Source organism: Streptomyces sp. NPDC058257 (assembly GCF_042881845.1).
In the GTDB taxonomy this organism is placed as follows: domain Bacteria; phylum Actinomycetota; class Actinomycetes; order Streptomycetales; family Streptomycetaceae; genus Streptomyces.
In genome coordinates, this window is sequence record NZ_JBHVXJ010000003.1 from 578,886 (window position 1) to 634,648 (window position 55,763).

Consider the following 55,763-nt stretch of genomic DNA (forward strand, 5'->3'; position numbering starts at 1 on the left):
GAAAGCAGGCAGCCCACATGACCACCCTCCACTGGCAGAAGTCGTCCCACAGCAGCGAGGCCAGTAACTGCATCGAACTCGCCACCGCACCGGACAACACGACGCGCCTGCGCGAATCCGACGAACCGGCGATCAACCTGCCCCTGCGAACCGCCTCCCTCACTTCTCTCCTGGAGGCGATACGCCAAGGGGTCCTCGCAACCCCAGGCATGGAGCAATAGACGAGTCGACGCGCGAGCGTCCGCAGCCGACAAGGACCCCGCCCACCCGTACCGGTGAACGCGTCGAGACCGGCCTCCGCCCCCTCCCCCGTCCTACGATGATGCCCTCGACACCAGCCCTCAGGAGGCACGCGATGTCTGCAGGAGCTGCCGAGCGGCCCCATGGCGACCCGTCCGGCGAGCGGCCCCTGCTCGCCGAGGCGAACCTGCTCATGGATCGCAACCCGGGCCACCGCGTCGAGATCATCGGAGGCCAGATCACCGTGACCCCTCCCCCGGACGTGGCACATGCCCGCACCCTCTCCCGGCTGCGGCGCCCCTTCGCCACGGCCGGGCTCGACGGCGGAGAGGCGGAGGTGCTCGAAGGCGTCGGACTCTGGCTTCCCACGGGCGCCGAGGACTACGCGATCCCCGACCTCGTCGTCGTCGATGCCGACATCGACGAGCACCTCATCGAGAACAACTGCTATGACCCCCTCTGCTTCCGCCTCGTCCTGGAAGTCACCTCCAGCAACTACCAGAACGACCTCCGCGCGGAGGTCACGGCGTACGCAGACGCTGGGATCCCGGCCTACGTCATCGTCGACCGCAAGCACGGACGCCTCCACACCCTCATGGACCCGTCCGGCGGCGAGTACACGACCCACCAGGTCCACGCCCCCGGCCAGTTGGTCACCCTCCCCGAATCGATCGGCGCGAAGATCACGCTGGACGTGGCGGAGGTCTTGGATGCGGGTAAGCCTGCGCAGGGCGGCAGTTGAGCGCCAGCCCGGCAGCCCGGCAACCGGTCGGCTGATGGGGCGATCAGCGAAGCCTGCTACGGCAAATATCACTGAGCCCAGATCCATCGACCGATGGCATCAATGGGCCTGAATAGACACAAAACCCCATGCCGTTCACGGAATCCACCTGGTGTCCCGACTCGCCCCAGAGATAGCTTTGGTTCGCTTCAGTTACCCCCCACCTCACGGGAGCCCCGAGTGAACCGCCCCATCCGTCTCATGACGGCTGCGCTTGCCGCGTCCGCGGCCCTGTTGTTGACCGCCTGTGGATCGGGAGGCGGGGACGACGACTCCTCGGACAAGATCGAGGGGGCGGGGGGCGGAGGCGCCAAGGCTTCAGCTTCGGCCGACCCTTCAGGCGAGGCCGGTAAGGCAGGACGTCCGGCGATCAAGCTGCCGAGCTCGTTCAAGATGGAGTTCGTGGGCTGGACGAACAGCGACCCGAAGCTGCAGGCGATCCTGGACGACGGCAAAGAGGCGCTGCGCGCCGATCACGCCGCCATCATCGAGGGCGATCCGGACGCGTCGTACGTGAAGTTCTACAACAACCCCACCTCGGAGGCGTCCTCCAAGAAGTGGATCAAAGGGTTCGTCGACAAGGACCTGACCCTGGTCGGCGAAGCCCGCATCTCCAAGCCCCAGGTGCGGATCAACAGCACAGGCTCGGGGATCTTGTTCTACTGCATGGACGAGAGCAAGGGTTCCACGAAGAACCTCAAGACGAAGGAAGTCGTCGGCACGCCCAAGGACCAGAACCCGCGCGTGCAGTACCAGACCCGGCTCGACCGCACCAAGGACGGTGTCTGGAAGACGAGTTCGTCCACGACGAAGCGTGGGGGCTGCTGATGACCCTGCGCAAGACCGCAGGGCTCGGCGCTCTCCTGACCTCCTCCGTCGCAATACTCGTCGCGCTGGCCCCCACCGCCTATGCGTGGGGCGAGGACGACCCCGGTAAGCAGCCGGCGCCTCCGGCCAACAAGCCCTCCGGCGGGTCCTCGGGAAATACGCTCATGGCTGGAGGCACGAGTGTCACGGTCAAGCAGGTCAGCGGCGGTAAGGGAGGCGGTTCGGCCGCCAAGCCCGTTATCCCGGTCGACCCGAACTGGAAGCCCCCGCCCTGCTGGTACGAGCCGGTGGCGACGCCCGAGGAGCTGAAAGCCGGTGTCGAGAAGGTCAAGAACGGTGAAGGCCGTGATACCGGGACCGTCCCCGTGACGCCGTTCCTCGGCTGGGGCGAGGAACTCATGGTGGATCACTATGAGAAGGGGAAGACCCAGTCGGACGGTGCTGACGGGTACAAGAACTACAACATCGGCAAGAAGGGCATGTTCTGGCGTGGGGTCATGAATCCCGACGTCGAGGACACCTTCGAGACACGCGACTGTGAACAGCTCCTCTTCTGGCAGGACGCCAACACTGTCCCCGACATCCCGAACTCCCCCACGCCCAAGGTCCTTGCCGGGTACGCCTACAACAAGATCAAGGTCCCCGACACCAAGGTCGAGCTGAAGCCGGAAGGCAAGTCGACGGTGAACCTGCCCACCTGGGTCTGGCTGGACAAGGGCACCTTCGAGGACGTCAAGGTCCGCGCCGAACTGCCCGGTACGGGCCTCTGGGCAGAGACCACGGCCAAGCCGGTCAGCCTCCACCTGGAGCCCGGCACCGGGGACGCGACGACCTTCCCCGCATCCGGTGAGTGCAAGGTCAACGAGGACGGCAGCATCGGCACGCCGTACACGAAGGGCTCCTCCAAGCAGGACCCGCCGTGCGGCATCGCCTACTTGCGAGCCACCGGCGGCAAGCCGTACCAGTTGAAGGCGTCCATCACCTGGGAGATCACCTGGAAGGGCTCCGGCAACACGGGCGGCGACCTTCCGGACGGAACCTTCGACGGAACGCAGGACATCAACGTCCAAGAGATCCAGTCCATCAACCGATAGACGACGGTACGAGCACAACGGGGGTTGGGGCATGGCGGGGAATCGTCCGGCGGATTGGCATGTCCTGGACTTGGACAAGGATCCGACGCCGGGTGATCCGGACCGGGTGCGGAACCTGGCGAAGAACCTGCACGACTTCGCTGACGACGTCTCGAAAGTCCTCCGTGACATCAAGGGGATGGCGGGTGAGGACGCGATCCTGACCTGGGCGGGCAAGACGGCGGAGTCGTTCACGGCGGAGTTCGAGGACGCGCCGGGGAAGCTGAAGAAGCTCAAGAAGAGCTACGAGATGGCCGGCGACGCGCTGTCCGCGTACTGGCCGGAACTGGAACGCTCCCAGGCGCTGGCGGACAAGGCCCTGGTCAAGGGCCGCGAGGCGCAGACCAGCCTCTCCGCCGCCCAGACCCGCCTGACCTCCGCCGACTCCTGGGTGGACAAGGCGGGCAAGGAAGCCGACAAGTACAAGGACGACAAGGACTCCGGCAAGTCCGACAAGGACGTGCCTAAGCCCGACCCCGACAAGGTCAAGGCCGCCACCCGTAACGCGCATTCCGCGGAGAAGGCCCAGACCGACGCCAAGTCGGACGTCACCACCGCCCAGAACAGCCTCGATGCCGCGAAGAAGATGGCCGAGGACGCCCGCAAGATGCGCGAGGAAGCGGCGGGGACGGCGAAGAAGAAGCTGGAGGACGCCTCCGACGCGGGTATCAAGAACCGCAAGTGGTGGGAGGAGGTCGGGGACTGGGTCACCGACAACTGGGACACCATCGTCGAAGTCTGCAAGGTCGTCGTCGCCGTCCTGGGCGTCATCGCCATGATCATCGGCGGGCCGATCCTGGGCGCGATCGTCCTCATCGCCGCCCTCGTCGTCCTCGCCGACACCCTCAACAAATACGCCAACGGAGAAGCAGGCCTCCTCGACGTCGCCTTCGCCGCCCTCGACTGCATCCCCGGCATGAAGGGCCTCACCTCCCTCCGCGGCCTCGCCAAGGGCATGAAAGGCCTCAAGGGTGGGCTGAAGGGGCTGAAGGCCGGTCTCAAGGGACTCGGCAAGAATGCGCCAGATGCTCTCGCCGACGGCGCCAAGGGCGCTGACAATCGGGTTGCGGACACGGTGAGCAGCAAGGGGTCCGACCCGATTGACATGGCCACCGGGTTCATGTTCCTGCCGGAGACCGATGTCGCCCTGCCCGGCTCACTGCCGCTCGCCTTCACCCGCCGGGTGTCCTCCGGCTACCGCACCGGCTGGTGGTTCGGCCCCACCTGGGCCTCGACCATCGATCAGCGCCTTGAGACCCACACCGACGGGGTGGTGTACGTCACCGAGGACGGGCTGCTCCTTGGCTACCGTCATCCCGAAAGCACGGTGGACCCGGTCCTTCCCGAGGCCGGGCCCCGTCGTCCCCTGACCCGTCTCGACGACGGCAGCTACCGCGTTGACGACCCTCTCACCGGGCATACCCGCCACTTCGGCATACCTGTCGACGGCATCGCTCTGCTGGAGCGAATATCCGATCGCAACGGCGACACCGTCGACTTCGACTACGCCCTGGACCGGACCCCTCTCGCCATCCGGCACAGTGGCGGCTACCACCTCAAGCTGACGGTCACGGATGGGCGCGTCACCGCCCTGCACCTGGCCGGTGGGGGCGAGGACGGATCGGACGTCACGCTACGGAAGTACGAATACTCCGACGACTGCCTCACCGGCGTCGTCAACGCCAACGGCCATGCTGCGCTGTTCACCTACGACGACCGGTACCGAGTCACGTCCTGGACCGATCGCAATGGCCGGAGCTACAGCTACACGTACGACTCCGAGGACCGCTGCGTCGCGGAGGGCGGTGAGGCCGGGCACCTCACCCTGACCTTGGACTATGAAGCCGCCGACCCGGCCTGGCCCCTGGCCCGGGTCACCTCCCTCACCACCGCCGAGGGCGCCGTCACGAAGTTCGTCGTCAACGACAACTGCCAGATCGTCGCCGAGATCGACCCGCTCGGTGGTACGACCCGCACCACCTGGGACGAGCACCACCACCTGACGTCTTGGACGGATCAGCTCGGTCACACCACGAGCAAGACGTACGACGGTCTCGGCAGACTCGTGGAGGTAATGCGTCCGGACGGTGCGACGGTACGTCTCGTGTACGACGTCCAGGGCAGCCCGGTCGCCATCACCGGCCCCGACGGCCATGTCCAGCGCCGGGAGTACGACGCCCGCGGCAACTGCGTCACGATCGTCAAACCCGATGGCGCCACGCTCCGTTACACATATGACAGTCTCGGTCACCTGTCCTCGGTCACCGACCCGACGGGCTGTCTCACCCGCGTGCGGTGCAATACGGCCGGCCTGGCCGAGCACGTCACCGACCCTCTGGGCGGTGTCACGCAATACGCCCATGACCCCTTCGGCCGCGTGGCGAACGTCACCGACCCCCTCGACAACATGACCCGCATGGAATGGGGCACGGACGGCGAACTCCTGCGCCGGGTCGGGGCCGACGGACAGACGGAGGTCTGGACGTACGACCCCGAGGGGAACCGGTCGAGTCACACCGACGCCATGGGCGCGGTGACACGGTTCGAGTACACCCACTTCAACCTGCTCGCGGCGCGCACCGGACCCGACCGTGTGCGTCACACCTTCGATTACGACCCCTCGCTACGCCTCCTTGGTGTGAACCGCCCGGACGGGCGGCGCTGGAGCTACGTGTACGACATCGCGGGGCGGCTCCTCTCCGAGACGGACTTCGACGGGCGCACACAGGCCTACGGCCACGATGCCAAGGGCCAGGTCGTCCTGCGAACCAACGCCGTCGGGCAGACCGTGAGCATGATCCGGGACGTGTTCGGGCGCATGGTCGCCAAAGACGCGGACGGCGCAGTCAGCACGTACACCTACGACCTGTCCGACCGGCTCTGCGCAGCCGAGGGCCCTGACGCGAGCGTGACGCTGCACCGGGACACGCAGGGACGTCTCGTCTCCGAGACCGTCAACGGCCGAACGCTCACGTTCGCCCATGACGCCGCGGGCCGAACCTTGCACCGCACCACTCCCACCGGCGTGACCAGCGCCTGGGGGTACGACGGCCGGGGTGACCGCACTCGCGTGAACACCGCGGGCCGGACCCTGGGTTTCGACTACGACGCCGCAGGACGACTGCTCGCGCTCGACGTCGACGACGCCCTGTCACTGACCCGGGCCTACGACGGTCTCGGCAGAGTCACCGCCCAGTCGGTCACCACCGGTGGCGGCCGCACGATTCGTGACCGGGCCTACCGCTACCGTGCCGACGGACACCTCACCGGCATCGACAGCCAGGACGGCCAGAGGCGGACGTACGAGCGCGATGCGGCCGGTCGCGTCACCGCCGTCCGAGCAGAAGGCTGGAGTGAGTCGTACGCCTACGACGACGACGGCACGCAAGCGACCGCCGACTGGCCAAGCAGGCACCCCGGACAGGCAGCAGTGGGACAACGCGACTCCGAGGGCACCCGGTTGCTTCGCGCCGGTGGCACCCGCTACGGCTACGACGACCAGGGCCGAGTGGTGCGCCGCCACCGACGCCGCCTCTCCCGCAAGCCGGAGACCTGGGCATACACCTGGGACGCGGAGGACCGGCTCACCTCGGTCCGCACCCCGGACGGCACACTCTGGAGGTACCGCTACGACCCGATGGGGCGCCGCATCTCCAAGCAGAGGCTGGGCGCGGACGGCACGACCGTTGTGGAACAGACCGACTTCACCTGGGACGGCACAACCCTCTGCGAGCAGTTCACCACCGATCACTCACGACCGCACGGCGTAGCTCTGACCTGGGAGTACGACGGTCTTCGCCCCATCGCCCAGACCGAGCGGATCCTCACCGCCACCCGCGAGGAGATAGACGCACGGTTCTTCGCCATCGCCACCGATCTCGTGGGCGCCCCCACCGAACTCATCGATGAGGACGGTCATATCGCCTGGCACGGCCGGAGCACCCTGTGGGGCATCACCGCCTGGCAGGACGGAAACAGCGCCTACACACCGCTGCGCTTCCCCGGGCAGTACTTCGACCCCGAGACCGGTCTGCACTACAACGTCCACCGCTATTACGACCCGGAGACGGCCCGCTACGCCACCCCAGACCCCCTGGGCCTGGGGCCTGCCCCCAACCCCTTCCGCTATGTCCTCGATCCACTGCTCCGTTGCGACCCGCTCGGTCTCTACGAGATCGGCAAGCCGGACCCCGCCAGCCAACAGGGCAATTTGCCGGTGCTCGCTGACAAGATCGCCGCGCACGGTGACATCAACAGTCGAGGTATCAAGGACGTCGACGACCTGGACGTGGCGGAGCATCTCGAGAACATGATGACCAGCACCCCCGGCATCCGCATGCGCAGTACCACTTCAGGGAACCCCCGTTTCGCCTGGTGGGACGATGCGAGCGGGACGATGCTGATCCGCGAAGGGGAGAATGGGACCTTCATGCAGCCCGATGATGGATACGAATACTTCCTGCAGCAGTTGAAGGAGTGAGTCAGTTGGAGGGCGAGACGGAGAATGGTTCAGCTCGGCGAGCCAGAAAGCGGAAACCATATGACGTGTTCCGAGCGGCGCCGGAAAGCAGGGCTGTCTGGGCTGATCTGCCTGCACCGGTGCTTGACGAGATCGCGCGGTGCGATGCGGACCGGCTTGAGGTGGAGCGGTCCCGGCTCTCACCGAGGGGACGAGAGTCACTGACCGAGCCCGTGTACTCGGTGGCGCACCGGTTCGCCTCCTGGGAGCGTGTGGTGCGCCGCATGGAGCCGGGTTGGTCGAGCGAGGATTTCTACCCCGTCAGCGCCTACAGCAACGACCTGGACTCCCGGGACTCCCTTGAGGACGTGATGCGGAGTGCCTTGCCGGCCGAGGCTCGCGAGGGCGCGCTGGGTCAGCTCCTTGCCCGGCTGGACTCGCGCTTCCGCGCCGAGACTGTCCCGGACCCAGAGCTCTCCTTGCGCCCCTGGGTCCGTCCGACGAAGGAGAAGCCCGAGGCCGATCTCGGAGAGTGGTGGAAACGCAAGCCAGTGCGCGAGCCCTGGGATTGACGGGCCCATCAATCGCCGTTCCGGCCGAGTGACTCCAAGGCTCATATGGCCGTCAAATGAATATAAGGTGAAGGGTCGCCCTTAACGACAAGAATCCCCTGCCCTTGCTGCAAGTTTCTCACTCTGAAAGCCAGAGGGTGGTTCGAAATCTGCCCGGTTTGCGGGTGGGAGGCTGCAGGGCAGGACGATCACAACGCCAACGAGTACGTCGGCGGGCCGAATCACGTAACCCTGAGCGCAGCACGAAGGAACTTTTCCGAGTTCGGTGCACCGGAAGCGCGTCGGAGACAACGTGTGCGGGCGCCCCTGCCCAGCGGGTTCCCGAATTCCTGAAGACTGCGGGGCACATACACACGATGCCGCGCGGCCCCGTCGCCCAGAGCGGGTTGTCGATCAATCCATGAGCACCCCACCCGAGTGACTCCAACGCCCAAGTGGCGGTCAAACGGCGACAGTGCGGTTGAATTCGGGTCGGTCGACTTACTCTGACGAAATGTCAGACAACCAGTCGGTCGGCCTGTCCGTTGAGCAGCCCGTTCGTCAATCCGGTGAGCAGCCCTCGGCGAGCGACTCGTCGACCGAGCTGCTCGGCTTCGACAACGTCCTCTTCCCCGTCGGGGACCTCGAAGAAGCCGTCAGCTTCTATGAGCGTGCCGGGTTTCCCGTGGCGCACCGGATCGATGAGATCGGGCTCGCCATCCTGAAGGTGGGCAAGGAGACGCCCGGGATTTTGCTGCGCGTGGAGGACGGGGTCGAGCATCGGCCGTCCGCGTGGTTCGCGCCCCGGGTCTGGCTGGAGGTGGGGGACGCCCGGGCCGCCGGGCGGGCGCTGGAGGCCGCCGGGATCGAGGCGCTCGCGCCGCCCGCCTCCGTGGCCACCGGGTGGACCGTCGAGGTCGCCGATCCGTGGGGGAACGTCATCGGGTTCACCGACTATCGCAAGCGGCCCGAGCTGGCCAGGAGTTAGACGCCGACCACGGGATCGGGGCGCCCCGGCGACACCGGCCTCTCGAAGAACGTCTCCAGTGACACCGTCGCCTGGGTCCCGCTCACGCCCTCGATCGCATACAGCCGCCGCAGCACGTCCTGGAGCTGCCCCGTCGTCGACGTGCGCACCTTCACCAGGACGCTCGCCGCACCCGCGATGACGTGGGCCTCCTGGATCTCGGGGATCGCGGCGAAGTCCTCGGCCCGCTCCCCCATCCATGCCGTCGAGTCGACCATGACGAAGGCCAGCACGCCCTGGCCCACGGCCGCCGGGTCCACGTCGACCGTCGTACGGCGGATCACCCCCCTGAGGCAAGACCCCCGGACGCCCCGTTCAGTTCACCGCGTCCGCGTCCAGCTCGCCGAACGCCAGCTCCACGTCGTACACCAGCGGTTCGTTCGCGACCGCGATGTGCCGCGCGCGGGCCGCGTATCCGGAGGCCGAGACGGCAAGGAGGTACGCGCCTGCCGACGGGGCCGCGACGATGTACGAACCGTCGGCCAGGGAGACGACGCGGTCCAGTCGGCGGCCCCCCGTGGAGAGCAGGGTCAGGGTCGCGCCGTCCACCGGTTCGCCCTCCGCGGTGCGGATGAAACCGTGCACCACGGAGGCGACGGCTTCGCCGTCGGACTCCGCCACGCGCGCGTGGGGGAGGACGGTTTCCGCCGGTGACGCGGCCGTCCGCCCGGGCTCCCGCGGCTCCACCGCCAAGTGCGGAAGGCGCTTCTCCAGGCCCGCGGGCAGCCACCAGTTGGAGCGGCCGAGCAGGTGCATGGCGGCGGGGACGAGAGCCGTGCGCAGGATGAACGCGTCCAGGGCGACCGCCGCCGCCAGGCCGATGCCCGCCATCGCGCCCTCCATGTCGCCGCTCAGGACGAACGCGGAGAAGACGCAGATCATGATCAGGGCGGCGCAGTTGATGACCCTGCTCGTCTCGGCCAGACCCACCCTCACCGCGCGCGCGTTGTCCTTCGTGTGCACCCATTCCTCGTGCATGCGGCTCACCAGGAAGACCTGGTAGTCCATCGATAGCCCGAAGAGCAGCGACAGCATGATGACGGGCAGGAAGGCGGTGATCGGGCCCTCCTTGCCGATGCCGAGGAGCTCCGTGCCCCAGCCCCACTGGAAGACCGCCACGAGCACGCCGAAGGACGCCGCCGCCGCGATCAGGTTCATCAGGGCCGCCGTCAGCGGCACCACGAAGGAGCGGAACGCGATCAGCAGCAGGAGGAAGCCGAGCGCGATGATCGCCCCTACGAAGTAGGGCAGTCGGTCGCCCGTCACCGCGGCGAAGTCCTTGAAGACGGCCGTGACACCGCCCACGTGGGCGTCGACCCCGGCTTGCGGAATCACCTCTCCCCTCAGACGGTCGATGAGTTGATCCGTCTGCTCGGACTGGGGGGACGACGTCGGGACGACGTTGATGACCGCGATGCCGTCCGCGGGCGGGGCCGCCGCCACCCTTGCCACGCCCTCCGTCTCGCGGATGGTCGCCACCAGGCCACTGATGTCGGCGGTGTCGGTGGTGCCGGTTTCTTCGGCCACCACTTGGAGCGGGCCGTTGAAGCCCGGACCGAATCCGTCGGCCAGCATGTCGTACGCCTGCCGGGTCGTCGTCGACTCCTGGTGGTTGCCCTGGTCGGTCGCGCCGAGCCGCAGGGAGAGCAGCGGCAGCGCCAGGAAGGCCATCACCACGAAGGCGAGTGCCGCGATCGAGCGCGGGCGCTTTTGGACGTACGCGGACCAGCGCGCCGCGAGGCCGCTCGCCTCCGCGGGCTCCGGTCCCGTCGCCGCGAGGCGCCGCCGCTGCCTGCGGCTGAGCACCCGGGGGCCGAGCAGCCCGAGGAGCGAGGGCAGCAGGGTGACGGCCGCGAGGACGCTCAGGACGACCGTCAGCGACGCGGCGATGACCACGCCGTCCAGGAAGCGCATGTTCATCACCAGCATCCCGGCGAGCGCGATGCACACCGTGCCGCCCGCGAAAAGCACCGCGCGGCCCGAGGTATTCAGGGCCTGCACCGCGGACTTCTCGGGCTCCATGCCGCGCAGGATGCCGCGCCGGTGCCGGGTGACGATGAAGAGGGCGTAGTCGATGCCGACGCCCAGGCCGATCAGGGAGCCGAGCAGCGGGGCCACTTCGGGAATGTCCGTGACGTGGCTGAGCAGCATCGTCGACAGCATGCCGAGGCCCACTCCGAAGACGGCGATGACGATCGGCAGGGCCATCGCGAAGAGCGAGCCGAAGGCCAGGAAGAGGACGACGGCCGCCGCCGCGATGCCGACCATTTCGGCGATGCCGGTGGGCGGCTCCTGGATACGAGTGATCGCCTGGCCGCCCAGTTCGACCTCCAGGCCGGAGCGTTCGGCCCGCTGAGCCGTGTCCACGACGTCCTGGACGAGGCCCTTGGGCACCGAGTTGGCCTCCTTGGCGAAGGTCACCTGGGCGTAGGCGATGCGCCCGTTCTCGCTGATCTGTGCGGCGCCCGCCTCCTTGGACGCGTACGGGCCCGCGACCTCGCCGACGCCCTTCATGCCGGCGATCTCCTTCAGCGCGGGCTCGATACGGGAACGTACGTCCGCGTCACGAGCCGAAGCGCCCTCGTCGACGCGCCAGACGACCGTGTCGGTGTCTCCGGCGCTCTCCGGGAAGGCCTTCGTCATCAGGTCGTACGCACGTTTGGAGTCCGTGTCCGGCAGGGAGAACACATTCGAGTAGTCGGTGCCCGCCGAGGTCCCCGCCGCCCCCAGACCGAACAGGGCCCCCACCCACAGCACAAGGACCACAAGCCTGTGCCGGTAGCACCAACGCGCCAATGCCTCCACAATCCACTCTCCTCCGCGTCGCCAGGTCCCCCGGGTCCGTGCCTTCAGGGGCCTCAGCATCGGCGGCGCCGGGCTCCGGTGGCGCGGCGCGGCCATGATTCTCAAGTAACTCCAAGGCACTGACCGAGACTTCGTACAACGGGCGCGCCGATACTGAGGGCATGAGCCACGCCGAAGGCCAGCAGGGAACAGATGTTTCAGTGAGCCCCGGCCCAGGGCCCGGCCACGGCCCGGACACCGGAGCCACCGTCCTCGTCGTCGAGGACGAGCCGAGCATCGCCGACGTCCTCGCCATCGCCCTGCGTTACCACCACTTCGACGTCATGGTGGCGGGCACCGTGCGCGACGCCCTCGCGTTCAACGAGCGCACCCGGCCCGACGTGGCGCTCCTCGACGTGATGCTGCCGGACGGCGACGGCCGCGCCCTGGCCAGAGAGCTGCGCGCCCGGCGCCCCGGGATGGCGCTGCTCTTCCTGACCGCGCGGGACGCCCCGTCGGAGGTCGTGGGCGCGCTCGGCTTCGGCGACGACTACATCACCAAGCCGTTCAACATCGACGAGGTCATCGCCCGCGTCGGCGCGGTCCTGCGCCGCACCAGGTCGGGCGACGTGCTCCCCCAGCGCCCGCCGCTGCGCTACGGCGACCTGGAGCTCGACGAGACGACGTACGTGGTGCGCCGAGCGGGCCGCACGGCGCAGCTCACGCCCACCGAGTACGCCCTGCTGCGCTTCCTGGTCCGCAACGGCGGCCGCGTGGTGCCCAAGGAGCAGCTCCTTCGCCATGTGTGGCAGTACGAGCACCCGGCGGAGTCGACCGTCGTGGAGACCTACATCAGCTATCTGCGGCGCAAACTGGCCGCGCTCGGACCGCCGGTGATCACGACCCGGCGCGGTGTCGGATACGGCCTCGCGTGAGGCGTACGCGTCGCGGCATGAGCTCGCTGCGGGCCAAGCTCACGTGGGTGAACGTGGCGCTGCTCGCGCTCGGTGTCGTCGTGGCGACCGGCGTGAGTGTCATGGGCATGCGCCACTATCTGCTCGACAGCGTGGACTCCGAGCTGACGCAGTCGCGCAGTTCGCTGCTGAGCACCGGGCTCACCATGAGGGACATCGAGCGGCTGAGTGAGCTGGGAATCGCGCTCGACCGGCTCACGCCCGGCAGCAAGGAGAACGCGAGCGCGCTGCCGCGCGGGGACTCGGTGTTCGTGGCGGTGGACGAGCGCGGCGACGCCGTCTCCATCGGAGCGCTCGCCCCGACCCCGCGCCAGCGCACCCTGGCCGCCGCCGTCGACGACCCCGAAGCGGTCGCGCGCGAGTCCGAGCCGCAGGACGTCACCCTGGACGGCGACGCCCACCGCATGGTGGGCGCGAAGCTGGCCGACGGCACGACGGTCCTGATGGCGGCGGCCACTCAGAACGTGGAATCGGGCATCAGGAAGGCGCTCAGGCTCGACGCCGCCTTCGGAGTGGTCCTGTTGGGGCTGCTCGCCGTCCTGACGATGATCTCCGCGCACCACCGTCTTCGCCCCCTGGAGGACATGGTCGAGACCGCGTCCGCCATCGCCGAGGGCGACCTGACCCGGCGCGTTCCGTCGAGCCGCGCCCCGGCGACGGAGACCGAGCAGCTGCGCCTGGCCCTCAACTCCATGCTCCACCAGGTCGAGTCGGCCTTCGAGACCCGCGAGCGCAGCTCGGCACAGCTGCGCCGCTTCGTCGCCGACGCCTCGCACGAGCTGCGTACGCCCCTGTCGGCGATCCGCGGCTATCTCCAGCTGTACGACAAGGGGATGCTCCGCGATCCGGCGGAGCGCACGCGCGCGTGGAGCCGCGTCATCGCCGAGACCGACCGCATGGGACGCCTCGTCGACGAGCTGCTCATCCTGGCCCGCCTGGACAAGGAGCCGGAGCTGCGCTTCAGGAACGTGGATCTGAGCCGCCTGGTGCGGGAGGCCGCCGACGACCTGCGGGTGCAGGAGCCGGAGCGCCCGCTGACGGTCCGCGCCGACGGGGCGGTCCTCGTCCGCGCGGACGAGTCGGGGCTGCGTCAGGTGCTCGGCAATCTCCTTGGCAACGTACGCGTCCACACGCCCGCCGACACGCCGGTCACGCTGGGCGTCGAGCGGCGGGACGGGGTGGTGCGGCTGCGCGTCGCGGACCAGGGGCCCGGTCTCGGGGAGGAGGACGCGGCGCGTGTGTTCGACCGGTTCTTCCGCGCGGGCGGGGGTGCCGGCAGCGGGCTCGGTATGGCGATCGTGCAGGGGGTCGTCGTGGCGCACGGTGGTGAGGTGGGGGTGGAGACCGCGCCGGGGGCGGGGCTCACGGTGACGGTCACGTTGCCCGCGCAGGCGGCGGAGTGAGGGCGCTGCGGGCCTATGTGCCGACCCGCCCCGACCCTGCTACTCGGTTCGGGGCGCGCGGTTCAAGCCCGCACCAGCGCCCACACCGTCTTCCCGCTCCGCCCCCGCTGCCAGACGCCCCACGCCTCGGCGAGCGTGTCGAGCAGGCGCAGGCCTCGGCCGCCCTCCGCCAGGGGGCCCATGTCCTGCATCTCCGGGCCGGCCGGAGACTCGTCGGAGACCTCGATGAAGCAGTCGCCGTCGGAGAGCACCGTGATCGCGACCTCGAACTCCCGTTCCTGCACACGACCGTGGCAGACGGCGTTCGTCACCAGCTCCGAGACGAGGAGTACGGCGTCGTCGAGCGTCGCGCTCTCCTCCTTGTGCCCCCAGGCGGCGAGATGATCACGTACACGGCCCCGGGCGAGCGAGACGGACGCCGGATGCGGTGGCAGCCGGAAAGCCTGACGTCTCAACACCGTTCCCCCTTTGGCACACCAAAGCACCAATGACCGCACACACTTCCGACACTTAATGCTGCGCAGAGGAAGCGTTCGGTGTCACACCGTCACCGTGCGGTCCGGCCGTATCCAGCCAGGTCCGCACCGCGTCGAACCGATGCCCGATCACGCCTGACGGGAGGCCAGTTCGACGACCGTGACGTCGGACGGTGCCCCGACCCGCACCGGCGGCCCCCACGCCCCGGCACCACGCGTCACATACAGCTGGGTGTCGCCGTACCGCTCCAGCCCCGCGAGAGTCGGGTTGGCCAGGTCGGCGATGAGATTGCCTGGCCACAGCTGTCCGCCGTGGGTGTGCCCGGAGAGCTGGAGGTCGACGCCGTGCTTGACGGCGTCATGGATGACGACCGGCTGGTGGGCGAGGAGGACGGAGGCCCGCGAGCGGTCCCGGTCGCCCAGTGCCTTGGCGAAGTCCGGCCCGTGCCCCTCGCTCTCGCCCGCCACGTCGTCCACGCCCGCGAGGTCGAAGCCGGGCAGTTCGGTGCGGGCGTTCTCCAGGGGACGCAGGCCCAGTTCGCGTACGTGATCGACCCACTGCGCGGCTCCCGAGAAGTACTCGTGGTTGCCGGTCACGAAGTACGTTCCGTGCCGCGCCCGAAGCTGTGCGAGCGGCGCGGCGGCGGGCCCGAGGTCCTCGACGCTGCCGTCGACCAGGTCGCCGACGACCGCGATGAGGTCGGGCTGTGTGCCGTTGATCGTGTCGACCACCCGCTGGGTGAAGCCGCGTCCGAGGATCGGCCCCAGGTGGATGTCGCTGACCACGGCGATCCGGAACCCGTGCGCCCCGCGCGGCAGCTTGGCGAGCGGCACGGTGACGCGCTTGACCCGGGGCCCGCGCAGGACGCCGTACGTTCCGTAGCCGACCGTTCCGACGGCGACGGCCGCGGCGGTCCCGCCGACGATCCGGGAGACGAAGAGGCGGCGCGAGGGGGTGGCCGGATCTGTTCGCTCCGAAGCCCCTGCCGCCTCTACGCCCTCCGCACCCTCTGCGCCCTCTACGTAGCGGCCCTCCCCCGAACCAGGGTCCTCCGTAGGGGTGAGTTTTGGACGACGCCTCAAGAGGAGCCTCAAGAAGAGGGGCCGTACGAGCTCCCCCACAAGAAGCGCGAGCACGAGATAGATCGAAAGGGCCATCCACATGAAGCCCGGCCAGGTGAGCACCTTCTGCAGCCAGAACGGTGCCCCGGCCCGCTCGCTCGCCACCCCCGCGAACATCAGCAGCGGCCCCACCACGAAGATCACGGCGCCCGCGCGCCGGACGAATCCGGGCCGCGCCGTCGTGTCCCGCACCAGGCGACGCCACATGTACCACTGCATCCCGGCGAGGACCGCGAACGCGGCGAGACCGGCCAGCACGAACAGGATGACCACGGAGCTAGCCCCTCAACAGTGACCGGTCAGTTATGACGTGCGGCTATGACGTACGGCGCAGAGCACGCACTCCGCGGAACCCGATGGTCCCTACCACCGTCCCCAAGACAAAGGAGGCGACGGCGAGCGTCAGGTGGACCCAGAAGTACGCGGTCGGGTCGCCTGCGTCATCGAAGGCGAGCCCGCTGCCGTCCTTCCACAGGTTCTTGACGAAAGTGATCCAGATGAACCAGCTCCACACACCGAAGGCGAGCAGGAACCAGGAGACCGGGCGGCTGAGCTTCATACGTTCAGTATCGCGAGCCTCCCTTCCGCGACGCCGCCGGGGTGGGGAGCCCGACACTCAGCCCACCTCGGCGGCGACTTCCACAGCGGCGCCCTGTACGTTCTCGTCCGTGCCTGCCCTAAAAAAGACCGCCTTGTTGGTCACTTCCGCCGCATTGCTGACCATGTCGACCACAGCTCCCGCATGGGCGGACGACAAGCCGGGAAACGGGGACAAACCCAAGCCACCCGCCTCTATGTCGACCGTCGGCGGTGCCAAGCTCGGCGAGCCCGGCACCCAGGTGAGCCTGAAGGCGGGCGCCCCCGTACTCCCCAAGGAGCTCTCGGCGCGCTCCTGGCTCGTCTCCGACGCCGAGACCGGCGAGGTGCTCGCCTCGCACAACTCGCACTGGCGGCTGCCCCCGGCGAGCACACTGAAGATGCTCTTCGCGGACACGGTCCTGCCGAAGTTCCCCAAGTCGCAGAAGCACAAGGTCGAGCTCTCCGACCTGGCGGGCATCGGCGCGGGCAGCAGCATGGTCGGCGTCAAGGAGAACGAGACGTACTCGGTCCACGACCTGTGGCTCGGCGTCTTCCTGCGGTCGGGCAATGACGCGGTGCACGTCCTCTCGGCGATGAACGGCGGCGTCCCGCAGACCGTCAAGGACATGCAGTCGCACGCCGATGAGCTGCAGGCCCTCGACACGCACGTGGTCAGCCCGGACGGCTACGACGAGAAGGGGCAGGTCTCCTCCGCGTACGACCTGACGCTGTTCGCCCGCTCGGGGCTGCAGAAGAAGGACTTCCGCGAGTACTGCTCGACGGCCACCGCCCAGTTCCCCGGCGAGACCAAGAAGATCACGAAGGGCAAGGACAAGGGCAAGAAGAAGCGCGAGTCCTTCGCGATCCAGAACACCAACCGCCTCCTCACGGGAGACATCGGTCTCGACGCCTACAAGGGCATCGCGGGCGTCAAGAACGGCAGCACCACGAACGCGGGCAACACCTTCACCGGTGTCGCCGAGCGCGACGGCAAGGTGCTGCTCGTCACCGTCATGAACCCCGACTCCGGGGAGCAGCACGCGGTCTACAAGGAGACCGAGCGCCTCCTCGACTGGGGCTTCAAGGCCTCGGGCAAGGTCGAACCGGTGGGCGAACTCGTCGCTCCGAAGGGTGCCGGTACGGGCAGCGGCAAGGGAGCTCCCGGCGGCGGGAAGAGCGATTCGAGCGCGGCCAAGAACGTCGCGCACGCCTCCGACAAGGGCTCGGGCGGTATCGGCATCGCGCTCGGCGTCGCGGGCGGCGTCCTGGCGCTCGTCGCCGCCGGATGGTTCGTGATCAGCCGCCGGATGCCGCTGCCGGACCGGGTGCGGCGGAAGAGCCGCCGCTGACGTCGCCGGCCTCCTCCCGCTGCTCACGCTGCTCTTCTTCTGTACGTTCCTGCTCCGTACGTTCCTGCTCTGTACGTTCCTGCTCTGTACGTTCCTGCTCCGTACGTTCCTGCTCTGTACGTTCCTGTTTCCGCGTCGCCGTCCAGGCGGCGCAGAACAGCAGAAGCTTTGCCGTGAAGCTGATCCACAGGAGGAGCGCGATGGGCACTCCGAAAGCGCCGTACATGCTCTTCGACGCGACGCCCTTCATATAGCCGCCGAGCAGCAGCTTGAGCAGCTCGAAGCCCGCCGCGCCGATCAGTCCGGCGGTGATCAGGTGCCGGCGCGGCGGCTGGACGTCCGGCAGCAGCGTCAGGACGTAGAGCAGCAGCAGGAAGTCCGCGAAGACGGCGATGGCGAACGCGACCGCTTGCAGCAGCGCCCCGCCCCAGCCGTTCTCGGAGACCCCGAGCAGGTCGGCGCTCCAGCCGACGGCGGTCGAGGCGAGGGTCGACGCGGCGACGGACGCGAGGCCCGCGCCACCGAGCCCGAAGAGCACCCCGGCGTCCTTGATCTTGCGCATGACCGGGTTCTCTTCGATGTCCTCCAGCTCCCAGACGGCCCGCAGGCACTCCCTCATCGAGCCGACCCAGCCGATGCCGGTGAAGAGCAGCAGGGCGCCCGCGACGAGGCCGACGGTGCCCGCGTTGGCGACCAGGGCATCGAGGTTCAGCTGATCGGAGATGCCGGGGACCTGCTTCGAGATGGTGTCCTCGAGCTTGTTCTGCTGCCCCTTGGAGAGCGTCGCGGCGGCGATCGCGGCGGCGACGGTGATCAGCGGGAAGAGCGCCAGGAAGCTGATGAACGTCATCGCGGCCGCCAGGCGGGCCCAGTGAACACTGTCGAGCCGTTCGTACGCGCTCCACGCGTGCGTGCGCATCAGACGCTCCACCAGGGGCCCGATGCCGGGGAGCTTTTTCAGCCAGTCCATGTTGCCTCCCTGCCCACAGAACGGAAGACCAAGGTCCGGGTACCCCAGAAACGCAGAATGGTGGCGAGTGCCATACCGACTCCCGCGCCGGAGACAGTGTCGGCGCGCTGCGAGGTGAGGCCCAGGCCGTAGTGGGACACCGCGATGCAGAGCAGTTGCACCAGGGCGCCCGCGATGTTGACGGCGAAGAAGATCCCGTACTGGCGAAGGCGCGAGACGGCGGCCCCCTCGCGCCGCCGGTAGGTGCCGAGCGCGTTGCCCGCGTACGCGACCGAGCAACCGGCCACGAAGGAGAGCGCCTTCGCGGTCAGCGGGTCGAGGCCGACGGGTCTGCGCAGCCAGATGAAGAGCCCGAGGTCGACGGCGTACGCGCAGATCCCGGCGGCGGCGAAGCCGAGCAGCTCGGGGCCCATGGCCCGAAGGCGCTCCCTGAGGGCGCTCACCAGTCGGCGACCGCGAGGCCGTACATGGCGATCCACACGAGGCCGATGACGGCCAGCGCGCGGTCGCGCAGGACGACGTCCTCGGGTTCGCCCGCCGTGCCCCGGTCGGCGAAGACGGCGTACCGCAGGACCGCGAGAACGAAGGCGGCCATCGACAGCTGCCGCCAGGGCAGCGAGCTGCCGTTGGCGGTGCCGCCGCTCTCCATGGCCCACAGGCAGTACGCGAGGACGGCTACCCCGGCGGCGAGCTGCCAGACGAAGCGGAGGTAGCCGGTGGTGTATTCGGTGAGCAACGCGCGCGTGGCGCCCAGCTTCTCGGAGCTCCCGGACATCTGGACGGCTTCGGAGTAGCGCTTGGCGGAGACCATGAAGAGCGCGCCGAAGCCCGTGGTGATCAGGAACCAGCGCGAGAGCGGGATGCCGAGGGCCACTCCCCCGATCATCGCCCGCATGAGGAAGCCCGTGGTGACGACGGCGAGATCGACGACGAGGACGTGCTTGAGGCTGACGCAGTAGGCCAGTTGCATCACTACGTAGGCGCCGATGAGTCCCGCTGTCAGGGGCGTGCAGAGCGCGGCGGCGGCCACGGGCGCGAGTACGGCGAGCAGCCCGCCGACCACGTACGCGACCGCCACCGGCACCTGCCCCGCGGCGACCGGCCTGCGGCACTTGGTGGGGTGGGCGCGGTCGGCGTCGGCGTCGCGCGCGTCGTTGATGAGGTAGACGGCGGACGCGGCGGCCGTGAACAGCGCGAAGACCAGGGCGAGTTGGATCAGCGAGTGGCGCGAGAAGAGTTCACCGGCGGCGGCGGGGGCCGCGACGACCAGGACGTTCTTCACCCACTGGCGGGGGCGCGCGGTCTTCAGGAGGCCGAGCGGCAGGGCGAGGGACGTCGGCCCTGACGGGCCTGGCGGCTGGGGGCGTTCGAGCAGGGCGGTGCGGTCAGCCATGCGTGCGGCTCCCGTTCATCCAGGCGGAGCCCACGCGCGCGGTGAGGGCGCCGAGGGCCGCGCCGGCCGCCACGTCACTGGGGTAGTGGACGCCGACGACCATCCGCGAGACGCACATCGCGGCGGCGAGCGGCGGGACGACACGGGCTCCGACGGGGCTCAGCGCGCCGTACGCGACGGTGGCCGCGGCGGCCGAAGTGGCGTGCGAACTGGGGAAGGAGTGCCGTCCCGCGGTCCTGACGAGGGGCTGCACGCCCGTGTCGCCGGGGCGCGGGCGCCGTACGACCCGCTTGACGCCCATGCTGGCCAGGTGTGCCGCGGCGGTCAGCGCCGTGCCACGCAGCCACGCGCCGCGTCGCCCGTGGTCGACCGCGGCGCCCGCGAGTCCCGCGGCGATCCAGAGGGCGCCGTGCTCGCCGGCCCAGGACAGGGCCCGTGCGGCGGCGGCCACGCGCGTGTCGGACCCGCAGTCGCGCAGGGCCGACAGCAGCCGGTGGTCCAGGTCGTGCATGTGGCCTCCTTCTCCGGGGACTTCGAGGACCTGACCTCCCTCCCGACTCTTCTAGGCGACCTCTCAATATTTACGGCAATATACGACGACACTCCATCAATCACCCATTTCGGTGAGGGCTTGGATGAATATGGGCAAACTGCCCTTGCATGGACGATACGGTCACGCCTATGCCTGCCGACTCCGCTCCGCCCGCCGAGGCCGTTTCCGTGTCGGGGTGGGGGCGCACCGCCCCCACCACCGCCCGCCTGATCCGCCCCCGTTCGCCCGAGGAGGCCGTGGCCGCCCTCCAGGCCTGCGGGGAGCGCGGCGGCATCGCAAGAGGCCTGGGGCGGGCCTACGGGGACGCCGCGCAGAACGCGGGCGGCGCGGTCCTCGACATGACCGGCATGGACCGCATCCACGCCATCGACGCGGACGCGGGCACCGTCCTGTGCGACGCCGGGGTCTCCCTGCACCACCTGATGGAGGTCCTGCTCCCGCTCGGCTGGTTCGTGCCCGTCACGCCGGGGACCCGGTATGTGACCGTGGGCGGCGCGATCGGCGCGGACATCCACGGCAAGAACCACCACGGGTCCGGTTCGTTCTCGCGCCACGTGATGGCCGTGGAACTGCTCACCGCCGACGGCACGGTGCAGGCGGTCGAACACGGCACTTCCCTGTTCGACGCGACGGCGGGCGGCATGGGTCTGACCGGTGTGATCCTCGCCGCGACGCTGCGGCTGCAACCGGTCGAGACGTCGTTGATGACGGTGGACACGGAGCGCGCCACCGACCTGGACGACCTGATGGCCCGCCTCACCGCCACCGACCACCGCTACCGCTACTCGGTCGCGTGGATCGACCTCCTCGCGCGCGGTGTGTCGATGGGGCGCGCGGTGCTCACGCGCGGCGATCACGCTCCCCTTGACGCCCTGCCGCCACGCGCGCGCAGAGCCCCGTTGACGTTCCGCCCCGGCCAGCTGCCGTCCGCCCCGCGCTTCCTGCCCGAAGGGCTGCTCGGCCGGAAGTCGGTGGGCCTCTTCAACGAGCTCTGGTACCGCAAGGCACCGCGGCTGCGGGTGGGCGAGCTGCAGAAGATGTCGACGTTCTTCCATCCCCTGGACGGCGTCCCGCACTGGAACCGCGTGTACGGCCGCGGCGGCTTCGTGCAGTACCAATTCGTCGTCGGGTACGGCGAGGAGGAGGCCCTGCGGCGCATCGTGCGGCGCATCTCGGACCGTGGCTGCCCGTCCTTCCTCGCCGTGCTGAAGCGCTTCGGAGAGGGCGATCCGGGCTGGCTCTCCTTCCCGATGCCCGGCTGGACCCTCGCCCTGGACATCCCGGCGAACCTGCCGGGCCTCGGCGCGTTCCTCGACGAGCTCGACGAGGAGGTCGCCGCCTGTGACGGCCGCGTCTACCTGGCCAAGGACTCCCGCCTGCGGCCCGACATGCTCGCCGCGATGTATCCGCGGCTCGACGATTTCCGCGCGCTGCGGGCGGACCTCGACCCGCGCGGCGTGTTCCGCTCGGACCTCTCGCGCCGCCTCGCCCTCTAGCACCTCAAGGAGTTGGTCCCATGAAGGACGCCTTCGGCACCCCCCAGTCCCTGCTCGTACTCGGCGGCACCTCCGAGATCGGTCTCGCCACCGCCCGCCGTCTGGTCGCGCGGCGCACCCGCACGGTGTGGCTGGCCGGCCGTCCTTCGCCGGGCCTGGAGAAGGCCGCCGCGGGCCTGCGCGAGCTGGGTGCGGACGTCCGCACCGTCGCCTTCGACGCGCTCGACTCCGAGTCCCACGAGGCCACGCTCGGCAAGATCTTCGCCGAGGGCGACATCGACATGGTCCTGCTGGCCTTCGGCATCCTCGGCGACCAGGCACGCGACGAGGACGAACCTCTGTCGGCGGTACGGGTCGCGCAGACGAACTACACCGGCGCGGTCTCCGCGGGCCTGGTGTGCGCGCGGTCGCTGCAGGCCCAGGGCCACGGCTCCCTGGTGGTGCTCTCGTCGGTCGCGGGCGAGCGGGCACGGCGCACGAACTTCATCTACGGGTCGAGCAAGGCGGGCCTTGACGCCTTCGCCCAGGGCCTGGGCGACGCGCTGCACGGCACGGGGGTGCACGTGATGGTCGTGCGCCCCGGATTCGTACGTTCCAAGATGACGGCGGGCCTGGAGGAGGCGCCGATGGCGACCACTCCGGAGGCGGTCGCGCTTGCCATCGAGACGGGCCTGCGGCGGCGCTCGGAGACGGTGTGGGTGCCCGGCGCGCTGCGGGTGGTCATGTCGGCGCTGCGTCACGTGCCGCGGACGGTGTTCCGGCGGCTTCCGGTGTAAGGCCCCCTGCGCGCGTACAGGCGGGCCCGGATCAGCGAGCGGGCTGCTTGCTGTGGGTGGCCGGGGCCATGGCCTGCGGAGGCACCACCGGGCCGCCACCGCCGAAGGCGAACTCGCGCAGCTTGCGCCACACGCCGTCGGCGCCCTGTTCGTAGAGCGCGAAGCCGGTGCAGGGCCACTCGGCCGTGTACTCCGAAAGCTCCGCGTACGCCCGGTCCATGGCTTCCTCGGAGATGCCGTGGGCCACCGTGACGTGCGGGTGGTAGGGGAACTGCAGCTCGCGCGCCATGGGCCCGGAGGCGTCCCGCACCCGCTCCTGCAGCCAGCCGCAGGCCGCGCCGCCCGACATCACCTGAACGAAGACGACGGGCGACAGCGGCCGGAACGTGCCCGTCCCGGAGAGCCGCATCGGGAAGGGGCGCCCGGCGGCGGCGACGGCCCCCAGGTGCGCCTCGACGGCGGGCAGCGCCGTGGCGTCCACCTCGGTCGGCGGCAGCAGCGTGACGTGGGTGGGGATGCCGTGCGCCGCGGGGTCCCCGAAGCCCGCGCGCCGCTCCTGGAGCAGGCTGCCGTGAGGCTCCGGGACCGCGATCGACACACCGATCGTTACGGTCCCCACGTCGTACTCCTGTCGGTCGGATGGCGGGCAGAGGGCGCTGCTGTGCCTCGTGTGGTGCAGGGGGCGGTGTGGCTCAGTGCTTGGCGGGCAGGAGGCCCACCTTGTCGTACGCCTGGGCAAGTGTCTCCGCGGCGACGGCGCGCGCCTTCTCCGCGCCCTTGGCCAGGATCGAGTCGAGCGTCTCCGGGTCGTCCAGGTAGGCCTGGGTGCGGTCCCGGAAGGGAGTCACGAAGTCGACCATGACGTCGGCGAGGTCCGTCTTCAGCGCACCGTAGCCCTTGCCGGCGTACTTCTGCTCCAGTTCCGGAATACCGGTGCCGGTGAGCGTGGAGTAGATGCTGAGGAGGTTGCTGACACCCGGCTTCTCCACCGTGTCGTAGCGCACGACCGTGTCGGTGTCGGTGACCGCGCTCTTGACCTTCTTGGCGGTGGCCTTGGGCTCGTCGAGGAGGTTGATCAGGCCCTTCGGGGTGGACGCCGACTTGCTCATCTTGATCGCCGGGTCCTGGAGATCGAAGATCTTCGCCGTCTCCTTGAGGATGTACGCCGCCGGAACGGTGAACGTCTCACCGAAGCGGCCGTTGAAGCGCTCCGCGAGGTCACGGGTCAGCTCGATGTGCTGGCGCTGGTCCTCACCGACGGGAACCTGATTCGCCTGGTAGAGCAGGATGTCCGCGACCTGGAGGACCGGGTACGTGAAGAGGCCCACGGAGGCGCGGTCGGCACCCTGCTTGGCCGCCTTGTCCTTGAACTGCGTCATGCGCGACGCCTCACCGAAGCCCGTGAGGCAGTTCATGACCCAGCCGAGCTGGGCGTGCTCGGGGACGTGGCTCTGGACGAAGAGCGTGCAGCGCTCGGGGTCGAGTCCCGCGGCGAGGAGCTGGGCGGCGGCGAGCCGGGTGTTGGCGCGCAGCTCGGCCGGGTCCTGCGGGATCGTGATCGCGTGCAGGTCCACCACCATGTAGAAGGCGTCGTGAGACTCCTGCAGCGCCACCCACTGGCGGACCGCGCCAAGGTAGTTGCCGAGGTGGAACGAGCCTGCGGTGGGCTGGATTCCGGAGAGCACGCGAGGACGATCAATGGCCATGGGGCTCATTCTCTCAGGTGACTCTCATAGCTCGGAAACAGTCGTGTGACGGGTGTGCCGCGATCTTGTGATCCGGCGCTTCGGCGTTCAGTCCGTTGCTGCTGTTCCCCGTCTCCGATGAGACGAGGAACACAGTGCGTTCAGGGGCCGCGGCTCAGTGGGCGGGCAGGCCCGGAGCGGGATGGGCTGCCATCAGGTCGGCGACCTCGGACCGGATCTTCGTCAGGGCGTCCTCGTCGCCGGCGCGGGCCGCGGCGACGCCCCGGTCGATCCAGTCGGCGACGGTCGGCATGTGCTGCGTTCCCAGGCCCCGGGAGGTGAGCGAGGGGGTGCCGATGCGGACGCCGGAGGGGTCGAACGGCTTCCTCGGGTCGTAGGGCACGGTGTTGTGGTTGACGACGATCCCGGCCCGGTCCAGGGCCTTGGCGGCGACCTTGCCCGGTACGTCCTTGGGGGTGAGGTCCATCAGGATCAGGTGGTTGTCGGTACCGCCGGAGACCAGGTCGAAGCCGCGGTCGAGCAGGGCTTGGGCGAGTGCCCGCGCGTTGGCGACGACGGCGTGGGCGTAGTCGCGGAAGGAGGGCCGCGACGCCTCGTGCAGGGCGACGGCGATCGCCGCGGTGGTCTGGTTGTGCGGACCGCCCTGCAGACCGGGGAAGACTGCCTTGTCGATGGCCTTGGCGTGCTCTTCGCGGGACATCAGCATCGCGCCGCGCGGGCCGCGCAGGGTCTTGTGGGTGGTCGTGGAGATCACGTCGGCGTACGGCACCGGTGAGGGGTGGGCGCCGCCCGCGATCAGGCCCGCGATGTGCGCGATGTCGGCGACGAGGACGGCCCCCGCCTCGCGGGCGATCTCGGCGAAGGCGGCGAAGTCGATGGTGCGGGGGAGTGCGGTGCCACCGCAGAAGATCAGCTTCGGGCGCTCCTTGAGGGCGAGGTCGCGCACCTCGTCGAAATCGATCAGGCCGGTGTCATGGCGGACGCCGTACTGGACGCCGCGGAACCACCTGCCCGTGGCGGAGACGCCCCAGCCGTGGGTGAGGTGGCCGCCCATGGGCAGGGCCATGCCCATCACGGTGTCGCCGGGCTCGGCGAAGGCGAGGTAGACGGCGAGGTTGGCCGGGGAGCCGGAGTAGGGCTGCACGTTCGCGTGCTCGACGCCGAAGACGGACTTGGCGCGGGCGACGGCGAGGCGCTCGACGGGGTCGATGTTCTGCTGGCCCTCGTAGTAGCGGCGGCCAGGGTAGCCCTCGCTGTACTTGTTCTGAAGGACCGTGCCGGAGGCTTCGAGGACGGCCGTGGAGACGTAGTTCTCGCTGGGGATCAGGCGCAGGGTGTCGGCCTGGAGCTGCTCCTCGGCAGCGATGAGAGCGGCAAGTTCGGAGTCCTCGGCGGCGAGCGCGGGATGGCTGAGGGTGTTCGGGAGATCCGGGGAAAGGGGGCGGTTCATACGGCGTCCTCCGGGGCGAGCGGTCAGTGTCCGGTCGTGGTCCCGGGGTGCCCAGGCGGTCGGCACCTCGAAGGGTTCTGCCTCGCACGGCTCCCCCGGGGTCCGTTCCCCGCGCGCCAGTCGCCGTGCTGTAGCGGCCAGCCTAGCGGGCACGCCGCCGCGGCGGGTTTCTTCGTCCGCGATCCGAGCGACGATAGAAACAGGGCACCACACCCGCCCGCCGCCGCAGGACGAACGGAGACCCCGTGTCGACTACCGAAGAGTTCATCACCTCGGCCGAAGCCCACAGCGCGCACAACTACCACCCGCTGCCCATCGTGGTCGCGTCGGCCGACGGCGCCTGGATGACGGACGTCGAGGGGCGCCGCTACCTCGACATGCTCGCCGGGTACTCGGCCCTGAATTTCGGGCACGGCAACCGCCGTCTGATCGACGCGGCCAAGGAGCAGCTGGAGCGGGTGACGCTCACATCGCGGGCCTTCCACCACGACCGGTTCGCCGAGTTCTGTACACGCCTCGCCGAGCTGTGCGGCAAGGAGATGGTGCTGCCGATGAACACCGGCGCCGAGGCGGTGGAGACGGCCGTGAAGACCGCCAGGAAGTGGGGGTACCAGGTCAAGGGCGTGCCCGACGGCAGGGCGAAGATCGTTGTCGCGCGCGACAACTTCCATGGGCGGACCACGACCATCGTCAGCTTCTCGACGGACGCCGAGGCGCGGGCGGACTTCGGTCCTTACACGCCGGGATTCGAGATCGTGCCGTACGGCGACCTGACGGCGATGCGGGCCGCGGTCACGGAGAACACCGTGGCCGTGCTCCTTGAGCCGATCCAGGGCGAGGCGGGGGTCCTCGTACCCCCGGCCGGATATCTCGCGGGCGTACGGGAGTTGACGCGGGAGCGGAACGTCCTCTTCATGGCGGACGAGATCCAGTCGGGGCTCGGCAGGACGGGCAGGACGTTCGCGTGCGAGCACGAGGGCGTGGTGCCGGACGTGTACATCCTGGGCAAGGCGCTCGGCGGGGGCGTCGTGCCGGTGTCCGCGGTGGTGGCGGACGCGGATGTCCTCGGCGTGTTCAAGCCGGGTGAGCACGGCTCGACGTTCGGCGGCAATCCACTGGCGTGCGCGGTGGCCCTTGAGGTCGTCGCGATGCTGAGCTCGGGCGAGTTCCAGCAGCGGGCCACCGAGCTGGGCGAGCATCTGCACGCCGAACTGGGACTGCTCGCCGGGACGGGCGCGGTGACACAGGTGCGGGGCCGCGGGCTGTGGGCGGGCGTCGACATCGACCCGTCGCACGGCACGGGCCGCGAGATCTCGGAGAAGCTGATGGGCCGGGGTGTCCTCGTCAAGGACACCCACGGCTCGACGATCCGGATCGCTCCGCCGCTGGTGATCAGCAAGGAGGACCTGGACTGGGGGCTTGACCAGCTGCGGGGGGTGCTGGCGTAGTTCCGGGGGGGGGGGGCTGGCGTAGTTCCGGGGGTGATCCGGTCCGGGGTCAGTGCTTGACTCCGACCCCGCCGAACATGGCCACGTCCTCGACGCCGGGTGCGGTCTCCGTGCGCCAGCGGTTGCACGACACCACGCCGGGTTCCAGGAGGTCCAGGCCCTCGAAGAACGCGGCGACCTGCCCGGGGGCGCGCTGCGTGAGCCTGGGTGTGCCGTTCTCGTTCCAGAACGCCACCGCCTCGTCCACGTCGGGCATCTCCGGGCTTGTGATCGTGTGCGAGAGGACCAGGTGGCTGCCGGCCGGCAGCGCGTCGAGCAGGCGGCGCACGATGCCGTACGCCTCGGAGTCGTCCTCGATGAAGATGACGACTCCGAGCAGGATCAGCGCCACCGGCTGGTCGAAGTCCAGGGTCTTGGCCGCGTGTTCGAGGATCGCCTCCACATTGCGCAGATCCTCGTCGAGGTAGTCGGTGCTGCCCTCGGGGGTACTGGTGAGCAGGGCGCGCGCGTGGGTGAGGACCAACGGGTCGTTGTCCACGTAGACGACACGGGACTCGGGGGCGAGCCGCTGGGCGACCTCGTGGGTGTTGTCGGCGGTCGGCAGGCCGGTGCCGATGTCGAGGAACTGCCGGATGCCGCACTCGGTCACGAGGTGGCTCACGGCGCGCCCGAGGAACTGCCGGTCGGCGAGCGCGTACGCGCCGATGCCGGGGTGCAGCGTGCGGATCTGGTCCCCGGCGGCCTGGTCGACGGGGTAGTTGTCCTTGCCGCCGAGCCAGTAGTTCCAGATCCTGGCCGTGTGAGGCTGCGTGGTGTTGATCCTGCTGTCGGCCATGGTCGCTCCGCCTCCGAGTGCGTCATCTCGAACGAACGGCAGCGTACTCGGGGGACTTGGCGCGGACGTAGGCCGCTCAGAGAATCACGTGCGGCAGGAACCTCGCGTACTCGTCCGTGATCGGACCCGCCGACTCCCGGATGCCAAGACCCGCCGCCTCGCCCTCGACGACCCACGCGCCGAGCACCACACGGTTGCCGTCGAAATCGGGCAGCGGCGCCAACTCCTGGTAGCAGCAGGCCTCTTCCCGTACGACGGGTCCGACGGGTTCGACCGCCATGGGGACCTCGGCGCCCGGCGGATGGATCGTGACGCCCGCGCCCTCGCGGCCGAGGAGGGGCTTGGCGACGTAGCCCCGCCCGGAAGCCAGCTCACGCGGGCCGTCCAGGTAGGCGGGCAGGAGGTTGGGGTGACCGGGGTACAGCTCCCAGAGGATCGCGAGCAGCGCCTTGTTGGAGAGGAGCATCTTCCAGGCGGGCTCGATCCACAGGGTGGAACCGGTGCCGCCGCCGTTGTCGAGGGTCTGAAGGACGTGCGGGGCGAATCGGTCGGTGGTCAGCCACTCCCACGGATAGAGCTTGAAGCAGCTGCGGATGAAGCCGAGCTTCTTGTCGACGAAGCGCCGCGAGAGCCGGTCCCAGCCGATGTCCTCCATGGAGATCGCCTCGGTGTCGAGCCCGGCCTGCTGCGCGGTCTCGCGCAGATACGCGACCGTCATCAGATCCTCGCCGAGCTCGTCGCCCGCCGAGTGCGCGAAGTACAGCGGGCCGCCGGGCGGGAGCAGCGAGGCCTGTTTCTTCCAGGCGTCGACGAGGCGTTCGTGGAGGGAGTTCCACTGGTCGGCGCCCGGGAAGCACTCCTCCATCCAGAACCACTGGGGGCTCGCGGCCTCGACCAGGGAGGTGGGGGTGTCGGCGTTGTACTCCAGCATCTTGGCCGGGCCGCCGGTGCCGTCGTAACGCAGGTCGAAGCGCCCGTAGAGGGACGGGAGTTCGGCTCGGCGGTGCCAGGCCTCGGTGACCGCTTCGGCCACTCGCGGGTCCGTGATGCCGAGGTCGGGGAGGCGGTCGTGCTCGACGATGTGCTCGGCTGCCGCCAGGCACATCGCGTGCAGCTCCTCCACGACCTCTTCGAGGGCTTCGACCTCGGGCAGCGAGAAGACGTAGCAGGCGGACTCGTCCCAGTAGGGGCGCAGGGAGTCGTCGGGGTAGCGGGTGAGGGGGTAGATGAGCCCCTGGTCCTCGACGGTCCGTTGCCAGCCGGGGCGGGGCGTGAGGGTGCGGCGCTCCATGGACTCAGCCGCCGCCGCTGCCCGAGCAGCCGAGGCCGTCGCGGTCGACGGCCTCGCTGCGGCTGAAGGTGCCGTAGTCGGCGTAGCGGCCGTCGACGTCGCTGTCGTAGTACCAGTCGGCGTCCGTGCGCCCGGACTTGCCGGTGCCTGAGCCCGTGCCCGATCCGTAGGAACTGCCCCCCTTGCCCTTCGAGGAGGACGTACCGCTCTTGCAGTTCTTGTCGCCGACGATTTTGTAACCGGTGAGCGAGTTGTAGCTGTCGCGGTCCACGCACCGCTTGTCCGGATCCGAGCCGCATGAGGTCAGGGCAGCCGCCAGGACGCCCATTCCGCCGAGCACGACCGTGCTGGACCGCAGCCTGCGCCGCGACTTCTTCTGCTCTTGCGCTTGCTTCTGCGCTTGCTTCTGCGCTTGCTTCTGCGCTTGCGCTTGCTTCTGTTCCGCTGCCATCTGCCTTACTGCTCCCCCGTTGACGTACATGATCGGCGCTCAGCGTAGGTAGGTGTCCATGGCCATGCCAAACGGCTCAAGCGAATCCCTTTCCTCTAGAGTCACTTCGTGTCTCTTGGGATGATTTGCGCGCTCGGTTCAGCGGTCTGCTTCGGCACGGCCTCCGTCTTCCAGGCCGTCGCCGCCCGCGCCACGGCGCCGGGAACGGGGTCCGGGGTCGATCCCGCGCTGCTGCTGCGCGCGGTGAAGCAGTGGCGGTACGTCGTGGGGCTCGGGCTCGACGGGCTCGGGTTCCTGCTGCAGATCGTGGCGTTGCGCTCCATCCCGATCTACGCCGTCGGGGCGGCGCTCGCCGCCAGCCTCGCCGTCACGGCCGTGGTGGCCTCGCGGTTGCTGCGGGTGCGGTTGAGCGGGGTGGAGTGGGCCGCTGTGGGGGTGGTGTGCGCGGGGCTCGCGATGCTGGGGCTCGCTTCGGGGGACGAGGGCGCGGGCGTCGGATCGACGACTCTGCGGTACGCGATGCTGGGTGTGGCGGTGGGGGTGCTGCTGCTCGGCGCGGTGGCGGGGCGGCTGCCCGGGCGGGGGCGGGCGCTGGCTCTGGGGCTCGGCGCCGGGCTCGGGTTCGGGGTGGTGGAGGTGGCGGTGCGGCTGATCGACGATGTCTCGCCGGGGGCGTTGGTGAGGAACCCTGCCTGCTATGCGCTGCTGGTGGGTGGGGGTGCGGCGTTTCTGTTGCTCACCTCCGCGTTGCAGCGGGGGTCGGTGACGACCGCTACCGCGGGGATGGTCGTCGGGGAGACGATCGGGCCCGCGGTGGTGGGCGTGGTGTGGTTGGGGGACCGGACTCGGGGCGGGTTGGAGTGGCTCGCGGTGCTTGGGTTCGTGGTCGCTGTGGTGGGGGCGTTGGCGTTGGCGCGGTTCGGGGAGGCGCCGGTGGAAGAGGCTCCGTAGGCGCAGGCACGGCGGGGCGTTCCCCGATCCCGCCCCGGCCGCCGGTGAGCTGCCGCGCCCTACGGCAGCACCCTGCACAACGCGTCCAGCGCCCCCGCCCACGCGTGGTCCGGCGGCGTCCCGTAACCCACCACCAGCGCGTCCCGCCCCGGAACCCGCGCGGCCGGGTGGCGGAAGGCGGACAGGCCCTGCACTCCGAGGCGTTGCCAGCTCGCCGCCTGCACCACCGACTTCTCGGTTCCCGGCGGCAGTTCGAGCACCGCGTGCAGGCCCGCAGCGATCCCCGTGGCCCGTACCTCCGGCGCCCGTGCGGCCAGAGCGGCGACCAGTTGGTCCCGGCGGCGCCGGTAGCGCAGGCGGACACCCCGCACATGACGGTCGTACGCGCCCGACGTGATGAACTCCGCGAGCGTCAGCTGGTCCAGCGCCCCGCACCCCCATTCCGCGCCCCCCTTCGCCTCGATGACCTCGGCGGCGATCGGCGCGGGAAGGACCATCCAGCCGAGCCGCAGGCCGGGGGCCAGGGACTTGCTCGCCGTGCCGAGGTAGACCACGCGGTCGGGGTCGAGACCCTGGAGCGCGCCCACCGGCTGCCTGTCGTAGCGGAACTCCCCGTCGTAGTCGTCCTCCAGGATCAGTCCGCCCTCGCGCCGCGCCCAGTCGACGGCGGCAGCACGCCGGTCGGGGTGCAGCGGGTCCCCCATCGGGAACTGATGCGCGGGCGTCAGGAGCGCCACCTTCGCCGAACCGGAGCCGGAGCCGGAGCCCGCCCCAGCCCCAGCCCCAGCCCCAGCCCCTGACTTTGCCCTTGCCCTTGGCCTTGCCCTTGACCCCAACTCAGTCGTGGACGTGCCCAGTTCGTCGAAGGGCAGCGGCCTCGTCCGCAGCCCCGCCCGCTTCAGCAGGTTCCAGTGCACATCGAGGCCGTACGACTCGACCGCCATCTCCCGCAGGCCACGCGCCCACAGCACACCGCCGAGCAGCCTCAGCCCCTGCGCGAACCCGGCGCAGACGACGATGCGGTCCGGGTCCGTGTGCACGCCGCGTGCTCGGGCGAGGTAGTCGGCGAGGGCGGTGCGCAGCTCGATCCGGCCGCGCGGGTCGCCGTAGCCGAGCGCGTCGTTCGGGGCGGCGGACATGGCCCGCCGGGCGGCCTTGAGCCAGGCGGCGCGCGGGAAGGAGGCGAGGTCGGGGGTGCCCGGCTTCAGGTCGTACGTCGGACCGGCGGCGGCCCTGCGGCGCGGTGCGGGTTCGACGGGGCGCGGCACGTCCCGTTCGGCGACACGGGTGCCCGAGCCCTGGCGGGCGGTGAGCCAGCCCTCGGCGACGAGGTCCGCGTACGCGTCGGCGACGGTGTTGCGGGCGATGCCCAGGTCGACGGCGAGGGAGCGGGACGAGGGCAGGCGCGTTCCGGGAGCGAGCCTGCCGCCGCGCACCGCCTCGCGCAGGGCGTCCGTGAGGCCCTTGCGCACGCCGGAGCGCGTCGCGTCGCCGTTCGTCTCCAGGTGGAGGTCGACGCCCAAAGTGGCCCAAGAATCTTCCATGGGAATGGACCATACCGTTGGGCTACTGGAGTCGTACGGTCGATGGCATGACGAAGGACGAGAACACGACGAACGAGAACACACGGACCGGAGAACCGGACACGGAATACCTCCACGAGCACGCGCCCCGCCTCGACTGGCACCAGCACGCCCCCGAGGTCTTCAAGGCGATGATCCGGCTCGACGCGGCCGCCCGTAAGGGCGTCGACCCGGTGATCCTGGAACTCGTCAAGATCCGCGCCTCGCAGCTCAACCACTGCGCGCTCTGCCTCGACATGCACAGCAAGGACGCCCTGGCGGCGGGCGAGAGCGTCGAGCGGATCATCCAGCTCAGCGCCTGGGAGGAGTCGGCGCACTACTACACGGCGAAGGAGATCGCCGCCCTTGAGCTGACCGAGGCGATCACCGTCCTGACGGACGGCTTCGTGCCGGACGCGGTGTACGACAAGGCCGCGGCCCTCTTCAAGGAGGAAGAGCTGACGCAGCTCATCGCCGCGATCACGGTCATCAACGCGTGGAACCGCTTCGGCGTCTCGACACGCCAGGCGCCGGGTCACTACACGGCCGGAGACCACAAGTGAGCGCCGACGCCTCCCGCACCCGGACCTCCCACCTCGACAAGGGCGTCGGGACCGCCCTCGCCGGGGTGGGCGCCGCCGCGAAGCGCGGTCTTGGCGACCCCGTGCTCGCCGAGCTCGTGATGATGCGCGCCTCGCAGATCAACGCCTGCGCGTTCTGCCTCGACATGCACATGGACATCGCCGTGCGGAACGGCGAGACGCCGAAGCGGATCGCGCTGCTCAACGCCTGGTCGGAGGCGGGTGAGGTCTTCAGCGAGCGCGAGCGCGCCGCCCTCGCGCTGACCGAGGCGGTCACCGTGCTGACAGGGGGCACCTCCCAGGCTTTCGGCTCTGGGGGAGGGTTCGTCCCTGACGAGGCGTACGGGGCTGCGGCCAAGCACTTCGACGAGGCCGAACTCGCCCACCTCATCGGGGTCATCACCGTCATCAACAGCTGGAACCGGCTGATGGTCAGCCGCCGCATCGAGCCGGGCGGGTACACGCCATGAGCCTCGTGGACGAGTTCCGCTCGCTGCATCAGGGGCGTGCGCCCGGCGACCCGCTGGTCCTTCCCGGGCCGTGGGACGCCGCCAGCGCACGGGTCTTCGAGGAGGCCGGATTCCCGGCCCTCGCCACGCCGAGCGCGGGGGTCGCGGCGTCGCTGGGGTACGCGGACGGTGAGGTGCCGCCGGACGAGATGTTCGCGGCGGTGGCCCGGATCGTGCGGTCGGTCTCCGCGTCCGTGCCGGTGTCCGCGGACATCGAGGACGGCTACGGCCTGGCGCCGAAGGAGCTGGTGGAGCGGCTCCTGGAGACGGGCGCGGTCGGCTGCAATCTGGAGGACTCCTCGGGCGGGGCCCTGAAGGATCCGCGCGAGCAGGCGGACTGGCTGGCGGAGGTACGTTCCGTCGCGGGCGACCGGGTGTTCGTCAACGCCCGGGTGGACACGTTCGTCCGGGGTGTCGCGGACCCCGCGCGGGCCGTCGAACGGGCCCGTCTCTACGTGGCGGCGGGCGCGGACTGCGTCTATCCGATCTTCGCGCCGCCCGAAGCGCTGCCGCGGCTGCGGGCGGGTATCGAGGGCCCCGTCAATGTGGGCGCGAAGCCGGACGGCCCCTCCCTGTCGGATCTCGGCCGACTGGGCGCCACGCGCATCACGTTCGGGCCCGGTCTGCTGGTCCGTACGACGGCGGCGCTGCGGGAGATCGCCGGAGGCCTCAGAGGGACCGCGTGACGCAGATGTGGCGGTGCCGGGTGTCCTTCGCGAAGGACACCCGGCACCGCCACACCGCCACACCGACGCGTTCGGCCGTTCGGCCGTTCAGTCGTTCGGCCGTTCAGTCGCTGACTGAATTCGGCGACGTCACTTCTTCGGGATCCACTTCTCCCACGTCGCCTTGTTGTCCTTGATCCACTTCTGGGCCGCGGCCTCGCCGGACATCTTGTCCTTGGCGATCGACTTGGCGACCTCGTTCTGCTGGTCGGTCGTCCACTTGAAGTTCTTCAGGAACTCCGCCGCCTTGCCGCCGTCCTTGGCGAAGTCGGCGTTGAAGTACTTCTGGAGCGGGGTGTTGGCGTAGCCGCAGTCGGTCTTGGCCTCGGGCACGTTGCAGCCTTCCTTGAACGGCGGCAGCTTCACCTCGACCATGTCCATGTCGGCGTTCGCCCACAGGGGCTCCCACCAGTAGCTGATGAAGGGCTCCTTGGCGGCGTACTTGCGCTGGATCTCCTTGATCTGCGCGGCCTCGTTGCCGGTGTCCTTGATCTTGTAGTTCAGCTTGAGGTTCTTGATCAGGAACTCGTCGTACGTGGTGTACGAGGGAGCCGCGCCGATGAACTCGCCCTTGCCGCCACTGCGGTTGCTCTTGAAGTCCTTGGCGAACTTGTTGAGGTTCTTGTAGTCGAGAATCTCGGGGTGCTTGTCCGCGTAGTACTTCGGCACGTACCAGCCGATGTGCCCGGTGACGCCCAGGTCGCCGCCCTTGACGACCGTCTTCTTCTGGTCGATGTAGAGCTTCTGCTTCTTGGGCTGGCCGTTCCAGTCCTCAAGGATCGCGTCGGCCTTGCCGTTGTTCAGCGCGTCCCAGGCGATCGGCTCGTCGAGCTGCTGCAGGTCGACCTTCTTGACGCCGACCTCGTCCTCCAGGAGCGCCTTGGCGACCTCGGCGTTGGCGCGCGCGCCGACCCAGGAGGGCACCGTGAGGGTGACCTCGTCGGAGCTGCCCGAGGACTTGGTGTCGGCGGCGCTACATGCGCTGAGCGCCACCATGGACGCGGCGCCGAGAGCGGCGATGACGGCTGTACGTATCCGCTTGCTGGAGTTCACCTGATTGTTCCCTTACGTAGCAGGAGGGCGGGATGACGGAGAGGGGCAGACCGTACGTCAGCGCAGTGCGCGTTCCTTGACGTCGGCGCCGGGCTGGGAGATGCGGTCGAGGAGCACACCGAGGCAGACGATCGCGATACCGGCCGTCATGCCGAGACCGAGGTCGCCCTTGGTGAGGCCCTTGACCACGTCCACGCCGAGCGCGCCGCCGCCGATCATGCCGCCGATGACGACCATGGAGAGGACGAGCACGACACCCTGGTTGAGGGCGACGAGCAGCGCGGGACGGGCCAGCGGCAGTTGGACCTGCCAGAGCTGCTGGCCGGTGGAGGCGCCGAGCGAGCGGGACGCCTCCAGAGCCGATGGGTCGATCTGGCGGATGCCCTGGGCCGTGATGCGGATGACGGCGGGCAGCGCGTAGATGACCGAGGCCACGGCGGCGGCCGCGGGGTTGCTGCCGAAGAGCGCGATCATCGGGATCAGATAGATGAACGCCGGCAGGGTCTGCATGGTGTCGAGCACCGGCCGGATGCCCCGCTCCACCCAGGAGACGCGGGCCGCGAGCACACCGATGGCGAAGCCCAGGATCAGCGTGACCACCAGGGCCGCGAGTACCTGCGAGAGCGTGTCCATCGAGCGGTTCCACAGGCCCATCACGCCGATCGCGGCGAGCGCGAGTACGACGGTGACCGCCGCACGCCAGCGGCCCGCGAGATAGGCGAGGGCACCGGCCACCAGGAGCACCGCCCACCACGGGGTCGCGAGCAGGGCGTCGAACAGCGGGTTGATGCCCCAGGTGATGAAGCCGTTCGCCCAGGTGAGCGTGCCGCCGATGACCGGGATGCCGGAGCCGAGCTCGCGCTCGATCCAGCCGACGGCCTCGTTGATCGGCTGAGAGAAGGAGACGACCCAGTTCTCGGGCCACTCCGTGCGGCCGAGCGCCTGGCCGATGACGGTGGCGGCCACGACCACGGCGGCCATGGAGGCCCACAGGACGCGCGTCGCGAAGGCGCTGCGCGCGGGTGCCGAGTCGTCGACACGTTCGCCGAACGCCGCGGTCGTGCGGTCCAGCCAGATGGCGATCAGCACGATCGCGATACCGGCCGGTGCCGCGAGGCCCACGTCGAGAGTGGAGATCGCCTGGAAGATCGGGTCACCCAGACCGCCTGCGCCGACCACCGTGGCGAGCACGACCATCGAAAGACACATCATGATCGTCTGGTTGAGGCCGAGCAGCATCGGCTTGCGGGCCAGCGGGAGGCGGGCCGTCCACAGCCGCTGCCAGGCGTTGGCGCCAAGCGACTGGGAGGCCTCAAGGGCAGCCGCGTCGGCGCCGCGCAGGCCCAGCGAGGTGAGCCGGGCCATCGGCGGGGCGGCGTAGATGACGGTCGCCATGAAGACGGCCGGGGTGCCGACGTCGAACATCAACACGAAGGGCAGCAGGTAGGAGAAGGCCGGAAGCACCTGCATGGTGTCGAAGACAGGCCGCAGGATGCGCTCGGCGCGGTCCGAGAGCCCGGCCGCGAGGCCGAGAAGCACGCCGACAAGACCCGCGACGGCCACACAGACGACCATCAGGGCGACGGTCTCCATCGCCTTTTCCCACACGTCGAGCACGCCGATCACGGCGAAGGTGCCGAAGGCGATGCCCGCGAGGGTCAGCGAGCGGCGGCGCAGTCCTGCCCCGCCCGCGTACCAGGAGATGAGCACGGCGGCGGCGATCACACCGATGAAGCCGAGGCTCTCCAGGCCGCTGAACACACCGTCCACCGAGGACTGCGCGGTGTTGCTGATGTGCAGCAGGAAGTACAGGAAGATCGGGCTGGTGTCGCGGTTCTCCGCCATCCAGGTGTTGACGTCGTCGAGCGGCGAGCGCACGTCGAAGGTCAGGTCGGATGGCCAGACGCCGTTGGCGGTGACGGCCGCCGAGACGACCGCGACAAGGAGGGCGCACAGCAGTACGACGGCTTTGGGGTTCCGTACGAACCTGGCGAGCGGCCCGGGTTCCGCGGGAGGACCCGGCGGGGAGACGCCGTCCTTCTTTTCGAGGACGGAAGTCGGGGCGGCGCTCATACCGCTGCCACCTCCTTGTCCTGCGGGTCACTGTCGAGGCCCGCGACCACGGCGAGCAGCTGCTCGTGGTCGACGATGCCGACGGTGCGGCCACCGTCCACGACGCGGCAGTGCTCGCCGCTGCGCGCGACGGCCTCGATCGCGTCGACGACAAGGGTGTCCGGACCGATCGCGGCACCGGACTCGGCCTCGTCGCCCACGGCGGGGCGCATGGCACGGCGTACGGAGATGACCTGCTCGCGCGACACGTCCTGGACGAAGTCGCGGACGTAGTCGTCGGCCGGGTTGGCGACGATCTCCTCGGGAGTGCCGAGCTGCACGATGGCGCCGTCCCGCATCAGCATGATGCGATCGCCCAGGCGCAGCGCCTCGCTCAGGTCGTGGGTGATGAAGACCATCGTGCGGCCCTCTTCACGGTGCAGGCGGATGACCTCTTCCTGCATGTCCCGCCTGATCAGCGGGTCGAGTGCGCTGAACGGCTCGTCGAAGAGCAGCACTTCGGGGTCGACGGCGAGGGCGCGGGCCAGGCCGACGCGCTGCTGCTGGCCGCCGGAGAGCTGCGTGGGGCGGCGGTCCTCCAGGCCTTCGAGGCCGACCTTGGCGACGACCTCCATGGCCTTGGCCCGGCGCTCGGCCTTGCCCATGCCCTGGATCTCCAGGCCGTAGGCGACGTTGTCGAGGACCGAGCGGTGCGGAAGGAGGCCGAAGTTCTGGAAGACCATCGCGGCCTTGTGACGGCGCAGTTCACGCAGCTGGTTCTTGTCCATGGCGAGCACGTCCTGGCTGTCCATGGATATGGATCCGCTGGTCGGCTCGATGAGCCGGGTCAGGGTCCGCACCAGCGTGGACTTACCGGATCCTGAGAGGCCCATGACAACGAAGACCTCGCCGCGCTGGACGTCGAAACTGACGTCCCGCACGGCGGCCGTGCAGCCGGTGCGCTCGCGCAGTTCGGACGGGGAAAGGCTCGCGTACTCCTCATTGCCCGGGACGCGCTCGGCCTTGGGGCCGAAGACCTTCCACAAGTCCCGGACGACGAACACGGGCGCCGCGGGCTCGGGGGCGGGTGTCTTGTCAGTGGTGGTGGTCATCGGACATCACTCCCGGTCAGCAGTTCCGCGCACTTTTCCCCGACCATCAGCACTCCGATCATCGGGTTCACGGCAGGCATGGTCGGGAAGACCGATGCGTCCGCGATTCGAATTCCCTCAAGGCCCCGGATCCTCAGCTCCGGGTCGACTACTGCAAGTTCATCAGTGGAAGCGCCCATTCGGCAGGTTCCCGCAGGGTGATACACGGTATGGGCGGCCTTGCGCACCAGCTCGCTGATCTCGGCGTCGTCGGTGACGTCAGGACCAGGGAAGACCTCACGCTTGAGCCACTTGGCGAAGGGCTCGGCCTGTGCGACCTTGCGGGCCAGTTTGATGCCGTCGACGAGAGTCTGCCCGTCGTAGTCACTTTCGTCCTCGAAGTACTTGAAGTCGAGAGCAGGCTTTACTTCCGGGTCGTCCGATGTCAGATAGATACGTCCGCGTGCCCGAGACTTTGTGATGTTCGGCGTCATCGAGACGCCGTGCTCCGGACGTTCGTAGCCCAGGCGCTCCGGATTGTCCGTGAACGGGATCTGGTAGAAGTGGAACATCAGGTCCGGGCCCTTGTGGTCCGGGTCCCGCTTCACGAACAGGCCCGCGTCGGAGTCCATCGCGGAGTTGCCGGGGATCGGCCCGTTGGTCTCCCAGACGATGACCGACTCGGGGTGGTCGATGAGGTTCTCGCCGACGCCCGGCAGGTCGTGCACGACGGGGATGCCGAGTGCTTCGAGATCCCCCGCGGGGCCGATGCCGGAGTGCATGAGCAGCCGCGGGGTGTCGACGGCGCCCGCGCAGACGAGCACCTCGCGGCGGGCGGTGAGCAGTTGCTCCGCGCCGTCCTTCGCACGGATGCGGACGCCGCGCGCGCTCGTGCCCTCGAACTCCAGCTTCGTGGCCCAGGTCTCCAGGAAGAGGTGGAGGTTCGGCCGGTCACCGGCCTCCATGTGGGGGTGGAGGTAGGCGACGGACGCGGAGGAGCGCTTGTTGTTCTCCGGGTGGTACGAGAGGTCGAAGAAGCCGACGCCCTCGTCGAAGGGCTTGTCGTTGAAGCCGATGACCTCGGGGACGCCGAGTGCGCTCTGCGCCGCCTCGACCCAGTCCGTGGCGATCTGGTTCTGGTCCTTCTTGGCGACGCGCACGACGTTGTTGCGCAGCTTGCCGAAGAAGGGGTCCATCGCGGCGGCGCCCCAGCCGGTGGCGCCCGCCTCTTCCCACTCGTCCCAGTCGGACGGCAGCGGCTTGAACGAGATCAGGGTGTTGTGCGACGAACAGCCGCCGAGGACCTTGGCACGGCTGTGCAGGATGTGCGAGTTGCCGCGCGGCTGCTCGGTGGTCGTGTAGCCGTAGTCGAGTTCGCCGCCGAGGAGGCCGAGCCATCGGCGCAGCGTGAGGACGTCCTCGCGGTCGATGTCGCTCGGGCCGCCCTCGATGACGGCGACGGTGACGTCCGGGTTCTCGGTGAGGCGGGACGCGATCACCGAACCTGCGGTGCCGCCGCCGACGATGACGTAGTCGTACTCGGTGGTCTCAGCCATGCGTGCTGCTCCTCTTCCTGCGAGGTGTGGTGCAAGGTGCTCGCGCTTATTGAGCGGGGGGTGCTCGGACGTTCGGACATGCATACGTGCGCGGGGGCGGGACCGCCGCCCCCGCGCACGCCTCTACGCAGTGGGCCTCAGCCCGCGAACCAGCGGACGGGCTGCGGTGCGAGGTTCTGGTAGATGTGCTTGGACTCGCGGTACTCGGCGAGCCCGGCGGGTCCGAGCTCGCGCCCGACGCCGCTCTTGCCGAAGCCGCCCCACTCCGCCTGCGGCAGGTAGGGGTGGAAGTCGTTGATCCAGATCGTGCCGTGGCGCAGGCGCCTGGCCATACGGCGGCCGAGGCCCGCGTCGTTGGTCCAGACGGCGCCCGCGAGACCGTACTCGGTGTCGTTGGCGAGCGCGACGGCCTCGTCCTCGGTGCGGAAGGTCTCGACGGTCAGGACCGGGCCGAAGACCTCTTCGCGTACGACCTTCATCTCGCGGTGGCACTGGTCGAGCACGGTCGGCTCGTAGAAGTAGCCGGTCGCGGGGCGGACTTCGCTGGGCTCGGGGCGCTTGCCGCCGTTGCGCAGGACCGCGCCCTCCTCCAGTGCGGAGGCCACGTACATCTCGGTCTTCTCGCGCTGCTGCCGCGAGACGAGCGGGCCGCACTCGACGCCGTCCTCGGTGCCGCGGCCGAGCTTGATGCGGCTCGCGCGGCGGGCGAGTTCGGCGACGAAGCGCTCGCGCACCGACTCCTCGATGATGAGGCGGCCACCGGCGGAGCAGACCTGCCCGCTGTGGATGAAGGCGGCGTTCAGCGCCTGGTCGACGGCGGTGTCGAAGCCCTCTTCGGTGGCGCAGGCGTCGGCGAAGACGACGTTCGGGTTCTTGCCGCCGAGCTCCAGGGCGACCTTCTTGACGCCGAGGGCCGCGGCCTGCGCGACCTTGGTGCCGGAGACGAGGCCGCCGGTGAAGGAGACCAGGTCGACGTCGGGGTGGTCGGACAGGCGCGCGCCGACGGTGTGGCCGGGCCCGGTCACGATGTTCGCGACACCGGCCGGGAGCCCCGCCTCGACGAGCAGCTCGATCAGCGCGACCGTCGTCAGCGGAGTGACCTCACTCGGCTTGATGACGAAGGTGTTGCCCGCGGCGAGCGCGGGGGCGACCTTCCAGCTGGCCTGGAGGAGCGGGTAGTTCCAGGGCGTGATCATCGTGCAGACGCCGACCGGCTCGTGCACGACGACGCTGTGGATGTCGTCGGACCCGGCGTCGACGACGCGGCCCGCGCCCTCGCCGATCACCAGGTCGGCGAAGTACCGGAAGGCGTCGGCGACGCAGTCGACGTCGACGCGGCCCTCCTCGACGGTCTTGCCGGCGTCGCGGCTCTCCAGGAGCCCGATCTTCTCCCGGTCGCGTACGAGGAGGTCCGCCACGCGGCGCAGCAGCGCGGCCCGTTCGGCGACCGGCGTGGCCGGCCACGGTCCGTGGTCGAACGCCTCACGTGCGGCGGCGATGGCCGCGTCGGTGTCCTCGGTGCCGCCCTCGGCGATCAGTGCGAACGGCTTGGCATCCGCCGGGTCGAGGATCTCGCGCGTGGCGCCGGAGAGGGCGTTTCGCCACTCTCCGCCCACATGGATGGTCTGTTGTGCGGACACGTCCCGTTTGCCTTCCGTTCCTGTCATTCGCCCCGCCTGTCACTCGCGGTAGCCGGGTCCACCTGCCCTGAGGGGGAGGAACCATGCGCATTACATAACCGAAAGTGCTCTGTGTCACTGCGCGTGTGGGCACTTGGAGCGAAAGGTGCGTAGAGGAAGGGTTTGCGCTCCCTACCTGTCGACCTCGTCGAGATCGAGGTCGCGGTCGCGGTCGACGTCGGGATCGAGGTCCGCGGGCTCGTCCCGCACGGCGAGCCCCGCCACCCACAGCGGCATCAGCCAGTGCACGACGAACGCGGTGAAGAGCACGGGGAAGAGCAGCTCCTCCGTGTCCCATTCCTGATTGGCCGCGACCCCCGCACCGACGGCGGCGGCGAGGAGCAGCCACAGCATGATCTGGCGGGCGTGCGCCGCGACCCGGAACCGCTCCGCCTGCTGCCGCTCGTCGAGGGCGCGTTCGCGCAGTTCGAGGAGGCCGCGCGTGGAGGCGTTGATGACGCCGGTGGCCACACACCACGGCAGGACGAGCCCGAGCATCGTCCACATCGCCCAGCGCTGATGGCCGACGACCGTGAGGAGCCAGGCCGCGACGCTCGCCACGGTCAGGGCGATATGGGCGCCGACCGCTATCCGCCTGCGCGTGGCCGTGGCGTACATCGGCGCCCCCTCGCGCCGGTTCATGATCGCGAGCATCCGCCGGTCGTACCCGGTCATCTCCCGCGCCCGTGCCTCCCGCACCCGCTGGTGGTCCGTCATCCCTGACTCCTCCCGTAGACCTCGTCCGTGAGCGGGCGGAACGGCTCGAGGGAGAACAGTGCCTCCACCGGAAGACCGAAGAACTCCGCGATCTTCAACGCCAGGTCGAGGCTCGGGTTGTACTGCCCGCGCTCGATGTAGCCGATGGTCTGGTAGTGGACCCCCACCGCCTCGGCGAGGCTCTGGCGCGACACCTTTCGCTCCGCGCGCACCATCGCCAACCTGTTGTGCACCTGCTCACTCATGTATAAGAAGTACTACATCTATGAGCATGTGCGCAACGGGCAGTGGGTCGAAGCCAGTTCAGTAGGAGCCCGGCGCGGGGCAGGTCTCGTCCGGAGGGCAGAACCACGACAGGGCGGTCGACATGAACTTCTCCTCGTCGTCCCTGCCGTCCGCGTCGGAGCCGTACACCGCGAGGGCGTAGAGATTGCCGTCCACCGCCTGGAAGCGATGGTCGATGACATGCCACCCGCCGATGTCCGGCTCCCCCTTGAACCGGTCGGCCACGTAGTCGAGCCGGGCGGCGGGGCGGCCGTCGTCGTCCGTGCGCTCCAGCGGGGCGAGCTGCTCGAAGCCGCCGGGCATCGGCGTCTCGTCGAGCCAGGTCCGCAGCGATTCGTAGGGCGAGGCCTCCCCCACCCTGTACACCTGAAGCCGCCGGTCCCCCTTCGGGCTGCGGTAGTTGACGACGTCGTAGCCCTCACCCGGCGAGATCACGTCACGGACCCAGCCCCGCGGGACGGCGAGGCGGTAGCCCTCCTTGTCGTTCACCTCCTCGTACGGGGCGGGCGGTACGCCCGCGGGCGAGGGCGCCGCGGTGTCGCCGCCCTCGGCGTCCACGTCCGCTCCGCGCGCGGGCTGATCGAGCACTGTGAGGTACCCCGTCGGCCGCGGCTCGTCCTTCCAGCCGAGCGCCCAGGCGCCGAAGACCAGGCCGCACACCGCGAGGAGCGCCACGGCGCCGCGCTGCGCCTTGCTCTGGCGCACCGCGTCCCGGTCGTGCAGCTCGGCGATCCGCCGCTCCTGCTCATGGCCGACCCACTCCTGGCGGTCGTCGTCGAAGATCAGCACCGCTCGTCACTCAGCCCGCGATCTGGGCGATCGCCTGAAGTACGGCTGTCACGGACGCGGCTGTCGCCGCGGCCGCGCCGTACTGTTCGAGGCGGGTACGGAGCCTGCCGAGCAGCCGCCTTTCACCGTGGCCGGAGCGGCTGATCTCCCCCTCCACCTCGCCCAGTTCGGCGTCGAGCACCTCGTCCTCGGCCGTGCGCCCGGCCGCCCGGCCAAGCTCGCCGCGGAGCGCCCGGACCTGCGTGAGCAGGTGCTGCTGCCTCGGATCGGACACCACCACCGTGTGGTTGGTGGACTCGGCCCTGCCGTGCGCGCCGAAGGCCTGCGAGCCGCCGGTGATCGAACCGATCTGGACGTGCGCACCGCCGCCGTCGCCTCCGCCGCCGTTGTCCCCGCCGCCGTTGTCCCCGCCGCCGCTCATGCCGTGCTCCTCTCGCTGTGCGTGGCCTGGCCGTGGGATCCGGTGGCGAGTGCGCCGCCGGACATCTCCGAGATGTAGACCCCGCTGTTGTTGATCTGCGTGATGTTCTGTTCGAGGCGGTCCGTGCGGAAGCCGCCGGCCCGCAGCGCGTCACGGACGCCCTCACCGATGCGGTCCTGGAGGGTGCGGGTGTAGCGGGCGACGTCCATCTCCTGGAAGAGCGAGAGGTCGTCGGTGCTCGCCAGTTGGCGCAGCGAAACCAGCGGGGCGTCCGGCGGCGCCTGCCCGGGGCGGTCGAGCCCGAGCCGGGAGCACAGGGACCGCAGGAGCTGCGCGGCGGGCGGCGCGGGGATCCTCACGCCTTCGGACGTGGCCGCGGGCTGGACCAGCCACAGCCGGAAGGAGGGAATGAGGGAGGGCAGCGCGCGCAGGGCGGCGATGCCGATCGCCACGCCGACCGCGGGGCCGTCGACGCAGGCGCGCAGGGCGTCGCGGACCGGGCCTTCCGGCTCGCGGGCCACGATCGTGTCGACCTCGCGGAACTCGGGGACGATCGGCCCGAGCACGTGCGGCACCACTTCGAGGACCAGCATGCCGCCCTGGGTGTGCACCCTGACCAGGAGCGAGACGACGACCTGTTCGTTCCAGGCGCCGACCCGGATCCGCAGGAAGTGGCGGCGCGCCTCGCCGCCCTCGCCCGCGGCCCGTTCGAGATGCCGGGCGGCCTGCCCGGCGTCGTAGGGCCCGGCGGTCTCGTACCCCTGTCCGGTGTAGAGCCGCTCGTCGCGGCCCACGCCCGCGGGGAGGTAGACGAACTCCTCGATCTCCAGGTCACGAAGCCGGTCCACGCTGGTGGCGGCGGACCGGCGCAGGTCCTTCAGGCGTGGCTCGATCATCTTGATGACCTCGCGGGCGGCCAGCGTCTCGTACACGCGCTGGGACGGCACCACGCCGATCCCGCCGTCCTTCTCCTTCTCGGCGCGCCGCAGTTCGAGCACGACCGACCACGGCTTGCGGGGCTTTCCGGCGCCCACGAAGGGGCGGTTGGCGTCGTAGAGGGTCACCGGTGCGTTCTGCTCGCGTTGGATGCACTCGGCGATGCGCGAGAACCGTGGGGGGATCCCGGGCTGTTCGGTCTCGGCGAAGGCCTGCCGGGCGAGGTGCGTGCGCAGGATCCGCTTGCCCAGGAACTGATGGCGCCAGACCACGGCCGCGATGAGCAGCGGGAAGATCACCGGGTACGGGGTTTCCTTGATCACGGCGAGCGCCGAGAAACCGTACGCGGCGGCGCACCACCACACGAACACGGTCACCAGCCAGCCGATCCTGCGCCGCAGCCAGGCCAGCGGTGCCGGAAGCTCCATCCGCCGCAGTGTCCCGCCGTCCGTACCCCGGCCCGAGACGACCCGGCCCAGCCAGAGGAGCAGGACCACAGCCGCGTACGCGATCGCCCAGCCGCCCGGCAGAAGGGCGCCGAACATGCCGGACGGGCCCGAGTCGACGACGCCGTGCGGGTCGAGGGCGAGCAGCGCCAGGTCCGCACCCGATACTCCCGAATCGCCGCCCCTGGCGTCTTCGAGGGCGTCCCACACCATCACCGCGTCGGCGACGAGGAACCCGGTCCACACGGCTGCCAGGAGCAGCGCGGTGAACAGTTCCTCGCGCCGGGCGCGCAGGGCGTGCGCGAGCACCGGGAGCACATCGGCACCGAGCGGCGGCGCCACGGGGCGCTCCGCGTGGCCGACGAGTTCTGAGACGACCTTCCTGCGAAACACCGCGTCCAGGTGGACGCCCGCGCACAGCAGTCTGGTGGCCTCGGTGTTACCTGCCATGGCCAACTCCGTCAGGATGAAGCGGAATTGGAGAGTAACGGAGCGTGTGCACCCTGACCACGGAAAGCTGATTTTGCCCCTCGGGCGAGCGAATGAACGCACTTCGCCCCCGGCTGCCGATCGAGTGGCTGCCGGGGGCGAGAGGGCGTGCTCAAGGGGCGTACCAAGGGGCCGCGCCAGGGGTCGTACTAGATGAGGCCGAGGCCGCGAACCGCCTCGCGCTCCTCGGTGAGCTCCTGCACGGACGCGTCGATGCGCTTGCGCGAGAAGTCGTTGATCTCCAGACCCTGGACGATCTCGTACTTGCCGTCCTTGGTGGTGACGGGGAAGGAGGAGATGAGGCCCTCCGGAACGCCGTACGAACCGTCCGACGGGATACCCATGGAGGTCCAGTCACCGGCGCCCGTGCCGTTCACCCACGTGTGGACGTGGTCGATGGCGGCGTTGGCGGCGGAGGCGGCCGAGGACGCGCCACGGGCCTCGATGATCGCGGCGCCGCGCTTGGCGACGGTCGGGATGAAGTCGTCGGCGAGCCAGGACTGGTCGCCCACGACGTCCGCGGCGTTCTTGCCGGCGATCTCCGCGTGGAAGATGTCGGGGTACTGGGTGGCCGAGTGGTTGCCCCAGATGGTGAGGCGCTTGATGTCGGAGACCGGGGCGCCGGTCTTCTTCGACAGCTGCGAGAGCGCGCGGTTGTGGTCCAGGCGGGTCATCGCGGTGAAGCGCTCGGCCGGTACGTCCGGGGCGGCGGCCTGCGCGATGAGCGCGTTGGTGTTGGCCGGGTTGCCCACGACGAGGACCTTGATGTCGTCCGCGGCGTTGTCGTTGATCGCCTTGCCCTGCGGCTTGAAGATGCCGCCGTTGGCGGAGAGCAGGTCGCCGCGCTCCATGCCCTTGGTGCGGGGGCGGGCGCCGACGAGGAGGGCGACGTTGGTGCCGGAGAAGGCGACGTTCGGGTCGTCGCTGATCTCGATCGAGTTCAGCAGCGGGAAGGCACAGTCGTCGAGCTCCATGGCGGTGCCCTCGGCGGCCTTCAGGGCCGGAGTGATCTCCAGGAGGCGAAGGTTGACCGGCACGTCCGCGCCGAGCAGGTGGCCGGAGGCGATGCGGAAGAGCAGCGCGTAGCCGATCTGGCCGGCCGCGCCGGTGACGGTGACATTCACGGGAGTGCGGGTCATGGCGATCTCCGTAAGACAGCTGGCGGTGGGGGTCCCTGCCCCTTGTGCTGGATCCCCTGCCGACGCCCTCGTCGATCGCCTCTCGATGATCGATCTCTTGGCATCAAGAGAGATCCGCCGTCAGGCTATCGCGCCCCGCCGACCCCCGAACCCCGGGAGGGTGTGGCCCACCCCACAGAGGCCCTCCGGCCACCCCGCAGAGATCGTCCGAGCGCCCTGTCCCGGCCCCACAAAAATTCAACGAAAAAGACACGCATGGCTTCCGAACGCGAGGGCACACGGAGCAGTACCCCCACGGGAGTGGTCACACCCCCGGGCGGCCACCACGCTCCCCCCCCTGTGGTGGCCGCCATCTTCATCTCCCGCCGTGCGGCCACCCCCGCCTTCTGATGGGGGGCGTCTAGTTCGTACAGCCGGTGCTATTTCGTGCAGCCGGTCTGGCCGGCCTTGAGCGTCGCGCAGGCCTTCGCCGACGCACCGTCCTTCACGGCCACCATCGGCGTGTACGCGTCGAAGTCCGCGTTCACGGTCCCGTTCTCCTTGGCGGCGCCCTCGCCGGTAATGGTGACCTTGTCGCCCGGCGCCGCCTGCGTGATGCGCGCCCAGGCCGCCCCGCACGTCTTGCTGTAGCGGACCTCGACCAGCGCCTTGCCCACCGTCGCGCGTGTCGTCGTGCTCGCCAACTCGCCGCCGCAGCCCATGGTCTCGGGGTCCTTGCCGGTGCAGCTCTCGCCGGTGCACTCGACGCCCGGGGGCAGGTCCTTGTCGCTCTTGGTCGGTGTCGCCGACGGCTTGGCGCTCTCGTCGCTCTTGCCGTCCTTGCCGAAGTCCGTCAGGAAGACGGCGACGGCTATGACGACGAGCGCGCCGACGACACCCGCGAGGAACATCGTCAGCTTCCTGCGCCGCCGCTGCCGGTCGGGGGAGTCCCCGCCGTCGCCCGGCCCGTGCGGGCCGGGCTGCGCCGTGACGGCCCCCAGGTCGCCCGCGCCCGCGCCCCCGCCCGCAGGTCCGTACGACGGCATCTGCGGCGGGATCGTGGGCGAGACGCCCGCGGGGCCCGCGACTCCGGTGACGCTCCCGCCCGTACGGCCGGAGCGGCCAGACCAGTCGGAACGGTCGGAACGGTCGGAACGGTCGGGACGGTCGGGACGGTCGGCGGAATCGATACCGGTGCCGGTACCGGCGCCCGCGCCTGAACCCGCGCCCGCGCCGTTGCGTGCCGCGCCGCTGCTCCCCTTGCCGCCCGGCGGGTTCGGCCCCAGCTCTCCGAGCGCGGCCCGCGCCTGGGAGATCCGGATGGCCTGCATGGTCATGTCGTGCCGTGCCTCGGAGCGGCTCCACGCACGCTCGGCGAGTTCCCACATGGTGATGAGGTGGACGGGGTTGGTGCCCGTCACCTCTGCAAGCGCGACGATCGCACCCTTGGGGGCGAGAAGCCGTCCGTTCAGATAGCGCTCCCACGACGTTTTGCTGTACCCGGTGCGGTCCGACACCGCGGCAATGCTCAGACCACTCCGGTCGACGAGCCTGCGCAGCTGACTGGCGAACTCCCTGACCTGCGGGTCGAGCTCATCCGGTAGCGCCTTCCAACGAGGCATTACTCCCCCTATTCCCCCCGTACGTGCCTACTTGCCCCCGCGCGTGGTTCCCCCCGCTCTGCCCATGAGACAGCCCCCGCTGCTCCTGTCATGGGCTACCCAGAGGGATGCCGGAAGTCAGGATGTCAGTTCCCGGACCGGGGGCGCACGGGAGCATTCGGGCCACTGGCGTGCACCGTCGCACTCCTTGCGGTCCAACGTCCAGTGTCCCACCGCCGACCCAGCCCACGACGCGGAACCCCAGGTAGCGAACCGGGACGTCCTACAGCGTCCCGATCGCACGCGTCAGCCCTTCTGCGAAATACCCCGCGGCGGTCGCAGCGGGTCCACGAAACGCCCTCCACGGAGGCGCCTTCTGTTGCGGGCCGCGAACACCGTGGCGGAATGGTCACCTCCGTGCCACAGGGGCAAGGCAGCCCTTGTATGGAATTAGTAAGGGCACGACGCTGGATTCCGTTGGAACGGCGGCCTCCCCGCCAGACCGGCGGCGCTCGTCCTCCCACGGGGGAGAGGACGGGCGCCGTCTTCTCTTCCGCTTCTGGGGCCCGCCGTGTTCATTGCCGCTTCTGGGGGCCCGCCGTGTTGGGGACCCGCCGTCCCCTCAGCGACCGCCGCCGCCCGGCGTGACGAGGCCCGTCTCGTACGCCACCACCACCGCCTGCGCCCTGCTGCCCAGGTCGAGTTTGGTCATCGTGCGGTTGAGGTGGGTCTTGACGGTGGCCTCGCTGATGTACAGGTGATCGGCGATGTCCGCGTTGGACAGGCCCGTGGCGATCAGCTTCAGGACCTCGACCTCGCGCAGGGTCAACGCCTTCAGGTCGGGCGGCGGTTTGGCCGAGCCACCGGTCCCGGACCCGGACCCGGACCCGGGTCCAGTCCCGGTCCCGGTCCCGGTCCCGGACTGCCGGGCGAAGGCCTCGACGAGGCGGCAGGTGACACTGGGCGCGAAGAGCGCGTCGCCGCCGCCGACGGCGGCCACCGCGGCGAGCAGGCGCTCGGGCCCGGAGTCCTTGAGCAGGAAGCCCGACGCTCCGGCCCGCAGCGCCCCGTACACGTACTCGTCGAGATCGAACGTGGTGAGGACCAGGACGCGCGGCGCCGGTTCGGGCGCGCCGGCGAGGATCTTCTCGGTGGCCACGATGCCGCTCATGCCGGGCATGCGGATGTCCATCAGGATCACATCGGGCCGGGTCGTCGCGGCGAGCGCGACGGCTTCCGCCCCGTCACCCGCCTCACCGACGACCTCGATGCCGGGCGCGGCACGCAGCAGCCCCACGAGGCCTGCCCGGATGAGGAACTGGTCGTCGACCACGAGCACCCTGGTCATTTTAAGTCGCGTCGTCCCCCTGCGGTGCGGCCTGCGCGGAGGTCGGCAGGGTCAGGCGCACGGCGAACCCTCCCTCGCTCAGCGGGCCGATGCTGACCGTCCCGCCGTAGAGCTTGGCCCGCTCCCGCATCCCAATCAACCCATGGCCGCTCCCTGTGCCCACTCTGTCCGGAACCACCCCCTCTCCGTCATTGGTGACCGAGACCGTCACATGGTGCGGCTGATACCGCAGTTCGACCGCCGTGCCGGACCCTGGCGCATGCTTCAGTACGTTGGTCAGGGCCTCCTGGACCACGCGGTACGCGCAGAGCTCGACCCCGGGCGCGAGCTGCCGCGGCGTCCCCTCGACGCGCAGGCCGACGGCGACTCCCCCGGCCCGGACCCGCTCGACCATCTCGCCGAGCCGCGCGAGCCCCGGCATCGGGGCGTCGGGCGCGTCGTCGCCCTCCTCCTGTGCGCGCAGCACCCGCAGCATGCGGCGCAACTCCTCAAGGGCCTCTCCGCTGGTGCCGGAGATGGTGGAGAGCGCGGCGTGGGCGGTGGCCGGATCCGAGGTGAAGACGAACTTCGCGAGACCCGCCTGCACGGATATCACCGACATGTGGTGGGCGACGACGTCGTGCAACTCCCGTGCGATGCGCCCGCGTTCCTCGGCCACCTCGCGTCGCGCCCGCTCGTCCTGCTCGCGCTTGAGCTGCCTGGCCAGTTCGGCGGACCGGCCGGCGACGTACCCGAAACGCCAGATCACCAGGGGGAAGCCGACGGCCTGCGCGACCACGGACGCCATCGCCGCCCCATCGCTCACCACGCCCGCGTAGATCCAGACGGCACTCATCAGGGCGGCACAGGGAACGGAGACGCGGGCGGGCCGCAGGGCCGTGACGGTGTAGACGGTGAGCATGGGCGCGAAGGTGTTCACGACGGGCCAGTAGCCGACGGTGACATACGCGGCCCATGCCAGGTGCACCAGGAGCAGGACAGCGAGCGGGGCCCGGGACCGGAACACGACCGGCACGTTGGCGAGCGCCACCAACACATAGCCCCGTACGTCCAGTTGGGGCCAGCCCTGCCGTGCCGACTCCTGCCCGAGGAGCACGGCGACCGTGGTCAGGGCTACCGCGATCGACGTGTCGGCGACGAGGGGGCGGATCCGCATCGCGGCAGCGTAGCCCCGTGCGGGCACCGGAACGTCAAACTACGGCGGTACCGCGGAAGTCGCAGGGACCGCGGGCGTACGCCGCCAGAGGTACCCGAACCTCAACCCGGCACGGGACGACTTCCCCACCCCCGCCGCCGTAACGTCTCGTACCAGCACCACGACGGCGGCCCGCCCTCCCCGGGGGAGAGGACGGGCCGCCTGCCACGTCGTACGCACCGCCACCGCTAGGTGGTGATCGTCCGATGCAGGGTCTCGCTGAGGAACGGGATCTGCAGCCAAGGCCCCGGCTGCGCCATCAGCGCGAGCAGCACGATCGCGACGCCGAGGACGCCGTACGTGACCATGTCCGTGAAGCGCGAACGCACCGCGAGCATGCCGACGCTGGGCAGCCCCCACCGCATGACGGCGCCACCGATCAGCGCCACGCCGATCAGTATCGTGCCGACCCGGAACACGTCGAAGGCGGTGAGCAGCAGCCCGAGCCCCACCGTCGAGAGCACGCTGAGCAGCGGCCACTGGCGGGCGGGCGCGGGGGCGTCACCTGCCGCGGCCCGGCCGCCGCCCTCGGGACGCGCGGTGTCCCGGGTCAGGAGAGGAAAGCGCCGCGTGGTCTTCTTCGGCCCGTCGGGGCCGGGTGCGCTGACGTGGCCCTTGGCCTCGGTGTCCGCCACGGCCACGGCGTCCTCCCCGGCGTCCGTGGCGTCGACCTCGACGTCGGCGTCGACGTCGGCCCGCGATGCCTCCTGGTCAGGTTCTGCGCTCATGGGCTCACCCTTTCCCGGTTCAGCTCGCGGCAGCGGTCGCGGCGCGCTCGGCAGCCTCGACGACGTTGACGAGCAGCTGCGCGCGCGTCATCGGGCCGACGCCGCCGGGGTTCGGCGAGATCCACCCGGCGACCTCGCGGACGCCCGGGTGCACATCGCCGACGATCTTGCCGGTCTCGTCGCGCGAGACGCCGACGTCCAGGATCGCGGCGCCCGGCTTCACGTCCTCGGGCTTGATCAGGTGCGGTACGCCCGCGGCGGCCACGATGATGTCGGCCTGCTTCAAGTGCGTGGACAGGTCGCGCGTACCGGTGTGGCACTGCGTCACCGTCGCGTTCTCCGAGCGGCGGGTGAGCAGGAGCGGCATCGAGCGGCCGATCGTCACACCGCGGCCGACGACCACGACCTCGGCGCCGTTGATCTCCACGCCGTACTGACGCAGCAGCGTGATGATGCCGAACGGCGTGCAGGGCAGCGGCGCGGGCTCGTTCAGGACGAGGCGGCCGAGGTTCATCGGGTGCAGGCCGTCGGCGTCCTTGGCCGGATCCATGAGTTCGAGGACGCGGTTCTCGTCGATGCCCTTGGGCAGCGGGAGCTGCACGATGTAGCCGGTGCAGGCGGGGTCGTCGTTGAGCTCGCGGACGACGGCCTCGATCTCGTCCTGCGTCGCGGTGGCGGGCAGTTCACGCTGGATGGAGGCGATGCCGACCTGCGCGCAGTCGCGGTGCTTGCCGGCGACGTACTTCTGGCTGCCCGGGTCGTCACCGACCAGAACAGTCCCGAGGCCGGGCGTGAGGCCCCTCTCCTTCAGGGCCGCCACGCGGGCGGTCAGTTCGGACTTGATCGCGGCTGCGGTGGCCTTGCCATCGAGAATCTGGGCGGTCATGACCCCATCTTCCCGGATGAGGCCCGCCCGGTACCAATCAGGGCACCGCCGCGGCCCGGCTGTGTCTCAGCTGTGTCCCGAGACCTGACCAGCTCTGTTGCACTTGCACAACGCATACGCCATGCGGCTGGACAAATAAGCTTGGCCTAAAGAACGATATGCGACACAGTGCCGCGGGCAGTGTCGGGGGGACGGACCGCATCTGTAGAACTTTCCTCCGTGATGTGCCGCGTCGTCCCCGCATTACCCGACGGAGGAAGACCGCCATGAGTTACGGCGACCCGAACAACCCCTACGGTCCGCCGCAGGGTCAGCAGCCCCCGGCCGCTCCCGGGTACGGCTACCCCCAGGCGCCGCCGCCCGGCGTCCCGCCGCAGCAGGGCTACGGCTACCCGCAGCAGCCGGCTTACCCCGGCTACCCGGGCGGCAACATGATGCAGCAGTCGATGCCGGGGCTCCTGGTCACCGCGCGCGTCTTCCTGTTCCTGATCTCGGCGGTGCAGATCCTCGGCGCGATCGGGTTCCTCTACGGCGCCGCGGTCGCCAACGACGTCTCGGACAGCGCCGATGACCTCGGCTTCTCCAGCAGCAGTGATTTCGGTGACGCGGCCACCGGCCTGTTCGTGGTTTTCGCCCTTGTGGCCGCGGCGTTCGCCGCCCTGTCGATCACGCTGGGCGTGAAGTTCAGCCGTGGCGGCCAGGGCGTCCGGATCACTACGGTCATCTACGGCGCGCTGGGCGGTGTCGTCGGCCTGATCTACCTCTTCGTCGGCTTGGACACCGGCTTTGCCACCGCGATCATCGGCCCGCTGATCTGGGTTGTCTTCGCCGTCATCATCACGCTCGCCCCGGTCGTGCCGAGCGGCACCGCGTGGTTCAACCGCCCCCGCTACTGAGGCGGGAAGAACCCCAACGGGCCGTGCCCCCTCTTCCGAGGGGGCACGGCCCGTTGGTTGTTCGGCGGGGTCGAGCCGAGCGTCAGTGGAAGAAGTGCCGCGTACCCGTGAAGTACATCGTCACGCCCGCCTTCTTCGCGGCCTCGACGACCAGCTCGTCACGGACCGAACCGCCCGGCTGCACCACGGCCTTGACGCCCGCGGCCGTGAGGATCTCCAGGCCGTCGGGGAACGGGAAGAACGCGTCAGAGGCGGCGTACGCGCCGTGCGCCCGCTCCTCGCCCGCCCGCTCGACCGCGAGCTTCGCGGAGTCGACGCGGTTGACCTGCCCCATGCCGACGCCGACCGAGGCGCCGTCCTTGGCGAGCAGGATCGCGTTGGACTTCACCGCGCGCGACGCCTTCCAGGCGAAGGCGAGTTCGGCGAGCTCGCCCGCGTTCAGGGCCTCACCCGTGGCGAGCGTCCAGTTGGCGGGGTTGTCGCCGTCGGCCTGGAGGCGGTCGGTGACCTGGAGGAGCGCGCCGCCGTCGATCTCCTTGCGTTCCCAGTCGCCGGCGACCGTCTTGGACGGGGCCGCGTGGGCGCGCAGGACACGGATGTTCTTCTTCTTCGTGAGGACTTCGAGAGCGCCGTCCTCGTACTCGGGCGCGACGATGACCTCGGTGAAGATGTCGGCGACCTGCTCGGCCATCTCCTTGGAGACCGGGCGGTTGACGGCGATCACGCCGCCGAACGCGGAGAGCGGGTCGCAGGCGTGCGCCTTGCGGTGCGCCTCGGCGACGTTCGCGCCGATCGCGATGCCGCAGGGGTTGGCGTGCTTGATGATCGCGACGCAGGGGTCGTCGTGGTCGTACGCGGCACGGCGCGCGGCGTCCGTGTCCGTGTAGTTGTTGTACGACATCTCCTTGCCGTGCAGCTGCTCGGCCTCGGCGAGGCCTCCGCTGCCGTCGACGTAGAGGGCGGCGCCCTGGTGCGGGTTCTCGCCGTAGCGCAGGACGTTCTTGCGCGCGTACGCGCTGCCGATGAACTCGGGGAAGGCCGAGCTGTCGTCCGCCGCGCTGTGCTCATCAGCGGCTCCGCCGCGGGCGTCCGCGAACCACGAGGCGACCGCGAGGTCGTACTCGGCGGTGTGGCGGAACGCTTCGGCGGCCAGGCGCTTGCGTGCGGTCAGATCGAAACCGCCGGTACGGACGGCGGCGATCACGTCGGCGTACCGGGCGGGGCTCGTGACGACCGACACCGAGGGGTGGTTCTTGGCGGCGGCGCGGACCATCGAGGGGCCGCCGATGTCGATCTGCTCCACGCACTCGTCGGGCGTCGCGCCCGACGCGACGGTCGCCTTGAAGGGGTAGAGGTTCACGACGACCAGCTGGAACGGCTCGATGCCGAGGTCGGCGAGCTGACGCCGGTGGTCCTCCAGGCGCAGGTCGGCGAGGATCCCGGCGTGCACGCGCGGGTGCAGCGTCTTGACCCGGCCGTCCAGGCACTCGGGGAATCCGGTGAGCTCCTCGACCTTGGTGACGGGCACCCCGGCGGCGGCGATCTTCGCGGCGGTCGAACCGGTCGAGACGAGCTCGACGCCGGCCTCGTGCAGCCCGCGCGCGAGCTCCTCGAGCCCGGTCTTGTCATAGACGCTGATGAGCGCGCGCTTGATGGGGCGCTGCGAACCGTGCGTACCTTCGGCGGTCACGGGATAAGTACCTTTCGTCCCTCAATGCGGTAGCCGTTACGGGCCAGACGCCCCACGACATCGACGAGCAGCCTTCGCTCGACTTCCTTGATGCGCTCGTGCAGAGCGCTCTCGTCGTCCTCATCCCCGACCGGGACCACGCCCTGGGCGATGATCGGGCCGGTGTCGACGCCGTCGTCGACGAAGTGGACGGTGCATCCCGTGACCTTCGCGCCGTACGCGAGCGCGTCGCGCACACCGTGGGCCCCCGGGAAACTGGGCAGCAGGGCGGGGTGCGTATTGACGAACCGGCCGCCGAACCGTGCGAGGAATCGCTTCCCCACGATCTTCATGAACCCGGCCGACACGACCAGATCGGGCTCGTACGAGGCGGTGGCCTCGGCC

The 55,763-nt window shown here is 69.8% G+C and carries 52 protein-coding genes, 1 pseudogene and 1 riboswitch (1 of these 54 only partly in view); of the genes and pseudogenes, 19 read left to right on the forward strand and 34 right to left on the reverse strand.

Annotation, left to right across the window (positions count from 1 at the left end):
* From ACFVXC_RS11640 to ACFVXC_RS11675, 8 genes are all read left to right on the forward strand, one after another.
* Positions 1–221 (forward strand): DUF397 domain-containing protein (locus ACFVXC_RS11640; protein ID WP_389904105.1); only part of this gene is annotated, 221 nt, incomplete at its 5' end.
* A gap of 134 nt (positions 222–355) precedes the next feature.
* The gene (locus ACFVXC_RS11645) at positions 356–982 is read left to right on the forward strand and encodes a Uma2 family endonuclease (RefSeq protein WP_389904108.1); all 627 of its coding nucleotides are present in this window, start codon (positions 356–358) and stop codon (positions 980–982) included.
* A gap of 240 nt (positions 983–1,222) precedes the next feature.
* The gene (locus ACFVXC_RS11650; protein WP_389904110.1) at positions 1,223–1,849 is read left to right on the forward strand and encodes a hypothetical protein; all 627 of its coding nucleotides are present in this window, start codon (positions 1,223–1,225) and stop codon (positions 1,847–1,849) included.
* The gene (locus tag ACFVXC_RS11655; RefSeq protein ID WP_389904112.1) at positions 1,849–2,943 is read left to right on the forward strand and encodes a hypothetical protein; all 1,095 of its coding nucleotides are present in this window, start codon (positions 1,849–1,851) and stop codon (positions 2,941–2,943) included. Before ACFVXC_RS11650 ends, ACFVXC_RS11655 begins: the two co-directional genes overlap by 1 nt.
* Before the next feature lie 31 nt (positions 2,944–2,974).
* On the forward strand, positions 2,975–7,462 hold the full coding sequence (locus ACFVXC_RS11660) for an RHS repeat-associated core domain-containing protein (protein WP_389904114.1): 4,488 nt from the start codon (positions 2,975–2,977) through the stop codon (positions 7,460–7,462).
* Between the two features lie 119 nt (positions 7,463–7,581).
* Positions 7,582–8,013, forward strand: coding sequence for a hypothetical protein (locus ACFVXC_RS11665; RefSeq protein WP_389904117.1), 432 nt, complete (start codon positions 7,582–7,584; stop codon positions 8,011–8,013).
* Between the two features lie 93 nt (positions 8,014–8,106).
* Entirely contained in the window at positions 8,107–8,346 is a 240-nt protein-coding gene (locus ACFVXC_RS11670; protein WP_389904459.1) for a CPCC family cysteine-rich protein, read from the forward strand.
* A 160-nt stretch (positions 8,347–8,506) separates the two neighbouring features.
* A complete protein-coding gene (locus tag ACFVXC_RS11675; RefSeq protein ID WP_389904119.1) occupies positions 8,507–8,980 on the forward strand; it encodes a VOC family protein in 474 nt (157 codons plus the stop codon).
* Here ACFVXC_RS11675 and ACFVXC_RS11680 read toward each other — a convergent pair.
* Positions 8,977–9,309, reverse strand: a pseudogene (locus ACFVXC_RS11680) (Lrp/AsnC family transcriptional regulator); the annotation flags it as partial. The gene ACFVXC_RS11675 and the pseudogene ACFVXC_RS11680 sit on opposite strands and share 4 nt — an antisense overlap.
* A 25-nt stretch (positions 9,310–9,334) precedes the next feature.
* Positions 9,335–11,815, reverse strand: coding sequence for an MMPL family transporter (locus ACFVXC_RS11685; protein ID WP_389904460.1), 2,481 nt, complete (start codon positions 11,813–11,815; stop codon positions 9,335–9,337).
* 170 nt (positions 11,816–11,985) lie between these two features.
* Between ACFVXC_RS11685 and ACFVXC_RS11690 the strand changes: the two genes are divergently transcribed.
* Complete coding sequence (locus ACFVXC_RS11690) at positions 11,986–12,738, forward strand: response regulator transcription factor (protein WP_389904121.1); 753 nt, start codon at positions 11,986–11,988, stop codon at positions 12,736–12,738.
* 17 nt (positions 12,739–12,755) lie between these two features.
* Positions 12,756–14,180, forward strand: a complete 1,425-nt coding sequence (locus ACFVXC_RS11695; RefSeq protein WP_389904124.1) for an ATP-binding protein — start codon at positions 12,756–12,758, stop codon at positions 14,178–14,180.
* 62 nt (positions 14,181–14,242) lie between these two features.
* Here the strand turns inward: ACFVXC_RS11695 and ACFVXC_RS11700 are convergent, their stop codons facing one another.
* The 3 genes from ACFVXC_RS11700 to ACFVXC_RS11710 all read right to left on the reverse strand — a co-directional run bounded on the left by ACFVXC_RS11700 (position 14,243) and on the right by ACFVXC_RS11710 (position 16,337).
* Positions 14,243–14,638 (reverse strand): ATP-binding protein, encoded by a 396-nt coding sequence (locus ACFVXC_RS11700; RefSeq protein ID WP_389904126.1) that lies wholly within the window; start codon positions 14,636–14,638, stop codon positions 14,243–14,245.
* Positions 14,639–14,785: 147 nt separating this feature from the next.
* Entirely contained in the window at positions 14,786–16,051 is a 1,266-nt protein-coding gene (locus tag ACFVXC_RS11705) for a metallophosphoesterase (RefSeq protein ID WP_389904128.1), read from the reverse strand.
* A 43-nt stretch (positions 16,052–16,094) separates the two neighbouring features.
* Positions 16,095–16,337 carry an SCO4848 family membrane protein gene (locus ACFVXC_RS11710; protein WP_383268708.1) on the reverse strand — a complete coding sequence of 81 codons (243 nt, stop codon included), beginning with the start codon at positions 16,335–16,337 and terminating at the stop codon, positions 16,095–16,097.
* A gap of 163 nt (positions 16,338–16,500) precedes the next feature.
* On the opposite strand from ACFVXC_RS11710, the gene ACFVXC_RS11715 reads away from it, so the two are divergent.
* Positions 16,501–17,706: a D-alanyl-D-alanine carboxypeptidase family protein gene (locus ACFVXC_RS11715; RefSeq protein ID WP_389904131.1), complete on the forward strand. Its 1,206-nt coding sequence runs from the start codon at positions 16,501–16,503 to the stop codon at positions 17,704–17,706.
* Here ACFVXC_RS11715 and ACFVXC_RS11720 read toward each other — a convergent pair.
* Genes ACFVXC_RS11720 through ACFVXC_RS11735 form a run of 4 tightly spaced genes read right to left on the reverse strand, consistent with a single transcriptional unit; the run spans position 17,654 to position 20,580 of the window.
* Positions 17,654–18,676 carry a YihY/virulence factor BrkB family protein gene (locus ACFVXC_RS11720; protein ID WP_389904134.1) on the reverse strand — a complete coding sequence of 341 codons (1,023 nt, stop codon included), beginning with the start codon at positions 18,674–18,676 and terminating at the stop codon, positions 17,654–17,656. The genes ACFVXC_RS11715 and ACFVXC_RS11720 overlap by 53 nt on opposite strands.
* Positions 18,664–19,089, reverse strand: a complete 426-nt coding sequence (locus ACFVXC_RS11725; protein WP_389904462.1) for a GtrA family protein — start codon at positions 19,087–19,089, stop codon at positions 18,664–18,666. The genes ACFVXC_RS11720 and ACFVXC_RS11725 overlap by 13 nt, the downstream gene beginning before the upstream one ends.
* A 26-nt stretch (positions 19,090–19,115) precedes the next feature.
* Positions 19,116–20,069, reverse strand: coding sequence for a decaprenyl-phosphate phosphoribosyltransferase (locus tag ACFVXC_RS11730; protein WP_389904136.1), 954 nt, complete (start codon positions 20,067–20,069; stop codon positions 19,116–19,118).
* Positions 20,062–20,580 (reverse strand): phosphatase PAP2 family protein, encoded by a 519-nt coding sequence (locus tag ACFVXC_RS11735; protein WP_389904138.1) that lies wholly within the window; start codon positions 20,578–20,580, stop codon positions 20,062–20,064. Before ACFVXC_RS11735 ends, ACFVXC_RS11730 begins: the two co-directional genes overlap by 8 nt.
* A gap of 170 nt (positions 20,581–20,750) precedes the next feature.
* Here ACFVXC_RS11735 and ACFVXC_RS11740 point away from each other — a divergent pair, with 170 nt between their 5' ends.
* Positions 20,751–22,118: an FAD-binding protein gene (locus ACFVXC_RS11740; RefSeq protein ID WP_389904141.1), complete on the forward strand. Its 1,368-nt coding sequence runs from the start codon at positions 20,751–20,753 to the stop codon at positions 22,116–22,118.
* A gap of 20 nt (positions 22,119–22,138) precedes the next feature.
* Positions 22,139–22,894 (forward strand): decaprenylphospho-beta-D-erythro-pentofuranosid-2-ulose 2-reductase, encoded by a 756-nt coding sequence (locus ACFVXC_RS11745; RefSeq protein ID WP_389904144.1) that lies wholly within the window; start codon positions 22,139–22,141, stop codon positions 22,892–22,894.
* A 31-nt stretch (positions 22,895–22,925) separates the two neighbouring features.
* Here ACFVXC_RS11745 and ACFVXC_RS11750 read toward each other — a convergent pair whose 3' ends face one another.
* The 3 genes from ACFVXC_RS11750 to glyA form a co-directional block, all read right to left on the reverse strand.
* Positions 22,926–23,513: a 2'-5' RNA ligase family protein gene (locus ACFVXC_RS11750; RefSeq protein ID WP_389904146.1), complete on the reverse strand. Its 588-nt coding sequence runs from the start codon at positions 23,511–23,513 to the stop codon at positions 22,926–22,928.
* A 73-nt stretch (positions 23,514–23,586) separates the two neighbouring features.
* Positions 23,587–24,600: a tryptophan--tRNA ligase gene (gene trpS / locus ACFVXC_RS11755; protein ID WP_389904149.1), complete on the reverse strand. Its 1,014-nt coding sequence runs from the start codon at positions 24,598–24,600 to the stop codon at positions 23,587–23,589.
* A 154-nt stretch (positions 24,601–24,754) separates the two neighbouring features.
* The gene (gene glyA / locus ACFVXC_RS11760) at positions 24,755–26,050 is read right to left on the reverse strand and encodes a serine hydroxymethyltransferase (protein ID WP_389904152.1); all 1,296 of its coding nucleotides are present in this window, start codon (positions 26,048–26,050) and stop codon (positions 24,755–24,757) included.
* A 42-nt stretch (positions 26,051–26,092) separates the two neighbouring features.
* Positions 26,093–26,184, reverse strand: a riboswitch (ZMP/ZTP riboswitch).
* Positions 26,185–26,295: 111 nt separating this feature from the next.
* Here glyA and rocD point away from each other — a divergent pair.
* Positions 26,296–27,498 (forward strand): ornithine--oxo-acid transaminase, encoded by a 1,203-nt coding sequence (rocD, locus tag ACFVXC_RS11765; protein WP_389904155.1) that lies wholly within the window; start codon positions 26,296–26,298, stop codon positions 27,496–27,498.
* Between the two features lie 49 nt (positions 27,499–27,547).
* Here the strand turns inward: rocD and ACFVXC_RS11770 are convergent, their stop codons facing one another.
* From ACFVXC_RS11770 to ACFVXC_RS11780, 3 genes are all read right to left on the reverse strand, one after another.
* Positions 27,548–28,333 carry an SAM-dependent methyltransferase gene (locus ACFVXC_RS11770; RefSeq protein WP_389904158.1) on the reverse strand — a complete coding sequence of 262 codons (786 nt, stop codon included), beginning with the start codon at positions 28,331–28,333 and terminating at the stop codon, positions 27,548–27,550.
* A gap of 76 nt (positions 28,334–28,409) precedes the next feature.
* Entirely contained in the window at positions 28,410–29,624 is a 1,215-nt protein-coding gene (locus tag ACFVXC_RS11775) for a glutathionylspermidine synthase family protein (protein WP_389904160.1), read from the reverse strand.
* 4 nt (positions 29,625–29,628) lie between these two features.
* Positions 29,629–29,952, reverse strand: a complete 324-nt coding sequence (locus tag ACFVXC_RS11780) for a hypothetical protein (RefSeq protein ID WP_389904464.1) — start codon at positions 29,950–29,952, stop codon at positions 29,629–29,631.
* A 243-nt stretch (positions 29,953–30,195) separates the two neighbouring features.
* Between ACFVXC_RS11780 and ACFVXC_RS11785 the strand changes: the two genes are divergently transcribed.
* Complete coding sequence (locus ACFVXC_RS11785) at positions 30,196–31,026, forward strand: hypothetical protein (protein WP_389904466.1); 831 nt, start codon at positions 30,196–30,198, stop codon at positions 31,024–31,026.
* A 59-nt stretch (positions 31,027–31,085) separates the two neighbouring features.
* On the opposite strand, the gene ACFVXC_RS11790 is transcribed toward ACFVXC_RS11785, so the two are convergent.
* Positions 31,086–32,570 carry a PLP-dependent aminotransferase family protein gene (locus ACFVXC_RS11790; RefSeq protein WP_389904162.1) on the reverse strand — a complete coding sequence of 495 codons (1,485 nt, stop codon included), beginning with the start codon at positions 32,568–32,570 and terminating at the stop codon, positions 31,086–31,088.
* A 47-nt stretch (positions 32,571–32,617) separates the two neighbouring features.
* On the opposite strand from ACFVXC_RS11790, the gene ACFVXC_RS11795 reads away from it, so the two are divergent.
* From ACFVXC_RS11795 to ACFVXC_RS11805, 3 genes are read left to right on the forward strand one after another with little or no spacing between them, the layout of a single operon-like run.
* Positions 32,618–33,151 (forward strand): carboxymuconolactone decarboxylase family protein, encoded by a 534-nt coding sequence (locus ACFVXC_RS11795; RefSeq protein WP_389904164.1) that lies wholly within the window; start codon positions 32,618–32,620, stop codon positions 33,149–33,151.
* A complete protein-coding gene (locus ACFVXC_RS11800) occupies positions 33,148–33,639 on the forward strand; it encodes a carboxymuconolactone decarboxylase family protein (protein ID WP_389904167.1) in 492 nt (163 codons plus the stop codon). The genes ACFVXC_RS11795 and ACFVXC_RS11800 overlap by 4 nt, the downstream gene beginning before the upstream one ends.
* Positions 33,636–34,364 (forward strand): isocitrate lyase/phosphoenolpyruvate mutase family protein, encoded by a 729-nt coding sequence (locus tag ACFVXC_RS11805; RefSeq protein WP_389904169.1) that lies wholly within the window; start codon positions 33,636–33,638, stop codon positions 34,362–34,364. The genes ACFVXC_RS11800 and ACFVXC_RS11805 overlap by 4 nt, the downstream gene beginning before the upstream one ends.
* 129 nt (positions 34,365–34,493) lie before the next feature.
* Here the strand turns inward: ACFVXC_RS11805 and ACFVXC_RS11810 are convergent, their stop codons facing one another.
* The 16 genes from ACFVXC_RS11810 to ACFVXC_RS11885 all read right to left on the reverse strand — a co-directional run bounded on the left by ACFVXC_RS11810 (position 34,494) and on the right by ACFVXC_RS11885 (position 52,793).
* Positions 34,494–35,456 carry a glycine betaine ABC transporter substrate-binding protein gene (locus ACFVXC_RS11810; protein ID WP_389904171.1) on the reverse strand — a complete coding sequence of 321 codons (963 nt, stop codon included), beginning with the start codon at positions 35,454–35,456 and terminating at the stop codon, positions 34,494–34,496.
* Positions 35,457–35,513: 57 nt separating this feature from the next.
* A complete protein-coding gene (locus tag ACFVXC_RS11815; RefSeq protein WP_389904174.1) occupies positions 35,514–37,529 on the reverse strand; it encodes an ABC transporter permease in 2,016 nt (671 codons plus the stop codon).
* Positions 37,526–38,620: a glycine betaine/L-proline ABC transporter ATP-binding protein gene (locus ACFVXC_RS11820; RefSeq protein ID WP_389904177.1), complete on the reverse strand. Its 1,095-nt coding sequence runs from the start codon at positions 38,618–38,620 to the stop codon at positions 37,526–37,528. The genes ACFVXC_RS11815 and ACFVXC_RS11820 overlap by 4 nt, the downstream gene beginning before the upstream one ends.
* A complete protein-coding gene (locus ACFVXC_RS11825) occupies positions 38,617–40,155 on the reverse strand; it encodes a GMC family oxidoreductase (protein WP_389904180.1) in 1,539 nt (512 codons plus the stop codon). Before ACFVXC_RS11825 ends, ACFVXC_RS11820 begins: the two co-directional genes overlap by 4 nt.
* Positions 40,156–40,292: 137 nt before the next feature.
* Positions 40,293–41,822 carry an aldehyde dehydrogenase family protein gene (locus ACFVXC_RS11830; RefSeq protein ID WP_389904183.1) on the reverse strand — a complete coding sequence of 510 codons (1,530 nt, stop codon included), beginning with the start codon at positions 41,820–41,822 and terminating at the stop codon, positions 40,293–40,295.
* A 144-nt stretch (positions 41,823–41,966) separates the two neighbouring features.
* Complete coding sequence (locus tag ACFVXC_RS11835; RefSeq protein ID WP_389904185.1) at positions 41,967–42,551, reverse strand: hypothetical protein; 585 nt, start codon at positions 42,549–42,551, stop codon at positions 41,967–41,969.
* Complete coding sequence (locus ACFVXC_RS11840; protein ID WP_389904188.1) at positions 42,548–42,796, reverse strand: helix-turn-helix transcriptional regulator; 249 nt, start codon at positions 42,794–42,796, stop codon at positions 42,548–42,550. The genes ACFVXC_RS11835 and ACFVXC_RS11840 overlap by 4 nt, the downstream gene beginning before the upstream one ends.
* Before the next feature lie 58 nt (positions 42,797–42,854).
* Complete coding sequence (locus ACFVXC_RS11845) at positions 42,855–43,625, reverse strand: hypothetical protein (protein WP_389904190.1); 771 nt, start codon at positions 43,623–43,625, stop codon at positions 42,855–42,857.
* A 10-nt stretch (positions 43,626–43,635) separates the two neighbouring features.
* Positions 43,636–44,046 (reverse strand): hypothetical protein, encoded by a 411-nt coding sequence (locus tag ACFVXC_RS11850; protein ID WP_389904193.1) that lies wholly within the window; start codon positions 44,044–44,046, stop codon positions 43,636–43,638.
* On the reverse strand, positions 44,043–45,878 hold the full coding sequence (locus ACFVXC_RS11855) for a hypothetical protein (protein WP_389904195.1): 1,836 nt from the start codon (positions 45,876–45,878) through the stop codon (positions 44,043–44,045). Before ACFVXC_RS11855 ends, ACFVXC_RS11850 begins: the two co-directional genes overlap by 4 nt.
* A gap of 188 nt (positions 45,879–46,066) precedes the next feature.
* Positions 46,067–47,056 (reverse strand): malate dehydrogenase, encoded by a 990-nt coding sequence (locus tag ACFVXC_RS11860; protein ID WP_389904196.1) that lies wholly within the window; start codon positions 47,054–47,056, stop codon positions 46,067–46,069.
* A gap of 419 nt (positions 47,057–47,475) precedes the next feature.
* Positions 47,476–48,657, reverse strand: a complete 1,182-nt coding sequence (locus ACFVXC_RS11865) for an XRE family transcriptional regulator (RefSeq protein WP_389904198.1) — start codon at positions 48,655–48,657, stop codon at positions 47,476–47,478.
* Between the two features lie 601 nt (positions 48,658–49,258).
* Positions 49,259–49,984 (reverse strand): response regulator, encoded by a 726-nt coding sequence (locus ACFVXC_RS11870; RefSeq protein ID WP_389904201.1) that lies wholly within the window; start codon positions 49,982–49,984, stop codon positions 49,259–49,261.
* 1 nt (position 49,985) lies between these two features.
* On the reverse strand, positions 49,986–51,140 hold the full coding sequence (locus ACFVXC_RS11875) for a sensor histidine kinase (RefSeq protein WP_389904204.1): 1,155 nt from the start codon (positions 51,138–51,140) through the stop codon (positions 49,986–49,988).
* Positions 51,141–51,367: 227 nt separating this feature from the next.
* Positions 51,368–51,907 carry a DUF3017 domain-containing protein gene (locus tag ACFVXC_RS11880; protein ID WP_389904206.1) on the reverse strand — a complete coding sequence of 180 codons (540 nt, stop codon included), beginning with the start codon at positions 51,905–51,907 and terminating at the stop codon, positions 51,368–51,370.
* A 19-nt stretch (positions 51,908–51,926) separates the two neighbouring features.
* Positions 51,927–52,793 carry a bifunctional methylenetetrahydrofolate dehydrogenase/methenyltetrahydrofolate cyclohydrolase gene (locus ACFVXC_RS11885; protein ID WP_389904208.1) on the reverse strand — a complete coding sequence of 289 codons (867 nt, stop codon included), beginning with the start codon at positions 52,791–52,793 and terminating at the stop codon, positions 51,927–51,929.
* Positions 52,794–53,059: 266 nt separating this feature from the next.
* Here ACFVXC_RS11885 and ACFVXC_RS11890 point away from each other — a divergent pair, with 266 nt between their 5' ends.
* Entirely contained in the window at positions 53,060–53,689 is a 630-nt protein-coding gene (locus ACFVXC_RS11890) for a hypothetical protein (RefSeq protein ID WP_389904209.1), read from the forward strand.
* 82 nt (positions 53,690–53,771) lie between these two features.
* On the opposite strand, the gene purH is transcribed toward ACFVXC_RS11890, so the two are convergent.
* Both purH and purN read right to left on the reverse strand, forming a co-directional pair.
* Positions 53,772–55,379, reverse strand: coding sequence for a bifunctional phosphoribosylaminoimidazolecarboxamide formyltransferase/IMP cyclohydrolase (gene purH, locus ACFVXC_RS11895; protein ID WP_389904212.1), 1,608 nt, complete (start codon positions 55,377–55,379; stop codon positions 53,772–53,774).
* Positions 55,376–55,763 carry the 3' portion of a phosphoribosylglycinamide formyltransferase gene (gene purN, locus ACFVXC_RS11900; protein ID WP_389904213.1) on the reverse strand. The gene runs 242 nt beyond the window's last position, so only the last 388 of its 630 coding nucleotides appear in the window; the start codon falls outside the window, past its right edge; it ends in the stop codon at positions 55,376–55,378. Before purN ends, purH begins: the two co-directional genes overlap by 4 nt.

What these genes read in the sequence shown, in the direction of transcription:
- ACFVXC_RS11715 (WP_389904131.1), top strand. Translation starts at nt 16,501, where the DNA reads ATGTCGACCACAGCTCCCGCATGGGCGGACGACAAGCCGGGAAACGGG.
- ACFVXC_RS11880 (WP_389904206.1), bottom strand. Translation starts at nt 51,907, where the DNA reads ATGAGCGCAGAACCTGACCAGGAGGCATCGCGGGCCGACGTCGACGCC.
- ACFVXC_RS11740 (WP_389904141.1), top strand. Translation starts at nt 20,751, where the DNA reads ATGCCTGCCGACTCCGCTCCGCCCGCCGAGGCCGTTTCCGTGTCGGGG.
- ACFVXC_RS11675 (WP_389904119.1), top strand. Translation starts at nt 8,507, where the DNA reads ATGTCAGACAACCAGTCGGTCGGCCTGTCCGTTGAGCAGCCCGTTCGT.
- ACFVXC_RS11840 (WP_389904188.1), bottom strand. Translation starts at nt 42,796, where the DNA reads ATGAGTGAGCAGGTGCACAACAGGTTGGCGATGGTGCGCGCGGAGCGA.
- ACFVXC_RS11890 (WP_389904209.1), top strand. Translation starts at nt 53,060, where the DNA reads ATGAGTTACGGCGACCCGAACAACCCCTACGGTCCGCCGCAGGGTCAG.
- ACFVXC_RS11710 (WP_383268708.1), bottom strand. Translation starts at nt 16,337, where the DNA reads ATGAAGCTCAGCCGCCCGGTCTCCTGGTTCCTGCTCGCCTTCGGTGTG.
- ACFVXC_RS11775 (WP_389904160.1), bottom strand. Translation starts at nt 29,624, where the DNA reads ATGGAGCGCCGCACCCTCACGCCCCGCCCCGGCTGGCAACGGACCGTC.
- ACFVXC_RS11785 (WP_389904466.1), top strand. Translation starts at nt 30,196, where the DNA reads ATGATTTGCGCGCTCGGTTCAGCGGTCTGCTTCGGCACGGCCTCCGTC.
- ACFVXC_RS11860 (WP_389904196.1), bottom strand. Translation starts at nt 47,056, where the DNA reads ATGACCCGCACTCCCGTGAATGTCACCGTCACCGGCGCGGCCGGCCAG.
- ACFVXC_RS11870 (WP_389904201.1), bottom strand. Translation starts at nt 49,984, where the DNA reads ATGACCAGGGTGCTCGTGGTCGACGACCAGTTCCTCATCCGGGCAGGC.
- ACFVXC_RS11655 (WP_389904112.1), top strand. Translation starts at nt 1,849, where the DNA reads ATGACCCTGCGCAAGACCGCAGGGCTCGGCGCTCTCCTGACCTCCTCC.
- ACFVXC_RS11730 (WP_389904136.1), bottom strand. Translation starts at nt 20,069, where the DNA reads ATGGCTGACCGCACCGCCCTGCTCGAACGCCCCCAGCCGCCAGGCCCG.
- glyA (WP_389904152.1), bottom strand. Translation starts at nt 26,050, where the DNA reads ATGAACCGCCCCCTTTCCCCGGATCTCCCGAACACCCTCAGCCATCCC.
- ACFVXC_RS11830 (WP_389904183.1), bottom strand. Translation starts at nt 41,822, where the DNA reads ATGACAGGAACGGAAGGCAAACGGGACGTGTCCGCACAACAGACCATC.
- ACFVXC_RS11690 (WP_389904121.1), top strand. Translation starts at nt 11,986, where the DNA reads ATGAGCCACGCCGAAGGCCAGCAGGGAACAGATGTTTCAGTGAGCCCC.
- ACFVXC_RS11745 (WP_389904144.1), top strand. Translation starts at nt 22,139, where the DNA reads ATGAAGGACGCCTTCGGCACCCCCCAGTCCCTGCTCGTACTCGGCGGC.
- ACFVXC_RS11695 (WP_389904124.1), top strand. Translation starts at nt 12,756, where the DNA reads ATGAGCTCGCTGCGGGCCAAGCTCACGTGGGTGAACGTGGCGCTGCTC.
- ACFVXC_RS11820 (WP_389904177.1), bottom strand. Translation starts at nt 38,620, where the DNA reads ATGACCACCACCACTGACAAGACACCCGCCCCCGAGCCCGCGGCGCCC.
- ACFVXC_RS11815 (WP_389904174.1), bottom strand. Translation starts at nt 37,529, where the DNA reads ATGAGCGCCGCCCCGACTTCCGTCCTCGAAAAGAAGGACGGCGTCTCC.
- ACFVXC_RS11780 (WP_389904464.1), bottom strand. Translation starts at nt 29,952, where the DNA reads ATGGGCGTCCTGGCGGCTGCCCTGACCTCATGCGGCTCGGATCCGGAC.
- ACFVXC_RS11645 (WP_389904108.1), top strand. Translation starts at nt 356, where the DNA reads ATGTCTGCAGGAGCTGCCGAGCGGCCCCATGGCGACCCGTCCGGCGAG.
- ACFVXC_RS11790 (WP_389904162.1), bottom strand. Translation starts at nt 32,570, where the DNA reads ATGGAAGATTCTTGGGCCACTTTGGGCGTCGACCTCCACCTGGAGACG.
- ACFVXC_RS11850 (WP_389904193.1), bottom strand. Translation starts at nt 44,046, where the DNA reads ATGAGCGGCGGCGGGGACAACGGCGGCGGGGACAACGGCGGCGGAGGC.
- ACFVXC_RS11875 (WP_389904204.1), bottom strand. Translation starts at nt 51,140, where the DNA reads ATGCGGATCCGCCCCCTCGTCGCCGACACGTCGATCGCGGTAGCCCTG.
- ACFVXC_RS11825 (WP_389904180.1), bottom strand. Translation starts at nt 40,155, where the DNA reads ATGGCTGAGACCACCGAGTACGACTACGTCATCGTCGGCGGCGGCACC.
- ACFVXC_RS11770 (WP_389904158.1), bottom strand. Translation starts at nt 28,333, where the DNA reads ATGGCCGACAGCAGGATCAACACCACGCAGCCTCACACGGCCAGGATC.
- ACFVXC_RS11795 (WP_389904164.1), top strand. Translation starts at nt 32,618, where the DNA reads ATGACGAAGGACGAGAACACGACGAACGAGAACACACGGACCGGAGAA.
- ACFVXC_RS11650 (WP_389904110.1), top strand. Translation starts at nt 1,223, where the DNA reads ATGACGGCTGCGCTTGCCGCGTCCGCGGCCCTGTTGTTGACCGCCTGT.
- trpS (WP_389904149.1), bottom strand. Translation starts at nt 24,600, where the DNA reads ATGGCCATTGATCGTCCTCGCGTGCTCTCCGGAATCCAGCCCACCGCA.
- ACFVXC_RS11885 (WP_389904208.1), bottom strand. Translation starts at nt 52,793, where the DNA reads ATGACCGCCCAGATTCTCGATGGCAAGGCCACCGCAGCCGCGATCAAG.
- ACFVXC_RS11865 (WP_389904198.1), bottom strand. Translation starts at nt 48,657, where the DNA reads ATGCCTCGTTGGAAGGCGCTACCGGATGAGCTCGACCCGCAGGTCAGG.
- ACFVXC_RS11660 (WP_389904114.1), top strand. Translation starts at nt 2,975, where the DNA reads ATGGCGGGGAATCGTCCGGCGGATTGGCATGTCCTGGACTTGGACAAG.
- ACFVXC_RS11725 (WP_389904462.1), bottom strand. Translation starts at nt 19,089, where the DNA reads ATGGGCCCCGAGCTGCTCGGCTTCGCCGCCGCCGGGATCTGCGCGTAC.
- ACFVXC_RS11805 (WP_389904169.1), top strand. Translation starts at nt 33,636, where the DNA reads ATGAGCCTCGTGGACGAGTTCCGCTCGCTGCATCAGGGGCGTGCGCCC.
- ACFVXC_RS11835 (WP_389904185.1), bottom strand. Translation starts at nt 42,551, where the DNA reads ATGACGGACCACCAGCGGGTGCGGGAGGCACGGGCGCGGGAGATGACC.
- ACFVXC_RS11735 (WP_389904138.1), bottom strand. Translation starts at nt 20,580, where the DNA reads ATGCACGACCTGGACCACCGGCTGCTGTCGGCCCTGCGCGACTGCGGG.
- ACFVXC_RS11720 (WP_389904134.1), bottom strand. Translation starts at nt 18,676, where the DNA reads ATGGACTGGCTGAAAAAGCTCCCCGGCATCGGGCCCCTGGTGGAGCGT.
- ACFVXC_RS11855 (WP_389904195.1), bottom strand. Translation starts at nt 45,878, where the DNA reads ATGGCAGGTAACACCGAGGCCACCAGACTGCTGTGCGCGGGCGTCCAC.